General features: G+C 70.5%; 54 protein-coding genes (2 of these 54 only partly in view). 32 read left to right on the forward strand and 22 right to left on the reverse strand.

The window, feature by feature from the left end:
* Positions 1 to 110, forward strand: partial view of a hypothetical protein gene (locus ACFYY8_RS19665; protein ID WP_390042726.1) — the 3' portion only. The gene continues 103 nt to the left of window position 1, outside the view; 110 of the gene's 213 nt are visible here — the last part of the coding sequence; the start codon falls outside the window, past its left edge; it ends in the stop codon at positions 108 to 110.
* Positions 111 to 200: 90 nt separating this feature from the next.
* Entirely contained in the window at positions 201 to 503 is a 303-nt protein-coding gene (locus ACFYY8_RS19670) for a hypothetical protein (RefSeq protein ID WP_390042728.1), read from the forward strand.
* A 47-nt stretch (positions 504 to 550) separates the two neighbouring features.
* Here the strand turns inward: ACFYY8_RS19670 and ACFYY8_RS19675 are convergent, their stop codons facing one another.
* The gene (locus tag ACFYY8_RS19675; RefSeq protein WP_390042730.1) at positions 551 to 1,180 is read right to left on the reverse strand and encodes a uridine kinase; all 630 of its coding nucleotides are present in this window, start codon (positions 1,178 to 1,180) and stop codon (positions 551 to 553) included.
* A gap of 308 nt (positions 1,181 to 1,488) precedes the next feature.
* Between ACFYY8_RS19675 and ACFYY8_RS19680 the strand changes: the two genes are divergently transcribed.
* The 4 genes from ACFYY8_RS19680 (at position 1,489) to ACFYY8_RS19695 (ending at position 3,562) form a co-directional block, all read left to right on the forward strand.
* Positions 1,489 to 1,791 (forward strand): isoamylase early set domain-containing protein, encoded by a 303-nt coding sequence (locus ACFYY8_RS19680; RefSeq protein ID WP_390042732.1) that lies wholly within the window; start codon positions 1,489 to 1,491, stop codon positions 1,789 to 1,791.
* 134 nt (positions 1,792 to 1,925) lie between these two features.
* A complete protein-coding gene (locus ACFYY8_RS19685; protein ID WP_390042734.1) occupies positions 1,926 to 2,678 on the forward strand; it encodes a hypothetical protein in 753 nt (250 codons plus the stop codon).
* 128 nt (positions 2,679 to 2,806) lie between these two features.
* On the forward strand, positions 2,807 to 3,196 hold the full coding sequence (locus tag ACFYY8_RS19690; protein ID WP_390042736.1) for an STAS domain-containing protein: 390 nt from the start codon (positions 2,807 to 2,809) through the stop codon (positions 3,194 to 3,196).
* Between the two features lie 96 nt (positions 3,197 to 3,292).
* Complete coding sequence (locus tag ACFYY8_RS19695) at positions 3,293 to 3,562, forward strand: hypothetical protein (protein ID WP_390042738.1); 270 nt, start codon at positions 3,293 to 3,295, stop codon at positions 3,560 to 3,562.
* A 25-nt stretch (positions 3,563 to 3,587) separates the two neighbouring features.
* Here ACFYY8_RS19695 and ACFYY8_RS19700 read toward each other — a convergent pair whose 3' ends face one another.
* Together ACFYY8_RS19700 and ACFYY8_RS19705 are read right to left on the reverse strand one after the other, a co-directional pair.
* The gene (locus ACFYY8_RS19700) at positions 3,588 to 3,989 is read right to left on the reverse strand and encodes an ATP-binding protein (RefSeq protein ID WP_390042740.1); all 402 of its coding nucleotides are present in this window, start codon (positions 3,987 to 3,989) and stop codon (positions 3,588 to 3,590) included.
* A 185-nt stretch (positions 3,990 to 4,174) separates the two neighbouring features.
* Positions 4,175 to 4,393 (reverse strand): EF-hand domain-containing protein, encoded by a 219-nt coding sequence (locus ACFYY8_RS19705; protein ID WP_390042742.1) that lies wholly within the window; start codon positions 4,391 to 4,393, stop codon positions 4,175 to 4,177.
* 115 nt (positions 4,394 to 4,508) lie between these two features.
* Here ACFYY8_RS19705 and ACFYY8_RS19710 point away from each other — a divergent pair, with 115 nt between their 5' ends.
* Positions 4,509 to 4,985 carry a GNAT family N-acetyltransferase gene (locus ACFYY8_RS19710; RefSeq protein WP_352010571.1) on the forward strand — a complete coding sequence of 159 codons (477 nt, stop codon included), beginning with the start codon at positions 4,509 to 4,511 and terminating at the stop codon, positions 4,983 to 4,985.
* 47 nt (positions 4,986 to 5,032) lie between these two features.
* Here the strand turns inward: ACFYY8_RS19710 and ACFYY8_RS19715 are convergent, their stop codons facing one another.
* Complete coding sequence (locus ACFYY8_RS19715) at positions 5,033 to 6,646, reverse strand: beta-N-acetylhexosaminidase (RefSeq protein ID WP_390042745.1); 1,614 nt, start codon at positions 6,644 to 6,646, stop codon at positions 5,033 to 5,035.
* Positions 6,647 to 6,801: 155 nt separating this feature from the next.
* Here ACFYY8_RS19715 and ACFYY8_RS19720 point away from each other — a divergent pair, with 155 nt between their 5' ends.
* Together ACFYY8_RS19720 and ACFYY8_RS19725 are read left to right on the forward strand one after the other, a co-directional pair.
* A complete protein-coding gene (locus ACFYY8_RS19720) occupies positions 6,802 to 8,520 on the forward strand; it encodes a sialidase family protein (protein WP_390042747.1) in 1,719 nt (572 codons plus the stop codon).
* Between the two features lie 86 nt (positions 8,521 to 8,606).
* On the forward strand, positions 8,607 to 10,943 hold the full coding sequence (locus ACFYY8_RS19725; protein ID WP_390042749.1) for a Tex family protein: 2,337 nt from the start codon (positions 8,607 to 8,609) through the stop codon (positions 10,941 to 10,943).
* Positions 10,944 to 11,019: 76 nt separating this feature from the next.
* Here the strand turns inward: ACFYY8_RS19725 and ACFYY8_RS19730 are convergent, their stop codons facing one another.
* Together ACFYY8_RS19730 and ACFYY8_RS19735 are read right to left on the reverse strand one after the other, a co-directional pair.
* On the reverse strand, positions 11,020 to 12,462 hold the full coding sequence (locus ACFYY8_RS19730; protein WP_390042752.1) for a WGR domain-containing protein: 1,443 nt from the start codon (positions 12,460 to 12,462) through the stop codon (positions 11,020 to 11,022).
* A gap of 109 nt (positions 12,463 to 12,571) precedes the next feature.
* The gene (locus ACFYY8_RS19735; RefSeq protein WP_390042755.1) at positions 12,572 to 13,318 is read right to left on the reverse strand and encodes a DUF998 domain-containing protein; all 747 of its coding nucleotides are present in this window, start codon (positions 13,316 to 13,318) and stop codon (positions 12,572 to 12,574) included.
* Positions 13,319 to 13,634: 316 nt separating this feature from the next.
* On the opposite strand from ACFYY8_RS19735, the gene ACFYY8_RS19740 reads away from it, so the two are divergent.
* Positions 13,635 to 14,609: an aldo/keto reductase gene (locus ACFYY8_RS19740; protein WP_390042758.1), complete on the forward strand. Its 975-nt coding sequence runs from the start codon at positions 13,635 to 13,637 to the stop codon at positions 14,607 to 14,609.
* 33 nt (positions 14,610 to 14,642) lie between these two features.
* On the opposite strand, the gene ACFYY8_RS19745 is transcribed toward ACFYY8_RS19740, so the two are convergent.
* From ACFYY8_RS19745 to ACFYY8_RS19755, 3 genes are all read right to left on the reverse strand, one after another.
* Positions 14,643 to 15,857: an epoxide hydrolase family protein gene (locus tag ACFYY8_RS19745; RefSeq protein WP_390042760.1), complete on the reverse strand. Its 1,215-nt coding sequence runs from the start codon at positions 15,855 to 15,857 to the stop codon at positions 14,643 to 14,645.
* 10 nt (positions 15,858 to 15,867) lie between these two features.
* On the reverse strand, positions 15,868 to 16,347 hold the full coding sequence (locus ACFYY8_RS19750; protein WP_390042762.1) for a MarR family winged helix-turn-helix transcriptional regulator: 480 nt from the start codon (positions 16,345 to 16,347) through the stop codon (positions 15,868 to 15,870).
* An 84-nt stretch (positions 16,348 to 16,431) separates the two neighbouring features.
* Complete coding sequence (locus ACFYY8_RS19755) at positions 16,432 to 17,277, reverse strand: SDR family oxidoreductase (RefSeq protein ID WP_390042764.1); 846 nt, start codon at positions 17,275 to 17,277, stop codon at positions 16,432 to 16,434.
* Positions 17,278 to 17,723: 446 nt separating this feature from the next.
* Between ACFYY8_RS19755 and ACFYY8_RS19760 the strand changes: the two genes are divergently transcribed.
* Entirely contained in the window at positions 17,724 to 17,999 is a 276-nt protein-coding gene (locus tag ACFYY8_RS19760) for a hypothetical protein (RefSeq protein ID WP_390042766.1), read from the forward strand.
* A gap of 106 nt (positions 18,000 to 18,105) precedes the next feature.
* Here the strand turns inward: ACFYY8_RS19760 and ACFYY8_RS19765 are convergent, their stop codons facing one another.
* Genes ACFYY8_RS19765 through ACFYY8_RS19775 form a run of 3 tightly spaced genes read right to left on the reverse strand, consistent with a single transcriptional unit; the run spans position 18,106 to position 20,927 of the window.
* Complete coding sequence (locus tag ACFYY8_RS19765; protein ID WP_390042768.1) at positions 18,106 to 18,540, reverse strand: SRPBCC family protein; 435 nt, start codon at positions 18,538 to 18,540, stop codon at positions 18,106 to 18,108.
* A 24-nt stretch (positions 18,541 to 18,564) separates the two neighbouring features.
* Entirely contained in the window at positions 18,565 to 19,470 is a 906-nt protein-coding gene (locus ACFYY8_RS19770) for a phosphotransferase enzyme family protein (protein ID WP_390042770.1), read from the reverse strand.
* The gene (locus ACFYY8_RS19775) at positions 19,470 to 20,927 is read right to left on the reverse strand and encodes an XRE family transcriptional regulator (RefSeq protein ID WP_390042772.1); all 1,458 of its coding nucleotides are present in this window, start codon (positions 20,925 to 20,927) and stop codon (positions 19,470 to 19,472) included. The genes ACFYY8_RS19770 and ACFYY8_RS19775 overlap by 1 nt, the downstream gene beginning before the upstream one ends.
* A gap of 228 nt (positions 20,928 to 21,155) precedes the next feature.
* On the opposite strand from ACFYY8_RS19775, the gene ACFYY8_RS19780 reads away from it, so the two are divergent.
* The 4 genes from ACFYY8_RS19780 to ACFYY8_RS19795 all read left to right on the forward strand — a co-directional run bounded on the left by ACFYY8_RS19780 (position 21,156) and on the right by ACFYY8_RS19795 (position 23,253).
* Positions 21,156 to 21,440, forward strand: coding sequence for a hypothetical protein (locus tag ACFYY8_RS19780; protein WP_352010557.1), 285 nt, complete (start codon positions 21,156 to 21,158; stop codon positions 21,438 to 21,440).
* Positions 21,441 to 21,795: 355 nt separating this feature from the next.
* On the forward strand, positions 21,796 to 22,515 hold the full coding sequence (locus ACFYY8_RS19785) for a glycosyltransferase family 2 protein (RefSeq protein ID WP_390042774.1): 720 nt from the start codon (positions 21,796 to 21,798) through the stop codon (positions 22,513 to 22,515).
* A 61-nt stretch (positions 22,516 to 22,576) separates the two neighbouring features.
* Positions 22,577 to 22,828, forward strand: coding sequence for a type II toxin-antitoxin system Phd/YefM family antitoxin (locus ACFYY8_RS19790; protein ID WP_362773636.1), 252 nt, complete (start codon positions 22,577 to 22,579; stop codon positions 22,826 to 22,828).
* Entirely contained in the window at positions 22,828 to 23,253 is a 426-nt protein-coding gene (locus ACFYY8_RS19795) for a type II toxin-antitoxin system VapC family toxin (protein WP_390042776.1), read from the forward strand. The genes ACFYY8_RS19790 and ACFYY8_RS19795 overlap by 1 nt, the downstream gene beginning before the upstream one ends.
* On the opposite strand, the gene ACFYY8_RS19800 is transcribed toward ACFYY8_RS19795, so the two are convergent.
* Both ACFYY8_RS19800 and ACFYY8_RS19805 read right to left on the reverse strand, forming a co-directional pair.
* Positions 23,254 to 23,982 (reverse strand): DUF427 domain-containing protein, encoded by a 729-nt coding sequence (locus ACFYY8_RS19800; protein ID WP_390042778.1) that lies wholly within the window; start codon positions 23,980 to 23,982, stop codon positions 23,254 to 23,256.
* A gap of 95 nt (positions 23,983 to 24,077) precedes the next feature.
* Positions 24,078 to 25,247 carry an MFS transporter gene (locus tag ACFYY8_RS19805; protein WP_390042780.1) on the reverse strand — a complete coding sequence of 390 codons (1,170 nt, stop codon included), beginning with the start codon at positions 25,245 to 25,247 and terminating at the stop codon, positions 24,078 to 24,080.
* A 45-nt stretch (positions 25,248 to 25,292) separates the two neighbouring features.
* Here ACFYY8_RS19805 and ACFYY8_RS19810 point away from each other — a divergent pair, with 45 nt between their 5' ends.
* Positions 25,293 to 26,378 carry an ROK family transcriptional regulator gene (locus ACFYY8_RS19810; RefSeq protein ID WP_390042782.1) on the forward strand — a complete coding sequence of 362 codons (1,086 nt, stop codon included), beginning with the start codon at positions 25,293 to 25,295 and terminating at the stop codon, positions 26,376 to 26,378.
* Positions 26,379 to 26,393: 15 nt separating this feature from the next.
* On the opposite strand, the gene ACFYY8_RS19815 is transcribed toward ACFYY8_RS19810, so the two are convergent.
* The 3 genes from ACFYY8_RS19815 to ACFYY8_RS19825 all read right to left on the reverse strand — a co-directional run bounded on the left by ACFYY8_RS19815 (position 26,394) and on the right by ACFYY8_RS19825 (position 29,250).
* A complete protein-coding gene (locus ACFYY8_RS19815) occupies positions 26,394 to 27,671 on the reverse strand; it encodes a DJ-1/PfpI family protein (RefSeq protein WP_390042784.1) in 1,278 nt (425 codons plus the stop codon).
* Positions 27,672 to 27,825: 154 nt separating this feature from the next.
* Positions 27,826 to 28,794, reverse strand: coding sequence for a GlxA family transcriptional regulator (locus ACFYY8_RS19820; protein ID WP_390042786.1), 969 nt, complete (start codon positions 28,792 to 28,794; stop codon positions 27,826 to 27,828).
* Between the two features lie 87 nt (positions 28,795 to 28,881).
* Positions 28,882 to 29,250, reverse strand: coding sequence for an STAS domain-containing protein (locus tag ACFYY8_RS19825; RefSeq protein WP_390042788.1), 369 nt, complete (start codon positions 29,248 to 29,250; stop codon positions 28,882 to 28,884).
* Between the two features lie 236 nt (positions 29,251 to 29,486).
* Here ACFYY8_RS19825 and ACFYY8_RS19830 point away from each other — a divergent pair, with 236 nt between their 5' ends.
* Positions 29,487 to 30,683, forward strand: a complete 1,197-nt coding sequence (locus ACFYY8_RS19830; protein WP_390042791.1) for a hypothetical protein — start codon at positions 29,487 to 29,489, stop codon at positions 30,681 to 30,683.
* 304 nt (positions 30,684 to 30,987) lie between these two features.
* Here ACFYY8_RS19830 and ACFYY8_RS19835 read toward each other — a convergent pair whose 3' ends face one another.
* Positions 30,988 to 32,328, reverse strand: coding sequence for an APC family permease (locus ACFYY8_RS19835; protein ID WP_352010546.1), 1,341 nt, complete (start codon positions 32,326 to 32,328; stop codon positions 30,988 to 30,990).
* A gap of 132 nt (positions 32,329 to 32,460) precedes the next feature.
* On the opposite strand from ACFYY8_RS19835, the gene ACFYY8_RS19840 reads away from it, so the two are divergent.
* Positions 32,461 to 32,856, forward strand: coding sequence for a hypothetical protein (locus ACFYY8_RS19840; RefSeq protein ID WP_390042796.1), 396 nt, complete (start codon positions 32,461 to 32,463; stop codon positions 32,854 to 32,856).
* 739 nt (positions 32,857 to 33,595) lie between these two features.
* Here ACFYY8_RS19840 and ACFYY8_RS19845 read toward each other — a convergent pair.
* Positions 33,596 to 34,711 (reverse strand): glycosyltransferase family 4 protein, encoded by a 1,116-nt coding sequence (locus ACFYY8_RS19845; RefSeq protein ID WP_390042798.1) that lies wholly within the window; start codon positions 34,709 to 34,711, stop codon positions 33,596 to 33,598.
* A gap of 501 nt (positions 34,712 to 35,212) precedes the next feature.
* Between ACFYY8_RS19845 and ACFYY8_RS19850 the strand changes: the two genes are divergently transcribed.
* Genes ACFYY8_RS19850 through ACFYY8_RS19860 form a run of 3 tightly spaced genes read left to right on the forward strand, consistent with a single transcriptional unit; the run spans position 35,213 to position 40,534 of the window.
* Complete coding sequence (locus tag ACFYY8_RS19850; RefSeq protein WP_390042800.1) at positions 35,213 to 36,004, forward strand: PIG-L deacetylase family protein; 792 nt, start codon at positions 35,213 to 35,215, stop codon at positions 36,002 to 36,004.
* A 34-nt stretch (positions 36,005 to 36,038) separates the two neighbouring features.
* Entirely contained in the window at positions 36,039 to 37,100 is a 1,062-nt protein-coding gene (locus ACFYY8_RS19855) for a YbhN family protein (RefSeq protein WP_390042802.1), read from the forward strand.
* Positions 37,101 to 37,153: 53 nt separating this feature from the next.
* A complete protein-coding gene (locus ACFYY8_RS19860) occupies positions 37,154 to 40,534 on the forward strand; it encodes a BTAD domain-containing putative transcriptional regulator (RefSeq protein WP_390042804.1) in 3,381 nt (1,126 codons plus the stop codon).
* Here the strand turns inward: ACFYY8_RS19860 and ACFYY8_RS19865 are convergent.
* Entirely contained in the window at positions 40,524 to 41,066 is a 543-nt protein-coding gene (locus ACFYY8_RS19865) for a hypothetical protein (protein ID WP_390042807.1), read from the reverse strand. The two genes, ACFYY8_RS19860 and ACFYY8_RS19865, sit on opposite strands and share 11 nt — an antisense overlap.
* A 174-nt stretch (positions 41,067 to 41,240) precedes the next feature.
* Between ACFYY8_RS19865 and ACFYY8_RS19870 the strand changes: the two genes are divergently transcribed.
* A complete protein-coding gene (locus ACFYY8_RS19870; RefSeq protein ID WP_390042809.1) occupies positions 41,241 to 41,774 on the forward strand; it encodes a DedA family protein in 534 nt (177 codons plus the stop codon).
* 105 nt (positions 41,775 to 41,879) lie between these two features.
* Positions 41,880 to 42,779 carry a D-alanyl-D-alanine carboxypeptidase family protein gene (locus ACFYY8_RS19875; RefSeq protein ID WP_390042811.1) on the forward strand — a complete coding sequence of 300 codons (900 nt, stop codon included), beginning with the start codon at positions 41,880 to 41,882 and terminating at the stop codon, positions 42,777 to 42,779.
* Here the strand turns inward: ACFYY8_RS19875 and ACFYY8_RS19880 are convergent.
* Together ACFYY8_RS19880 and ACFYY8_RS19885 are read right to left on the reverse strand one after the other, a co-directional pair.
* On the reverse strand, positions 42,776 to 43,633 hold the full coding sequence (locus tag ACFYY8_RS19880; protein WP_390042813.1) for a TrmH family RNA methyltransferase: 858 nt from the start codon (positions 43,631 to 43,633) through the stop codon (positions 42,776 to 42,778). The two genes, ACFYY8_RS19875 and ACFYY8_RS19880, sit on opposite strands and share 4 nt — an antisense overlap.
* Positions 43,626 to 44,396, reverse strand: a complete 771-nt coding sequence (locus ACFYY8_RS19885) for a DUF4184 family protein (RefSeq protein ID WP_390042815.1) — start codon at positions 44,394 to 44,396, stop codon at positions 43,626 to 43,628. The genes ACFYY8_RS19880 and ACFYY8_RS19885 overlap by 8 nt, the downstream gene beginning before the upstream one ends.
* 122 nt (positions 44,397 to 44,518) lie before the next feature.
* Here ACFYY8_RS19885 and ACFYY8_RS19890 point away from each other — a divergent pair, with 122 nt between their 5' ends.
* The 9 genes from ACFYY8_RS19890 to ACFYY8_RS19930 all read left to right on the forward strand — a co-directional run.
* Positions 44,519 to 45,178, forward strand: a complete 660-nt coding sequence (locus ACFYY8_RS19890; protein ID WP_390042817.1) for a cation transporter — start codon at positions 44,519 to 44,521, stop codon at positions 45,176 to 45,178.
* A gap of 174 nt (positions 45,179 to 45,352) precedes the next feature.
* Positions 45,353 to 47,125 (forward strand): substrate-binding domain-containing protein, encoded by a 1,773-nt coding sequence (locus ACFYY8_RS19895; protein WP_390042819.1) that lies wholly within the window; start codon positions 45,353 to 45,355, stop codon positions 47,123 to 47,125.
* Positions 47,126 to 47,548: 423 nt separating this feature from the next.
* Positions 47,549 to 47,920: a hypothetical protein gene (locus tag ACFYY8_RS19900; protein ID WP_390042821.1), complete on the forward strand. Its 372-nt coding sequence runs from the start codon at positions 47,549 to 47,551 to the stop codon at positions 47,918 to 47,920.
* Positions 47,917 to 49,044: a GNAT family N-acetyltransferase gene (locus tag ACFYY8_RS19905; RefSeq protein WP_390042823.1), complete on the forward strand. Its 1,128-nt coding sequence runs from the start codon at positions 47,917 to 47,919 to the stop codon at positions 49,042 to 49,044. Before ACFYY8_RS19900 ends, ACFYY8_RS19905 begins: the two co-directional genes overlap by 4 nt.
* A gap of 152 nt (positions 49,045 to 49,196) precedes the next feature.
* Positions 49,197 to 50,024: a glycosyltransferase family 2 protein gene (locus ACFYY8_RS19910; RefSeq protein ID WP_390042825.1), complete on the forward strand. Its 828-nt coding sequence runs from the start codon at positions 49,197 to 49,199 to the stop codon at positions 50,022 to 50,024.
* 2 nt (positions 50,025 to 50,026) lie between these two features.
* Positions 50,027 to 50,968, forward strand: a complete 942-nt coding sequence (locus tag ACFYY8_RS19915) for a glycosyltransferase family 2 protein (protein WP_390042827.1) — start codon at positions 50,027 to 50,029, stop codon at positions 50,966 to 50,968.
* A 5-nt stretch (positions 50,969 to 50,973) separates the two neighbouring features.
* On the forward strand, positions 50,974 to 51,768 hold the full coding sequence (locus ACFYY8_RS19920; RefSeq protein WP_390042830.1) for a polysaccharide deacetylase family protein: 795 nt from the start codon (positions 50,974 to 50,976) through the stop codon (positions 51,766 to 51,768).
* 34 nt (positions 51,769 to 51,802) lie between these two features.
* The gene (locus ACFYY8_RS19925) at positions 51,803 to 53,143 is read left to right on the forward strand and encodes a lipopolysaccharide biosynthesis protein (RefSeq protein ID WP_390042832.1); all 1,341 of its coding nucleotides are present in this window, start codon (positions 51,803 to 51,805) and stop codon (positions 53,141 to 53,143) included.
* A 40-nt stretch (positions 53,144 to 53,183) separates the two neighbouring features.
* A protein-coding gene (locus ACFYY8_RS19930) for a hypothetical protein (RefSeq protein WP_390042834.1) crosses the window boundary here: on the forward strand, positions 53,184 to 55,300 show its 5' portion. Its footprint extends 715 nt past the window's final position; only the first 2,117 of its 2,832 coding nucleotides appear in the window; the start codon lies at positions 53,184 to 53,186; its stop codon lies off the right edge, out of view.

A 55,300-nucleotide genomic window follows, 5' to 3' on the forward strand; every position in this document is an offset into this window, starting at 1 on the left:
ACGCCATGGACCGGTCGGCGCTGATCTCCATGGCCGACCAGCAGGAGGCCCTCGCGGACGAGCTTGAGGAACGGCGGGAGAGCCTGCTCAAACAGGTCGGCGACCTCTAGAGCACACCCCCCGACCAGGACATTTGGTTACACAAAACCCGAAAGGGTACCGATACCAGCGAACACTCATCGGGGGGAACAATGATCAACATGCTTCGCAAGATGGGCGTGAAGTCCGGCACGATGTACGCCGCGGGTTTCGCGTCGATCGGCCTGTCGGTGGCGTCCTGGCTGGCGTCCCGCTCGGTCGAGCACGCCGGAGTCGACCGCGCCGACCGCTGGGGCATCTTCGTCGGCCAGTGGGCGCCGACCTTCTTCGCGCTGGGCGTGGCCCTGCGCATCGAAGAGACCCACGGCCCGGAGATCTCCTCCAGGGACACGCACGGCACGCGCGACGAACTCATCGAGGCGGGCTACGCCGAGGGCCGGATGCCCTCGCGCACCGGAGTCTGACGACCCGGCCGGGCGGGCGGCCGGCCGCCGCCCGCCCCCACCCCGTCTCACCTCTGCCCGACCAGCGCGGGATGCCGGGGGTCGTCCATCCGGACGACGACGTCGGCGGAGCCGACCGGCCCGACCTCCCGCTCGTAACGCTCGTAGGCGGGCAGCGTCCAGCGCGCCCCCTCCTCCGTCCGCCTGGCCAGCGCGCCCGGCGAGAGCCACAGGTGCACGGTCAGGTCGAAGGCGAGCCCCCTGCCGAGCAGCAGGGCGCCGTCCAGCAGCAGCACCCCGCCCGGCGGCACGGTGACGTACGGCGCACGCGTCGCCCGGTCGGTCCTGACGTCCCACAACGTGGGCAGGACCCTCCCCGAGCGCCCCGGCTCCAGCGGGCCGAGCACCTCCCTGCCGAGGGCCCCGGCGTCGAGCCAGTCGGTGTAGAACGCGTCGGGATCGGTCTTGCCGTACTCGAAGCGCAGCGACGCCGGGCGCAGGAAGTCACCGGCGGACACCCGCATGACCTCACGCCCGCGCAGCCTCAGCGGGGCGACCAGCTCCTCCGCCAGCCGTTCCGGGTGCGCGGCGGGCGCGCCGTCGAGAGCCACCCGCACCCAGGAGGCACGGGGTCCCGCGGCGATCCGGTCGGCGAGGTCCTCGACGAGGTGTGACGGTGAGATAGGAGTGATGTCCACGGGACATCTTTATCGAACCGTCCGCACCACGGACTTCGCCGACCATCCCCATGAGCATCGGCAGGTTAACCCGAACCACTCAAGCATCACGATCCAGTCAAGGTCAGACGTGAGCCCGGCCAAAACTCACCACCCCATGTTGCCGGTCGATGACTGGCGGTAACCATCCATGTGGATCGTTACCGCCAGCCGTGACCCGGATGTCGGCTTCCTGATCGCGGCCCACAGACGGGCCGCGGCGGAGGCCCGTGCCGCCTGGCCGATCGCGGTCGGTTACCTACGGAGACAGTGATGTCAGGAGAGACTCGATGATCAAGCGTGGTAAGCCCACCAAGAACGGGAAGGTCAGACTCACCTTCACCGTGCCGCTCGACCGGGCCGTCGGCGGAATCTCACTGGTCGGCGACTTCAACGGCTGGGACCCTTACGCCCACCCGATGGAGCGCAAGGAGAACGGCACCTACCAGGTGACCCTCACCGTCCCGTCCCAGCAGCCGATCCGCTTCCGTTACCTCGCCGACGGCGGGGTCTGGTTCGACGACGCGGACGCCGACCACCACGACGAGCAGGGAGGCCACCTCCACCCCGCCGGACAGCTCGCCGACGCCTAGAGACGGACGGTACGACGGGACCTCGCCGTCTCCACGGTCACCTCCGGCGAGACGGCCTCCCCCCACACGTCCCGCCTGTTTCACGCCCGACCGGTGGGTATCCGTAACGGTGGGCACGACGACAGGGGAGGCGGATGCGAACGACCCACACCGGCCGCGCGGCCGGCGCCGCCACGGGACCCATCACGGGGCCCGTCACCGGAACCACCCTCGGATCCGCTGCCGGAACCACCCTCAGGGCCGCCGCCGGGGCCCTCGCGCGAGGGCTCGCCGCCGCGCGCGGCGAACGCGCGGTCTTCGCGGACGGCGTCACCTTCCACGCCACGCTCCGCCCGCTGGACCATCCGATGTTCGGCGTCCCCGCCCTCGACGGACCCGGTGACCACCCCGCGCTGGTCCGCCTGTCCAGGGCGGGCCTCCTGCCCGCTCCCCTGCCCGACGTGCTCGGCCTGGCCGTACGGCTGCCCGGGGCGGGCGGGGCTGGGGGCGACCTCGACCTGCTGCTGTGCTCGGCGCTGTGGCCCGGCCTGCTGCCCCTGCCCCGGCGCCGTTTCGTCCCCGGGGTCTACTCGACGATCCTGGCCTACGACCGCGCGGGGGAACCGCTGCGTTTCCTCGCCGTCGGGTACGGCCCGGCCGCCGGAGTGCCCGCCGTACCCGCCCTCCTCGGGGAGGCGCCGCTGGAGTTCACCCTCGGCGTCGACGGCGCGGACAGGCGTCCCCTGGTACGGCTGAGCGTCCACACTCCCCTGCCGGATCAGGCCGGTGATCTGCCGGGATTCGACCCGGTCCTGAACAGCCACCCCGCGCTGCGGCCCTCGGAGCGGCTGCAGGCGACCCGGCTCGCCGCCTACGCGGGCTCCCGCCGGGGACGGGCCGTCCGCTGATCGTCCGCCGTTCCTCCCCGCCCGTTGAACTGTCCTCAGCCATGGGCGTACGGTGGTTGGAGTGGTTTCCGTCTTCGCACGGCTCCCATAAGGGCGCTGTCTCAGGCTGAGGTAGACAGCGGGGCATCATGACACGGCTTTCCGTCACCGTGAACGACCATCCACGGTTCTCCGTGGTCTCGCTCGACGGCGATCTCGACAAAACATCGGCCCCACGGCTTGAGGAGACGCTCACCGAGGTGCTGACGCGGAGACAGTCGCGCGTCATCATCGACACGACGAGACTCGGCTTCTGTGATTCGAGCGGCATCTGGACCCTGCTCACGACGCTGCGGCGGGCCTACGAGCTCAACGGCTGGCTGCGTCTTGCGGGCGTGCACGGGGTGCTCGGCCGGATGCTCGAACTGACCAGGCTGGCCGACGCGTTCCCCATCGACCGGGACGTGCAGGAGTCCCAGATGAGGGTGTTCGGGGAGAGCGTTCCCCTCCCCCCCGAACGGGTAAAGACTCGCCGATGAAAGGGCCGTGACACGGCAACGACGACGTCGCGGGTCCCGTACGGCTTCCTAGGGTGATCTGGCCAGGTAGGCCGAGCCCACAGGGGGAGCCAAGGGATGCGTCGTGTCCGCATCACGATGGACAACGCCGCGCTGCGCGACGTGGTCCCCGGCGCCGCCGCGCGTGAGGCGGGCTTCGACGTCCGGGCCTCCCAGGTGATCCGCCGGGTCGGCGCCTCACACGAGGGACGCCCCGTTGAGGAGGTCTACGAGGCGCTGCGCGCGAGCCTGCTGCAGATCCCGGGGGCGCGTACGTTCAACGAGCCCCGGGTGCGCAGGTGCGCGACGCTGATCAGCGAACGGCGCGACCCGCTCTCCCGCGACTGACCCTCCCTGTGATCATCAGGGACCCTCAGGGACGCAGCATGGTCAGCCGTACCGTCGAGGCGCCCCGCTCGGTGAGGATCTCCACCGAGTCGCACATCTCCCGCATCAGCCACAGCCCGTAGCCCCTGCGGGAGCCGATCGGCGGCTGGACGCGTCCCGCCCCGGTGTCGGTGAGCAGTCCCGCCTCGTCGATGATCTCCGCGACGACCCGCTCGGCGTCACAGCGCAGGACGACCAGGCCCTCGGTGCCCGCGTGGTCGAGCACGTTGTTCGCGGCCTCGCTGATGGCCAGGACGAAGTTGGTCTCCCGCAACTCGCCGAGCGCCGCCGCCGCGAGGAAGTCCCTGGCCCGGCGCCGCATCTCGGACAGGTCGTCCCCGATCGGGAAGGACGTCCTGCGCGCCTCGCCACGGGTCGTCTCAGCCACGGGGGTCGTCCCCCGCGGCGCGGACCGTCCGCCCCGGCTCACCGGCCGGGACGAGAACGGGTGACCCGTCGAGGTCCGTCCGTCTGTCCGGGCGAATGGCCATGTCCTCACCGAGAGATCCGTTGGTGGACCAGGTATCGTCACACTACCCGACCCCCTGAAAGCGATCTTCGAAGGGCCGCCCGTCAGCCGCCGGCGACGATCCTGACGAACTCCTCGAAGGACAGCCGCCCGTCGCCGTCGGCGTCCGCGTCCCGGTTCAGCGAACCGAGGGCCTCCGCGGGCAGGCCGGGGAAGTGCGCGCCGAACTCCTCCTCGGTGACGAAGCCGTCCCCGTCGGCGTCGATGGCGTCGAACCTCCGCCTGAGCTCTGTCAACCGCTCACCGGTCGGCTCTTCCCGCATGATCGCCTGCCTTTCCCGACGTTTCCGACATCCCGTGTGTGACCAGACAACCTACGGGACGCACCCCCGGTACGGCCACGCCGGGCCGCCCGGCCCGTGACCCTAGACTGCGGGCATGATTCGTCCCGCAACGCCGGAGGACGTCCCGGCGATCGTCGACCTGATCCGCGGCCTCGCCGAGTACGAGAAGGCCCTGCGGGAGGTCGAGACCACGCCCGAGCAGCTGCACGAGGCCCTCTTCCGCCCCGAGCCCGCGGTGTTCTGCCACGTCGCGCAGGACCCCGACGAGGGGCGGGTCGTGGGCTTCGCGATCTGGTACGTCACCTACTCGACCTGGCTCGGCAGGCACGGCATCCACCTTGAGGACCTCTTCGTCCTCCCGTCCGCCAGGGGGCGGGGATACGGCAGGCGGCTGCTGGCCGAGCTGGCCCGCCTCTGCGTGGCACGGGGGTACGGCAGGCTCGAATGGCAGGTGCTCGACTGGAACACCCCGGCCGCGGAGTTCTACGTCTCGCTCGGCGCCGGACCCCAGCAGGAGTGGATCCCGTACCGGATCACCGGCCAGGCGCTTGAGGAGCTCGCCGCCCGGTAGGACTCAGCCGCTCTGTTCGTCCGGGGCGGCCTCCGGCGGGAACGGGCTCAGCCGCCCTGTTCGTCCCAGGTGACCTGCGGCGAGTGGTGGAAGCCGATGCCCATGACCGCCCACCGGGACCCCTGCGCGCCGAGGCGGCGCGCGAAGGCCGCCCAGTCGTGTGCGGTCCTGGGCGACCAGCCGAGTTCGGCGACGGCGGGCAGCCGGGGGAAGGCCATGTACTCGATCTCCTTCTCCGTCGAGATCGCCTCGGTCCACAGCGGCGCCTCGACGCCGAGCACGGCCGAGGCGGGCACACCCTCCAGGTGGGAGCCCGGGTCCCAGTCGTAGGCGTCGCGCACCTCGACGTAACCCGCCCACTTCTGCCCCGGCACGGTCTCCGGGTCGTACTTCATGTCGAGATAGGCCCGGTTCGCCGGTGACATGACCACCCGGGCGCCCCGGGCCACGGCTTCGGCCACCAGCGGGTCGGAGCCGGTGCGCCCCCAGTACTGCAGGACGCGCCCCTCCTGGTGCCGCACCCCGGGTTCGCCGATCTGGTGCCAGCCCATGACCGTCTTGCCCGTCGCGGCGACCATCGGCTGGACCCGGTTCATGAACGCGGCGTACCTGGCGGTCGGGGTGGCCCGTGCCTCGTCACCACCGATGTGCAGGTAGGGGCCGGGGGTCAGCGCGGCGACCTCCCCCAGGACGTCCTTGACGAAGGTGTGGACCTCCTCCTTCGTGGTGCACAGCGAACTGAACCCGACATCGGTCCCGGTGTAGGGCGGCCTGGCCCTGCCGTCGCAGTTCAGCTCGGCGTAGGAGGCCAGCGCCGCGTTGGTGTGGCCGGGCAGGTCGATCTCGGGGACGACCGTGACGTACCGCTGCGCCGCGTAGCCGACGATCTCCCTGTACTGCTCCTTGGTGTAGTAACCGCCGGGGCCGCCGCCGACCTGGGTGCGCCCGCCGTACGCGGCCAGTCTCGGCCTGCTGTCCACGGCGACGCGCCAGCCCTGGTCGTCGGAGAGATGCAGGTGCAGATAATTGATCTTGTAGAGGGCGATCCGGTCGATGTACCGCTTGACCGTCTCGACCGGGTGGAAGTGGCGGGCCACGTCCAGCATCGCGCCCCGGTAGGGGAAGCGCGGATAGTCCACGATCCGTCCGCCCCGTACCGTCCACGGCCCCGGCACGGCGGTCGCGCTCTCGATCTTCGGCGGCAGAAGCTGGCGCAGCGTCTGCACCCCGTTGAAGAGCCCGGCCCCCGTCCTGGCACGGATGACCACGGCCTCGCCCGTCACGTCGAGCCGGTACCCCTGGGAGCCGACGACCGGGTCCGCCCCCGTGAGCAGCAGCGAGATCCCCTTACCCTCCCCGTCCTGGACGACCGGCAGGGCGTAGCCGGTCGAGGGGCGCAGCAGCCCGGCGAGGTAGACGCCGACCTTCGCCGCCTCGGCGGAGCCCGCCTCGGTGTGGACGGCCGCGTCCGGCGGCAGCGTGTAGGAGGTGTCCGCCGCGGGCCGTACCGAGACGGGAACCGGCAGGACCTCCCCCATCGGGGCGGGGGCCGTACGGGCGCCCGTGGTCAGCGCCACCACCCCCGCGCCGAGCACGAGAGCCGCGACGGCGGTGAGACGTGCGGGCCTGGAACGCCACAGGCGGGCCGGAGTCGGTGCCATGGCGTCCCCTCACCGGATGATCTCTGGCTGACAACCCTCGCCGACGGGACGATCGGCGTCAAGCAGGACACGGTGCTCAGGGGAAGCCATTATGACCACCGGGACGTAACCTCCCGGCAACCCCCCGGCCATCCGGCACCTGTTCGCTGTGCTCCATGGCCTGGCCGGACACCGAAGCCGTCGGATCGGACGTCACCACCCCCGTCATCGTGTACGGCGTCGCGGAACGGACCCCCGACGGGGAGCTGGCGCACGAGGGCAACCGGGTCCCCGACGTCGCCGCCCTCGACGCCCGGCGCCTGGTGGTCGCCTGGCGGGCCGGGGTGGGCGACCCCCGCGACCCGGCGCCGACCGACCAGGGCTCCATCATGTACGCCAGGTCGGCCGACGGCGGGACGACCTGGACGGTCGGCACGCTGGCCGGGGCGACCGCCGTCCACCGCTACCACTACGTGATCTTCCTGAAGGACGGGGACGCGCTGTACGCGCTGCTCGGGCGGATCACGGTCGCCGATGACCGTGACCCCTCCGGCGACCTCGACGGCTTCCCCGTCACGATGACCGCCAGGCGGAGCCTCGACGGCGGCGTGACCTGGGCCGACTTCCCCGTCGTCGTCGACGTGCCCGGTAATGCCAGGGGTGTGGTCGTCGCGGGCAGACCTCTCAGACACGACGGACTGTGGCTGGTGCCGTACTGGCGGCGGGCGGGGAACACGACCAGGGCGGGGGTGCTGCGCTCCGCGGACCTGGTCACCTGGACCTCCGGCGGCCTGGCGGAGAACCCGCCGGGCGTCGCGGTCGAGGAACCGCAGATCGCCCCGTCCCAGGACGAGCCGGGCGCGATCGTGATGGTGGCCAGGACCCTCGACCTGACCGGCGGGACCTCCCCCGCCGAACGGGACGCCCACTACCGGGCGAACGCCGCCTACTGCGCCACGGCCGTCAGCCGGGACGGCGGGCTGACGTGGTCGCCGATGAGGCTGGACCCCGAACTGCCCAACTACTACGTCAAGACGTTCTTCCACGGCGACTCCCAGGGCCGCCACCTCGCGATCTACAACACCTTCGCCGGACCGTTCACCGGCCCCTCGGCCACCAAGCCCGACCAGTACCGCGAGGTCCTGCACTACAAGGTCAGGCGCCCCGGCGAGCCGTGGGAGCCAGGACGGCTCTTCGCCGACGGCCCCAGGCTGACCAGGGGCGCGGCCAGGGGGTGGGACGTCTACCCCAGCGCCGACGAGTACGAGCCCGGCCGTCTCGTGGTCGTCTGGGAGCACAACCAGACGAACATCAAGGTCGCCAGGCTCGACATCTCCCGTCCCTTCCCGGACGGCGACCTGCCGACCGGCGACTGGACGCTCACCGGCGGGGCGCGGATCGACGCGGGCCGGATCCGCCTCAGGAGCACCGGCCCCGTGCCCTCCCACGCCTGGCGTCCCCTCGACGTCTCCAGGGGGTGCGACTTCACGCTGGAGTTCAGGGGACGGGTCGACGACGACAGCGCGCTCGACCCGCGCACCGGCGCCGGCGTCTGCCTCGGCGCGAAGGTGGCCAACGGCGCGAGAAGACTGATGCTGACCGTTCAGCGCGGCGGGGTCTGGACGATGCGCAAGGGCTCGGCCGTCTGGGAACGGGTCCACCCCCTCGGCGGCGCGGGAGCGCCCGCGACATGGCGGGTCGACGTGGACAGCGCCGGAGTCGCCCGCCTGTTCCGCGACGACGCGGACACCGGGGTCACCTGGGTCGTCCAGGACAGCAGGGAACGGCCCCAGCTCGCCCACTGGGTGACCGGGACACCCGGTGGGAACGCCGCTGAGGCGACCGTCGAGTGGACACGGCTGACCCCTTTCCGCCGGGATCGCGCCCGGCTCTGACCGTCCCGTTCGATCCGCCTTCCCCGAGGTCGGCGCCGCCCGTCACGCGGTAGCTTGGTGGCTGCCACCACAAGGGAAGAGAGATCGTGACGACGTCTATTCATCAGCGGATCGCCGAAGAGCTGGGGGTGCGCGAGCGGCAGGTGCAGTCGGCGGTCGAGCTGCTCGACGGCGGGGCCACCGTGCCGTTCATCGCCCGCTACCGCAAGGAGGTCACCGGGGCGCTCGACGACGCGCAGCTCCGCACGCTTGAGGAGCGTCTGCGTTATCTGCGTGAGCTCGAGGAACGGCGTGCCGCGATCCTGGAGTCGATCCGCTCCCAGGGCAAGCTCGACGACGCCCTGGCGGCGCAGGTCGCGGCGGCCGACTCCAAGGCCCGCCTTGAGGACATCTACCTGCCCTACAAGCCCAAGCGGCGCACCAAGGCGCAGATCGCCAGGGAGGCCGGGCTCGAACCGCTCGCCGACGGTCTGCTGAACGACCCGTCCGTCGATCCGCAGGCGGCCGCCGCCGCGTTCGTCGGCGAGGGGGTCGCCGACACCGCCGCCGCTCTCGACGGGGCGCGGGCGATCCTGGTCGAGCGCTTCAGCGAGGACGCCGACCTGGTCGGCGAGCTGCGTGAGCGGATGTGGTCCAAGGGTCGCCTGGTCGCGGCGGTCCGCGAGGGCAAGGAGGAGGGCGGCGCGAAGTTCTCCGACTACTTCGACTTCGCGGAGCCGTTCACCAAGCTTCCCTCCCACCGGATCCTGGCGATGTTCCGGGGCGAGAAGGAGGAGGTGCTCACCCTCACCCTTGAGCCCGAGCCGGAGCCGACCGGCACCTACGAGGGACGCGTCGCGCACCGCTTCGGCGTCTCCGACCGGGGCAGGCCCGCCGACAAGTGGCTGGCCGACACCGTCCGCTGGGCCTGGCGCACCCGCATCCTCGTGCACCTGGGCATCGACCTGCGGATGCGCCTGTGGCAGGCGGCCGAGGACGAGGCGGTGCGTGTCTTCGCCGCCAACCTGCGTGACCTGCTGCTGGCCGCCCCCGCGGGCAGCCGCGCCACCATGGGCCTGGACCCGGGGTTGCGCACCGGCGTCAAGGTCGCGGTGGTCGACGCGACCGGCAAGGTGCTGGACACCGACACGATCTACCCCCACGAGCCGCGCAGGCGCTGGGACGAGTCGCTGGCCACGCTGGCCTCGCTGGCCAAGCGGCACGACGTCGAGCTGGTCGCCATCGGCAACGGCACCGCGTCGCGGGAGACCGACAAGCTCGCCGGCGAGCTGGTCAAGCTGGTCCCGGGGCTCACCAAGATCGTGGTCTCCGAGGCCGGGGCCTCGGTCTACTCGGCCTCCGCCTTCGCCTCCCAGGAGCTTCCCGGCCTGGACGTCTCGCTGCGCGGCGCCGTCTCGATCGCGCGCCGCCTGCAGGACCCGCTGGCCGAACTGGTCAAGATCGACCCCAAGTCGATCGGCGTCGGGCAGTACCAGCACGACCTCGCGGAGACCAAGCTGTCCCGCTCGCTCGACGCGGTGGTCGAAGACTGCGTGAACGCGGTCGGCGTCGACGTCAACACCGCCTCGGCCCCGCTGCTGACCCGGGTCTCCGGCATCGGCTCGACGCTGGCGGACAACATCGTCCAGCACCGCGACGCCAACGGCCCCTTCCGTTCCCGCAAGGCGCTCAAGGACGTCGCCAGGCTCGGCCCCAAGGCCTTCGAGCAGTGCGCGGGCTTCCTGCGCATCCCCGGTGGCGACGACCCGCTCGACGCCTCAAGCGTGCACCCGGAGGCCTACCCGGTCGTACGGCGCATCCTGTCGGCGACCGGTGACGACATCACCCGGCTGATCGGCAACGGCACCGTGCTGCGTTCGCTGCGACCGCAGGACTTCGTGGACGAGACCTTCGGTCTGCCGACCGTCACCGACATCCTGTCCGAGCTTGAGAAGCCGGGCCGTGACCCGCGTCCGGCCTTCAAGACCGCGACGTTCAAGGAGGGTGTGGAGAAGCTGTCGGACCTCAAGCCCGGCATGCTGCTCGAAGGCGTCGTCACCAACGTGGCGGCCTTCGGGGCGTTCGTCGACGTCGGCGTGCACCAGGACGGCCTGGTGCACGTCTCCGCGCTGTCGCGCAACTTCGTCAAGGACCCGCGTGAGGTCGTCAAGCCCGGCGACATCGTCAGGGTGAAGGTGCTCGACGTCGACATCCCGCGCAAGCGCGTCTCGCTCACCCTCCGCCTTGAGGACGAGCCCGCCCAGGGGCCCGCGAAGGGCGGCTCCCCCAGGGGGCAGGGTGGCGACCGCCAGCGCGGCGGCAGGGAGAACGGCGGCGGCAGGCAGCGGCAGGAACGCGGTGGCGACCGGCGGAGCGCGCCGGGCGGCGCGATGGCCGACGCCCTGCGCCGGGCCGGTCTCGGCGGCTCCGACTCAGGGCGTTAGCCGTACGGCGACGCGGGCCCGGCGGCTCTTCCGCCGGGCCCGCTGTGTCTCCCCGCCCGGCCCGCGGACGGTGAGGTCAGAGCAGGCGCCTGATGTCGCCGTAGGCGCGGTAGAAGCCACCCCGTGCCGACCGGCGGACGCCCTCGACGAGGTAGCGGGCACCCGCCTCACGCACCTCCTTGGGGAACTGCACGTTCCAGCGCGGGTCGTAGCCCTCACTGACGACCCGAACCCGCAGCCGGTCACCCTCCCTGAAGCACTCGACGACCACGCCGCCCGCTGCGTCCGTGACGGCGTCGAACACCACCGTCTCCAGCGTCGCGACCGGCTCGACCGCGGCCAGGCTCGCGGCGGCCTTGACGTCGACCGCCTGGGGGACGGTGCCCGCCTGGGCCGCCCTGATCGCCTCCTCGGTGGCGTCGATGCAGGCCAGGGTGCCGTCGGTCGTCACGATGTAGAGGCGGTCGTCGAGGTACTGCATGGAGAAGGCCGAGCCGCAGCCCGTGCCCAGCTTCCACAGGCGCTCGCCGCTCTGGTCGAAGCAGTAGATCGAGGAGTGGTTGTCGCCGGCGAAGACGTACCGGCCGCCGGGGGCGGTCGCGCAGGAGAAGACGGTGGCGTCGCAGCGGTAGACCGCCTCGGTCCTGCCGTCCGACTTGGCGAGCCTGTGCACGGTGCCCCGGCCGGTGCCCGCGTAGACCGAGTCGGCCTCCTGCCAGCCGAACAGCACCGCGCCCGCGACACCGGTCTCCCAGACCGGCTTGCCGTCGGCGGCGTCGTAGCGTGCGACGCCGGTGGAGTGACCGTGGTAGACGGCGTCGTCGTCGCAGCGGACCATCCAGGCGTACTCGCCCTGCCCCTTGCGCGCCCACTGGAACTCGTCCTCGTGGTCGATCGTGGTGATCCGGCCCGCCCGGTCCGACACGCCGAGCACACCGTCGTGAATGTCCAGCCAGTAGATGTCGACGTCGTCGGCGATCTCGTAGGCGACCCTGGGCACCTTCCCGCTGAGGTCGTAGACCTTGCCGTCGTCGGCGCCCGCGTAGATCCAGAAGTCGTCGGCGACGATGCACTTCACCCCGTCGGGCAGCCGGAAACGGCCGGTGACGGTGCCGCCGTGGGTGACGGTGTAGACGTCGCCGTTCTGGTTGCCGACCCAGCAGCGCTCCGCGTCGACGAAGATGCCGAAGGCCGCGGCGCCGCTGGCGAAGCGCCACAGCACCGGGGCCTGGGAGGCGGTCGAGCGGACGCTCTCCACACTGCGCCGGGTGACCGAGCGGCGTTGACGCACCCCGCGCACGGCCGGGGCGTAGCCCTTCCTGACCTTCTCCGCGATCTTCTTGGCGGCCGCGGCGGCGGCCTTCTCCTCGGTCGTGAACGAGGAGATCTTGGTCTGGCCCGAGTCGCCGATGCGGCCGTAGCTGATGGTCACCTGCAGCCCGTCGTGCACGACCTCGTAGAACTTGTGGGAGCCTCCGCCGTCCTCGGACAGCTCCAGGTACGTGCTCCGCGCCGCCATGCCACACCTCTCGGTCGATTCGGTCGATCGATTTTCCGGGAGCGTACGGCAGGTGGGCGACAAAACAGATGTTTTCCGCTGAACCGCAGGTCACCCACTCAAGAACCGCCTATCGAAGCGCCATGGAAGCGGGCGCGCCCTGCCCCCGGCCACCCCGTACGGCCACATCCGCCGGAGAGCCCGGGACAGTGGCCCGGGCCGTGGCCCGGACTGTGGCCCGGTCGGTGGCCCGCTCCCGGCTGTGGCAGGCCCGCAGCACCGGGCCGAGCATCACGAGCACCCCGACCTCGAAGAGCACGACCAGCCGCTGGGTCACCCCGGCCGGGATGTCGTCGTTGGTCAGGTCGATGCCGAGCATCCGTACGACGTAGGGGGCGACCACCAGGACCAGCACGCCCAGGGAGGCCAGGCTGAGCAGCCGGACCGGGCGGGAGTACGGGCTGCTCGCGTACCTCCTGGCCAGGATCAGGCCCGCCAGCGGCATCGCCAGGAAGGCCACGAACGCCGCGTACCTGTGGATTCCGCCGGACATCGACAGCGGCACACCGGGCTTGTCCGTGGGGAAGGCGCCGATCAGCAGCATGCACAGCCCCCAGACGGCGATCAGCGTCGCGGCCCCCCGGTCCTCGCCGCGCCGGGCGAGCAGGACGCCGAACGTGGTCGCGGCCGCGGCGAAGAGGCCCAGGGAGACGGGCAGCAACCAGCCGTCGGCCTGGAAGGCGTATTCACTGATCACCGTGTGAACCGGGTCGAGCCCGGTGACCAGGTGAAGTCCCGTCATCGTCACGGCCCCGGCGCCGATCGCCACGTAACCGCCCACAAGCATCTTCGATCCCGCAAAAGCCTGACGTGCCATGGGTTCAACCTTGGCGAGCGGCCTCGTTTCGCAGTACCGGAGACGGTCCCCAGTGATCCCTGAGCCTTCCCGGAGGAACCCCGGGGCGGGGTGGGGTCACCTTCAGGGGGTCGTTCGTCACCCCAGGGCGCTGAACTGGGAGAAGACCGCCCAGGGTAGGGCAGACCTCATCAGGGTAGCCCTTCTCAGGGTAGAGCTGGGGCTACCCGGGACTTGACCTTGAGCGCGCTCGAAGAGACATCGTGGGACACCGGGGCCGCCCCGAGCACAGGGGCCTCGATCACTTGATCGACTTCTACAGGGCACAGGAGTTCACATGAACAGGCGTCGTCTTGGTCAGAACGGCCCGGAGGTCTCGGCCATCGGACTCGGCTGCATGGGGATGTCGGAATTCTACGGTCAGGCCGACGAGTCCGAGTCGGTCGCGGTCATCCGTCGCGCGCTCGACCTGGGGGTCGACTTCCTCGACACCGCCGACATGTACGGCAGGGGCCACAACGAGGAACTGGTCGGCCGGGCGATCAGGGGCCGCAGGGACGAGGTGGTGCTGGCCACCAAGTTCGGCGTCGTCAGAGGGGAGGGCGAGGAGCGCGGGGTCGACGGCAGCCCCGGCTACGTCAGGCAGGCGGCCGAGGCCTCTCTCAGGAGGCTCGGTGTGGACCACATCGACCTGTACTACCTGCACCGCCGTGACCCGCAGGTACCGATCGAGGACACCGTCGGCGCGATGGCCGCGCTGGTCGCGCAGGGCAAGGTCGGCCGGATCGGCCTGTCGGAGGTGAGCGCGGACACCCTGAGGAAGGCCCACGCCACACACCCGATCGCCGCGCTGCAGAGTGAGTACTCGCTGTTCACCCGGGGTCTTGAGACGGAGATCCTGCCCACGGCCAGGGAGCTCGGCGTCGCGCTCGTCGCCTACTCCCCGATCAGCAGAGGACTGCTCGGCGGCCTCGGCACGGGCGACCGGCTCCCCGACGACGACTTCCGCAAGTATCTTCCCCGCTTCGCCGGGGAGAACGGCTCACGCAACGAGGAGCTCGCCGCCGAGGTCCGCAAGATCGCCGAGGAGGCCGGTTGCACTCCGGCCCAGCTCTCCCTGGCGTGGCTGCTGAGCCGGGGTGAGGACGTCATCCCCATCCCCGGCACCAAGCGGCTGCGTTATCTGGAGGAGAACGCGGCGTCGGTCGACGTCACCCTGACCGCCGACCAGCTCGCCGCGCTCGACGCGGCCGTGCCCCCGGACAGCGTCAAGGGTGACCGCTACCCGAGCATGGCGCTGATCGAGGGCTGAGCCGTACCGCCGCACGGCCCCGGGGCACGGGCCTCAGGGCCTGCGGTCGCGGAAGGTGCGGCGCAGGTCGTCGACCCAGGCGCCGGGGATCTCCCAGGGGATGAAGTGACCGCCCCGGTCGTGGGCGGTGAGGTTGACGTGGTTGTACCAGCCCGCCCGGTCGCCGTCGAGGAAGGAGCGCACCCGCCGGTCGGTGGTGACGCCGGGCGGGTTCTCGTGGCCGACGAAGGTGATGCCGGTGGGGGCCTCGACGACGGGTTCGCGGTCGTGGGAGGGCGTCCAGGGGTGACGGTTGGCGTTGGCGTAGTAGCGCATCGAGGCGCCGATCGCGTTGTTGACCCAGTAGATCATCGTGTGCGTGATCAGGTCGTCCCGGTCGAAGACGGTCTCGACGTCGCCGCCGTTGTCGCTCCAGGCCGTCCAGCGTTCCAGGAGCCAGGCCAGCAGGCCCGCGGGTGAGTCGCTCAACGCGTGGGCGAGGGTGCCGGAGTCGAGCATGTGCACGGCCAGGTGCACCGCGAAGCGCCGGTCGAGGGCGAGGATCCGCTCGCGGACGGAGTCCGGCGCCCCTGCGGGGATGGGCGCGCCCTGGGCGAGGTCCCAGGCCCGGTCGCCGTTGAAGAGGGTGAGCTTCTGGCCGGAGCCGATGTGGATGCCGTACAGCTCGGCGGCGTACTTGTGGCCGAGTTGACCGCAGACCAGGGCGCCGATGTCGCACCCGCCGGCGGCGTATCTGGAGTGGCCGAGGACGCCGGTCATGAGACCGTGCCACAGGTCGGCGACCTTCCAGAAGTTGACGTCGTGGCGCCCTGGGAGCGGGCCGGAGAACCCGAATCCGGGCAGGGAGGGCACGATGACGTCGAAGGCGTCCTCCGGGTCGCCGCCGAAGGCCGCGGGGTCCGCGAGCCGGTCGACGACCTTCGACCAGTGCCAGAACGTCCACGGCCAGCCGTGGGTGAGGATCAGCGGAATCGGCCGGGGTCCTGCCCCCGCCTTGTACATGAAGTGCACCGGGGTGCCGTCCACGGTCACCCGGTAGTGCTCGTAGGCGTTGATCGCGGCCTCGGCCTTGCGCCAGTCGTACTCCTCGCGCCAGTAGGTGACCAGCTCGTTCAGGTAGCCGCGGGGGACACCGTAGGACCAGTCGCCGTCCTCCTCCAGCGGCGGGCGGGTCAGGCCCAGCCGTACCCTCAGGTCGTCCAGGACCTGATCGGGCACGTGGATCGGGGTCGGTTCGAAGGGAATCATGCGGTTCCTTTCACCGGTCACCGGCGGCGGGCGGCGGTTCGTCCGGCAGCCGTACGGCGAGGGCGGACATCTCCGACAGCGCGGGCAGCGCCTCGGCGATCGCCCGCCGCTGTCCGGCGTCCAGGTGCCGGGCCAGTTCGGCGAGCCTGGCGATCCGGTCCGCGCGGCGGCTGTGGACGATCTCGGCGCCCGCGGGGGTGATGTGCACGAGCACGGCCCGGCCGTCGGTCGGGTCGGGCCGCCGCCTGACCAGGCCGTCGCGTTCGAGACGGGTGACGAGCTGGGTGATCGCCGGTTGGGTGACCTGTTCGCTCGCCTTCAGCTCCGACAGACGCAGCGGCCCGCTACCGGCCAGGGTGTGCAGCACTCCCAGCGTGGTGAAGCTCATCCGCTCAACGGAGGCGAGGCGGATGAAGACTCCCGTGAACCTCTCCACGGCGAGGGCGAGGGCCTCGACATCGAGGCCGTCCGATGACTCGTACGGCGGCACGACAGGACTGTATCACCGACTTATATAAATTACTTATCTAGTTCGGGAGGGGGGCGAGCCCCCCTCCCGAGGGAACCACGGGACTCAGCGGACCGGCGCGGTGGCCAGCGCGGTGGCCAGCGAGGTCGCCGGACGCCCCGTCAGCCTCGGTACGGCGTCGCCGACCCCGGCCAGCTCACCCTTGGCGATGGCCGTGTAGGTCGAGACCCACGCGTCGACCTCCCAGTCGGGGGCGCCGTAGTGCTCCCTGGAGCGGTAGGCCTCCTCGACGGTCTCCCGGTGGTAGGTGACGGGGCGCCCGGTGACCTCGGTGATGATCGCGGCGGCCTCCTCAAGGGTGATCGCCTCGGGGCCGGTCAGGTCGTACGTCGCGCCCGCGTGTTCACCGGGTGAGCCCAGGACCGCGACGGCGGCGTCGGCGATGTCGTCGAGGGCCACGACCGACACCCGCCCGTCCTCCGCGGGACCGCGCAGCACGCCGTCCTGACCGGCCATCAGGGGCAGCAGGTCGGCGTACATGTTGTCCCGCAGGAACGTGAACGGCACTCCCGTGGCCCGGATGTGCTCCTCGGTCGCCCAGTGGTCGCGGGCGAGAGTGAACGTGGCGTCGGGGGCGGCCCCGTAGAAGGAGACGTACACCAGGTGGCCGACGCCCGCGGCGACCGCGGCGTCCACGAAGGCCCGGTGCTGGGCGACGCGGTCGGGTGCCTCGGAGGCCGAGACCATGAGCAGGGTCTCGATCCCGTCGAGGGCCTGGCGCGCGGCCTCCCCGTCGGCGAAGTCCGCGCGCGCGACCCGGGCCCCGTCCAGCCGGGGCGCGCGGGCGGGGTCGCGGACGACGAGCCTCTGACTGGTCCCCGAGGCGGCGAGCCTGGCGGCGACACGCCCGCCGAGTCTGCCGGTTACTCCTGTGACAGCGATGGTGGTCATGCTTGAAAGGTACTGGCGCCCCCCACGGCCACCGGGCAGGCATACCCCCGGACGACTCACCGGAAAGTGACAAATCCCCGGCGGCATGCCCCATAAGACATTAGAGCGCTCACCCGAATCGCTTGACGGGTGGCCGTATACCGCTGTCAACTCCGGCCTTCCCGGACCTCCCTTCCCATGGGGGCGTCCTGATCCCTCCGGGCCACGGCGTCACACGGGGGGCGCGAAGGACGTGCCCGACAGGCTCGGGACATCGCTCAGAAAAGGCCGAATAATCACGAAAAAAAACGAAATATTGCTATTTTTCGCGTCAATTTTGGCACTTTACTCGAACATTGATACGGGCTGGTTGTCGTTTACCAAGAAGAGCGCGAGGGGAGTATTGAACTCGCGCCCGGAAGCATGTCGCGGCGTTTTTCCATCTTCGGACTATTTTTCATGGAGTGATGATGCGCCCTGGGAACAGACCCGCCCGCGCCCTGTCCGCCGTCGCGCTGGGAGTCGCCCTCGCGGCACTCGCGCCCCTGCCCGCCCTCGCCGCCGGCCCCGCTGCCTCCGCCGCCGCCCTCGCCACCGTCTCCGCCGCTGTCCCCGCCACCGGACCTGAATCCGTGCCCGGCTCCGGCGTGGGAGAACCCGCGGACCCCGGTGAGGTCGAGCCGGGCATCTCATGGACGAACACCCTGAAGCCCTCGGGCCTGGGCAGGCGCGGAACGCACTGATCCCACGTCCCGCACCCCCGCTCCGCCCCCACGGAAGGCCCGCGAGGCCCCCGCGAGGCCCCCATGAGAGCCCGGTGAAGGCCCGGTGAAGAACCCGGAGACCGGCTCAGCCCAGGCGTGAGACGAGGACCCCGGCACGCGCGAGCTGCGCCTCGCGTGCCCTCCGCACCGCGCGGCCCAGCAGCGTACGGTTCCAGGCCTGCACCACCAGCCTGTCCTCGACCTCGGTCCCGCCGTCCCGGTCCCGCAGGGTGAACCGGTAGCCGAGCTTGACCCCGCCGGGACCCGCGGCCTCCCCCTCGACGGTCTCCGGAGTACTCCTGAGCGTCACCTTCACCAGGCTCTCGTACCTGACGAGACCGAGCAGCCTGAGCCGCTCGACCGAGACGTAGCGCGTCTCCCCGTCCACCGTGCTGACGTCCCTGATCGCCACCACCAGCGGCGAGAGCCCCACGTAGCTCTGCGGCTGGCTCAGGTGCGCCCGGAGCGCCGCCGGGGTGTTACGCACATGGAAGGTGTTGTGCAGCGTGACTTTCGGCATGACATGTCCCCCAAATCATGATCTTTAGGGGGAGACAGTAGCCGGTTCTGACATGTACCACCGGGTGTGTTGCTCACCTCGGGTGAGGGAGTCGAGCCTGCGAGGCAGCTCGCTGCGCGAGAACGGGTCGGCCCCCGCGTTGCGGATGTGGATGCCCACGGCGTACATGTCCCGGATCTCCATGAGCGTCGAGTAACCCGGCCAGGAGCGCAGGTCACTGCCGTAGGCGTCGGCGAAGGCGTCCACCTCGGCCGCGCTCAGCCCGAACCGGCGCTGACCGTGGTAGGTGTGCACCAGGTCCCACTCACGGGGTCCGACCGCGACCCCGTCCCAGTCGCACAGCACCACGTGGCCGTCGGTGCAGCGCAACAGGTTGTCGATCCAGGCGTCCCCGTGCAGCAGCACCGGCGAGCCGCCGGTGTCCAGCCCCGCCCAGCGTTCGGACAGCTCGGCGATGCGGTCGCGCAGCCAGGCCCGCTGGCAGGGGGTGAGCACCGCCGACCCGTCGACCGTCACCCGCAGTTCGGCCAGCGGATCGGCGAAGCGCTTCAACGCCACCGGGGGCACCGGCAGCAGGTGCAGGCTGCGCAGGATCTCTCCCAGCTCGGTGGTCGTCGGACGGCCGCTCGCGGGCACGTAGTGCCAGAAGGTCACGACGCCGCCCTCGTGGGTCACCGGCTGCTCGGAGATCTCGTCGGCGGGACGCACCGCGGGAAAGCCCTGCTGGGCGAGCCAGCGGGCGACCGCGAGCACCAGTGGAAGCCTGGTCCGCGCGTTCGGCGCGGTGGCGATCCTGACCACGATCCTGCCGCGCAGCTTGAAGACGGCGTTGCTCCGCACACGAAGGAGTTCGGCGTCCCGGTGGTCGATCCCGAGATCCTCGCAGACCTCGCGCAGGACCCGGAACGCCCCCTCCGCGAGCGGGCCCATCAGCTCACCGGCAGGGCATCGACGACCAGGTCTGTCAGGCGGCGCACCGCCGCGGCCCTGCGCCTGCCCTCCGGCACCTCCGACAGCACCACCCTGGCGCGGCTGAGCACGATGGAGGTGCGGTGCTCCGGCGGCACCTGGAGCAGGGCCTTCTCCGCCAGGTGGCAGGCGTCGTCCGCCTTGCCCCCGCGGGCCATGTGCGCGGCCTGGTCGAGCAGGAGCAGCACCGGGTCGATGGTGTAGGCCCCGGAGGGACCGGGTGTCCAGTCGACCTCCTCCCCCAGCTCGATCAGCGTGCCGATCCGGTAGAACTGCAGGCGGCGTTCGGAGAAGCGGAAGGCCAGATGGTCGTGCCCCTCGGGAGGCATCCTGGCGAAGATCCGCTCCGCCTCGGCCAGCGCCGCCCTGGCGGCCTTGTGCTCGCCGAGCCTGGCCAGCGCCCGCGCCTCGGCCGCCGCCCCGAGGGCCGCCGGAGAGCTGGGCGCGTTCCCCGCGAGCGTCCTGGCCTCCCTGGCGAGCCGTACGGTCTCGGCGAGGTCCCCGTAGTAATAGGGCAGCATCGCCTGCTGTGCCCTGACCAGGGCCCGCAGCCGCAGGTCGCCCATGTCGTCGGAGGCGGTGCGCGCCGTGCCGTACCAGGCGTGGGCCTGGCGGGTGTCGCCGAGCTTCATCAGCGCGTCCGCGGAGAGCAGCGCGAGCATCACGGTCGCGCTCAGCAGGCGGCGTTGGGCCATCGCGGGCTGGCGGGCGGTGACGAGCGAGCGCACGTCGCACAGTTCGAGCATCAGCCGGTAGAGCATCGGCAGCGGGGCACTGGTGATGTACTCGCGGCGGTAGCGGAGCACCTGCTCGTCGAGCGCGTCGAGCTGGTCCTCGGTGACGGTGGCGCGGGCGAGGGTGCGGTCGAGCTCCTGGCGGGTCCGTTCGACCTCGGCCAGCAGCCGCCCGTTCATCACGAAGCGGGAGCCGAGCAGCGCGTGGTGGAACAGCGCCCGCCGTTCCATGTCGCTCCTGCCGTCACCCGCGACGTCGCCCTCGCGCCGTTCCTCCGCCCGGTACGGCTGGCGCCCCTCACCTCCGGAGAGCACGACGACCCTGGCCTCGCTCTCGTCGTCGCAGTAGTCACCCGCCAGGCCGAGCCGTACGGCGTTGGCCCGGTAGAGCCGCGCCAGCAGATCGATGGTCTGCGGGCGGGGACGGGCGCGCTTGTTCTCCCAGGCGTTGAGGAGGTCGATGTTGGCCCGGGCCTCCCCCAGATCCTGGCGCAGGCACATCTCCTCAAGTTCCTGTACGGCCTGCCTGGCCGACCACCCCCTGGCCAGCCGGTGGGCCTTCAGGAGGCTGACCCCGCAGCAACCGTGGATGGCCTGTGCCGTCTGCCAGGGCGTCCACTGCTCGGAGCCGGCCTGCTCACGCCAGCGGCGCGCACACGCGGGAGAATGTTCACCTCGGGCCACGGCGCCCTCCCCGTCGCTGTTTACACAAGATTAACGAGAGCGAAGCACAGCGTAAGCATGCTCATGCATTGCTTTCCCTTTATTCGCGGTTTACGCACGGAACGGCGACAACTTTCCCAGGTATTCCACTGATCCGGCGCCGATCCGGCTCGAAGGCCGATTGCCTCACATGCCCCCGAACCGCACTCTGCACATTAAAGCCAACACCGTCCGCCAGGAGTGATCCACATGACGGCAAAGCGCGGCGAGGCCGTCGACCATCTGCGCCGGCTCGCCTCCCAGCTGGAGGCCCATTCCTTCCAGGTGCACCTGAGGTCGTCTCACGGACCTTATCCCCGCCTCCACGTGGTCAACCCGATGGCCCCGACCATGACGGAGGACGTCCTCGCCTCCCACGACGAGGACGGTGAGTGGTGGTTCTGGCTCTCGTGGGCCGGGCGTATCGGTCAGGCCGAGGACGTCGCGACGGCTGCGGAGCGTGTGGCCAGTGTGCTTCATGTGATACGCCGATAGGTGATTCTTGGGCTCCACATGGGTAACACCCGATGATCAAGCCCAGAAAGGAGCGGGAACGTGAAAAGGATCCACCTCATCCAGCGCCCCCGGCCCCCACGTGAGCCGGTTCCGCTCGACCTGCGTACTCCCTCGGGCAGAGCCCTCCCTTTTTGACCCCTTTCAGTGCCATGCATCCCCTTCTGACCGCCGCCCTCCGGCGGCCGCCCCGCGCCCCAGCGGCGGGTCACGGCCGCGGAGCGCGTCGCCTCTCTCCCCTTAGGAGCCCCTTTCAAGGGAAATTTCTCCTTTTTTGAACCCCCCTTTCAAGGTAACTTCAAGTACTTTGCAGGGGTCCCAGGTCATCCTTGCGGCCATGAGCAGCGTTCTCTTCACCGTCAGTGTCAGCGTGGTGGTCCCCGCCATGAACGAGGCCGCCAACCTGCCGCACGTCTTCGCGACGCTGCCGGAGTGGGTGGACGAGGTCATACTGGTCGACGGCAACTCGACCGACGACACGGTCGCCGTCGCCGAGAAGCTCCGTCCGGGACTGCGCGTCGTGACGCAGACCGGCAGGGGCAAGGGCAACGCCCTCACCGAGGGGTTCGCCGCCGCGAAGGGCGACATCATCGTCATGATCGACGCCGACGGTTCGACGGACGGGCGGGAGATCGTCGCCTTCGTGACCGCCCTGACCGAGGGCGCCGACTTCGCCAAGGGCTCCCGCTACATCCCCGGCGGCGGCTCCGACGACATCAGCCGGACCCGCTCCCTGGGCAACCGCGCCCTCACGATGATCACCAACCGTCTCTACGGCACCCGCTACACCGACCTGTGTTACGGCTACAACGCCTTCTGGGCGCGCCACCTCGAAGTCCTGAACCTCGACTGCGACGGCTTCGAGATCGAGACGCTGATGAACGTGCGCGCCGCCAAGGCCGGGCTCGTGATCCGCGAGGTGCCCAGCCACGAGCGCAGCCGCATCCACGGCGTCAGCAACCTGCACGCCGTACGGGACGGTCTGCGCGTGCTCAGGACCATCCTGCGCGAGCGCCGCCGCACCACCTCTCCCCGGCGCGAGCACGCCTCCGTCTGACCCCGAGCGGCTAGTATGTGAGTCTAGACAGACTGGACAGTCGATTCCGGCGGAGGCACCCATGGGCGGATGGCAACTCCAGGAGGCCAAGCAGCGTTTCAGCGAGGTCATCCGGCGTGCTCTGAGCGAAGGGCCTCAGACCGTCACCCGGCACGGGGAGGAGGTCGCCGTCGTCATCGACATCACCGAATACCGTCGTCTCAGGGGCGAGACCCCCGACTTCGGGCGCTTCCTGCTTTCGGCTCCCGACTGGGACGACGACGTCGAGTTCCCCCGCGACCGGGACCTTCCCAGAACGGTTCACCTCGACTGATGGGCACCGGTTACCTCCTCGACACGAACGTGGTCTCCGAGGCGCGCAAGCGGAACGGGAATCCCCTGGTCAGGGAGTGGATCGCCGCCACGCACGGCCCCGTCCTCCACCTCAGCAGCCTGACGGTCGGCGAGATCCGCTGCGGGGTCGAACTCCACAGGCGCAGGGATCCCGCGCAGGCCACCGTGCTGGAACGCTGGCTCGCCGAACTGCTGCGGCAGTTCGGCGATCGCATCGCCCCGATCACCCCCGAGGTCGCCGAGGAATGGGGACGGCTGAACGCCGTGCGGCCGGTTTCCACGGCGGACGGGTTGATCGCCGCGACAGCCAGGGTGAACGGCTGGACGCTGGTCACCCGCAACGTCAAGGACTTCGAGGGGACAGGCGTCTCCCTCATAGATCCGTTCGACCTGCCGCCCGCCTGATCAGCCGAACTTCGTCTTCGGGCGCTCCTGCAGGACGCCGTCCACGTAGACGTCCACCTTCTCGTCGTAGAACGCGACGAGCCCGGCGACACGCCCGCTCTCCTCAAGCGGGGTCCGGTAGGACCAGGCCAGGTCGGCCTGGCCGTTGACGCTCCAGTACTCCGCCACCCCCTTGTACGGGCAGCGGGTCACGGTCTCGGTCGAAACGAGAAGGTCGAGCCGGACATCGGTCTTCGGCAGGTAGTAACGCGGCGGCAGGCCCGTCTCGAACAGGATCCTGGGGTGGTGCGAGTCGGCGACGACGACGCCGTCCACCTCGACGCGCACATGCCGCGAGGACGGCAGGACGTCGACCCGGGTGTAAGGATCGCGGGGATGGACGTAGACCTCCTCGTCCTCCTCGAACCAGGCGTCGGCCGCCTCCCACTCGAACCGCACGTGGTCGCGCAGTTCCTCGACGGGCGAGTCGGGATAGGCGAGGGCCGCGTCGGCGACTCCCGCCACGTCGTACAGCACAGCCTCACCCCGGCTCGGCGAGTGCGCGCTCCTGCCGTTGGGCTCCAGCTCGACGGCGACGTCCCGCCGGGGGAAGTAGTAGGTCGGGTAGTAGGGCACCTCCCACACCAGCAGTGCCCGGGTGGTGTCGGCGGCCACCCTGCCCCCGAAGAGGACCCGTACTCTCTTCGCGCTCCGCTCCACACGGACACGCCCACGCGTAACCGGTTCCATGTCACCGCCAACCCCGACCGTCTCCGGACTATTCCGGCACGGACGGGCCTGGACCCGTGGGCCCGTGCGACCAGAGCGGGTGGACCACAGAACGCTCAGAGGTTCTCCTCCGCCGGTGTTCCCAGAGGTGCCCGGGGGCGTAGCGCGCCCGCGGTGGCGACGGTCGTCAGGACGATCACCGAAAGCACGGCGAAGGTGACGGGAAGCGACGTCAGGTGGGCGATCCAGCCGGTCACCGCGGGGGCCAGCAGCCCCGACAGGTAGGTGATCGTCGCCACCCCCGCGACGCCCTGGCTCGGCGCCGTGGTCGCCCTGCCCCCGGCGGCGAAGGTCAGCGGCACGATCACGGCTATTCCCAGGCCGAACAGCGCGAACCCGGCGACGCCCGGCAGCGGGTCGCGCGCCGTGACGATGACCACCCCTCCGGCGACCGCGAGCAGGCCGCCGGTCCGTACGGTGGCGACCGGCCCGAGGCGCTGGACGATCAGGTCTCCCAGCAGCCTGGTAACGGCCATGGCCAGGGTGAAGGTCGCGTAGGCCGCGGCGGCCATACCCGGCCCCGCCCCGGTGACGTCCGTGACGTAGACGGCCGACCAGTTCATGCTCGCCCCCTCGGCGAAGGTCGCGCAGAACCCGACCGCGCCGATCGCCAGGACGGCCCGCGAGGGTACGGCGAAGCGGGGCGGCGCCTGCTCTCCCGGCTCAGGGCGGACGTCCGGCAGGCCGCGGCTCGCCACGAGGCCGGTGGCCAGCAGGACGAGCGCGACGGCGCCGTGGTGCAGGCGCGCGTCGACCCCGGCCTGGGCGGCGACGACCCCGATCCCGGCGCCGGCCAGGCTGCCCACACTCCACATGCCGTGCAGCCCCGACATGATCGAACGTCCCAGGCTCCGCTCGACGATCACCCCCTGGGCGTTCATCGTGACGTCGCACGTGCCCGCCGCCGCGCCGTACATCAGGAAGATCGCGCACAACCAGACGAACCCGGGGGCCTGGGAGGGGATCGCGAGGGCGACGCACCACAGGGCGAGCAGGATCCTCGTGGCGGCGCGCCCGCCGATGCGGTGGACGAGGCGGCCGGCCATCGGCATCGCGATGAAAGCCCCCACCGCAGGACAGAACAGGGCGATCCCCAGTGCGGCGGGATCGAGACTCAGATGGTCTTGCAGCCACGGGACGCGGGTCGCCATGCTTCCCGCTACCGCCCCGTGGACGGCGAACACCGCCGCGACCGCGATGCGGGCGCGTTGATTGTCGTTGCGCATGGTGTGAGAAACTAACAGGCAGGCTTCCTGATTAAAAGGGGATAAATGAGGACCGCGACTCCGCAGATGGCCAGGGCGATCAACGACCGCCTCGCCCTGGACCTGCTGCTCGAACACGGAACGCTGACCGCCCCGCAGCTACGGGCGCTCACGGGGTTGTCCCGCCCGACCGTGTCCGACCTCATCGAACGCCTGCAGACCAACGGACTCATCGAGGTCGTCGGCAAGAGCGGTGACGAACGCCGGGGGCCGAACGCCCGCCTGTACGGCATCGTGGCCGGACGCGCCCACGTGGCCGGAGCCGACATACGGCGCGACACGGTCACCGTGACCGTTTCCGACATCACCGGAAGCCCGGTCGGCTCGGCGAGCCGCGAGATCGGCCCCGGGAACGGAGCCCTGATCACCTCGCCCACCTACCCCCAGCACGCCAGGGCGGCCGCCCCTCTGGCCGGGGTCGTCGCCGACGCCGTCGCCGCTGCGGCCGGCTCCCGGAGTCTGCACGCCGTCGTCCTCGGCGTTCCGGGGATGGTCGATCCGCACAGCGGCGAACTGGCCGTGGACAACGGTGTGCCCGGCTGGCAGCCGAACCTGCTCCAGACGCTGCGCCGCAGGATCGACGCGCGGATCAGCCTGGAGAACGACGTCAACCTCGCCGCCGTCGCCGAACACCGCGCCGGTTCCGCGCAGGGGCGCGAGGACTTCGTGCTGCTCTGGCTCGACGACGCCGTGGGCGCGGCGGTCACCCTCGGCGGAAGGCTGCGCAGGGGCGCCTCGGGTGGCGCGGGGGAGATCACGCCGCTCGGCTTCCCCGAGGGCTCCTTCTGCGACCTGCTGGACGCCAAGGCCGCCGTCGGGCTCGACCGGGACACCCTGGCCGCCAGGATCGCCCGGATGGCCTTCACCACGGTCGCCGTCCTGGACCCGGGACTCGTGGTCCTCGGCGGGGAGACGGGCCGCTCCGGCGGTGAGGAACTGGCCGCGCGGGTCGGCGAGCACCTCGACACGCTCTCCCCGGTCCCCACCCAGGTCCGCGCGGGCACGGTCGAGGGCAACGCGATCCTCAACGGCGCCCTGTTCACGGCCCTGTCCATCGCCCAGCGGGACGTCTTCGGCGACCCCCCGATGTGACCGACCGCCCTCGGGTCAGGGCCCGGTACGGCGCCGGCGGAGGGAACGGAAGGCGGCACGGGTGACGATCCCGGCACCGGCCACGGTCAGCAGGAACAACAGCGTCGGCCGCCACGACCAGGCGGGACCGGTCAACGCGAGGTGCTCAACGGGGTATTCGTTGTACTTCGCGGTCGCGCGGGCGGTGGCCACGTCGGTGTGGACGGCCAGGTCGCGCAGCACCGGGTCGAAGCCGGACTCGGCGGCGCCGCGCCCCGCGTGCGGCAGTTCGACGGACAGGCCGCGCCCGGCGGCCAGACGGGTGAGCGCGGGATCGACCTGCCCTACCGCGCCGACACCGGGGACGACCAGCCGGGAGAGGGCCGGGGCCGTACCGTCCGCCGGTTCGGCCACCAGGGTCACGCCGTGCCGGGTGGTGACCGCCGGGGTGCCCGCGAGCGCGACCGCGTGGGCCGCGAAGGAGCCGCCCGCGTAGACCTCGAACGCCGCGGCGACGTCGATCTCACCGGCCCCCGGGTTCAGCCCGATGCCGACGACCGGCCGGAACCAGGGGAAGGCCGCGTTGAGCGCGTAGGGCAGGTCCGCCAGAGCCGGCTCTTCGGCCGGGATCACGGTCGAGGTGTCGGGCGACCAGCCGGGATAGCCGACCTCGGCGCCGACACGCCGGGCCTCGGCCTCCCCCGCCAGCCGTTCGACCAGCCGCAACGCGCCGACGACGCCGGAGGTCACACCCGCGGTCGTGGTGACCGGGCCGTCCTCGACGTAACGTCTGCCCTGAACCCAGCGGGTGTCCGGATAGTCGCTCCGGAGAGCCCCGATGACCCCCCAGTGCGAGGTCGCGGCGCGTCCCCTGAGCAGACCACCGGCCGCGACCAGCCGGGAGCCCGCGCAGACGCCCAGGATCCGGGCGCCCGCGGCGGCCTGACGGGCGATCCAGGCGCGCAGCGGCGCCTCGGCCTCACCCTCGGGGTCGACCACGGCCGGAACCACGACCACGTCGGGCACCGCGTCCCCGGTCTCCGCCTCCTCAAGCGTGCGGTCGGGCAGCAGGCGCAGGCCGCCGGACAACGGGACCGGCTCCCTGCGCGCGGCCACCGTGCGGACGAGGAACCGATCGGAGCGGGCGAAGACCTCGTACGGCCCGAGCACGTCGGTGGTCACCGAACCGCTCGTCCCGACCACGACCGCGACCTTGATCCGTCCCTGCGGCGCCTCCCCCGCCGGAGGCTTCCCGGGTACGGCTCGCGGGGCCGTCGGGTAGCTGTCCCGCATGGAGACCACGACTCCGGTCACACACGTTCCACCAACAAGAACACCCCACATGGCGATGAAAAGGATTATCCGTACGAGCAATCTGACGCGTGGAGGCATGCGGAAGCTCCTGGGGTGTGAGGGGTCCCGGCCCGCTCAGGAACCGGGAACAAGAAGAAGGGGAAGGGCCGGACGGTCAGCCGGTTTCCCGCCGGAACTCCGAGGGCGGCCCGCCGTACCTGGCCTTGAACAGGCGGCGGAAGTGCCGTCCCTCGCGGAAGCCGCACCGGACGGCCACGGCGTCGATCGGCAGGCTGGTCTCGCGCAGCAGGGACATGGCGCGTTCGAGCCGCAGCCGCTGCCGGTACTCCAGCGGGGTGATCCCGGTCGCCGCGGTGAAGGCCCGGCTGAGCCCCCTCGGGGACAGGTTCGCCACCTCGGCCAGTTCGGCCAGGGTGGACGCGGCGTCGATGCTCCCCGCGAGGTGGTCCTGCACCCGGTGGACGGCGGAGTCCAGGTGCGACCGGTGCCTCAGGAACTGGCTGATCTGCTCTCCCGCGCCGTCCCTGCGCAGGTAGACCACCAGTTCCCGGGCGACGGCCGTGGTCAGGGCGGGGCCGTGGTCCCGCTCGACCAGCGAGAGCGCGAGATCGACCCCCGCTGAGACGCCCGCGCTGGTGCTGACCGGGCCGTCGTGGACGTAGAGCACCGCCTCCTGCACCCTGGCCGCCGGATATCTGGCGCGCATCGCCTCGACCAGCGACCAGTGCGTGGTGCAGCGGCGCCCGTCCAGCAGACCCGCCTCGCCCAGCGCCACCGCACCGGTGCAGACCGACGCCAGCCGCGCCCCTGCGGCGGCCGCCGTACGCAGCCAGCCGATCACGGTCTCCGAGACGTACGGCTCTCGGTGCTCACGCAGCCTGGGGCCCGGGACCAGCACCAGATCACCGGCCACGACCCGGGGCAGGGCACCGAGCCCCGCGAGGCTCACCCCCTGGGCGGTCGCCACCCGCTCGGCGTCGGCGACGTGCTCGATCCGGTATCCCGCGCCGAGAAACGCGGCGGCGTCGAACACCTGCACCGGACCCGCCAGGTCGAGCAGGTTCACCTCGGGCAGGACCAGCACCACGACCCTGCCGGTACTTCCGGTCCCCTCATCAGCCACGACGCCGACGCTACCGGCCGTCACCCCGGCCCCGGCAGGGCCGTACGGGCCTCACACCGGACGGATCAGGACACCGTGAACCTCCGGTCAGGCCGCTTCCAGGGCGTCGGCGACGGAGGGGAAGACCTCGAAGACCTGGGTCAGACCCGCCAGGTTGAGCCTGCGGGCCAGGTTTCCCTGGACACCGGTGAGGATGAGCCGTACTCCCGCGAGCTGGCCCTGGTGACGGGCCTGGAGCAGTTCACCGATGCCGGAGGAGTCGCAGAACGTCAGGGCCGACAGGTCGAGGATGAGGGTCGGCGACTGCAGGAGTTCCCACGCCCTGCCGAGCTCCGCACGCAACAACCGCGTGTGGTAGTGGTCCAGCTCCCCGCTCACCCGCACCACGAGCGTCGTACCGTGCAGCCCGGACGTGGCGCTGAAACTCGGCTCCGGCTCTTTTCCCGCGAACATCATCAACCTTCTGTACCGAACCTCTCCCAGCCGTGTAACTGTCTCACACGGAACGGGTCCCTCCGTGAGCCCGGAGGCCATGCCGCCGGACGCATCCCCCACTATCCCGTTTGGCGTGCCTCGTCCCCGTCCCAGACGGCGGAGGACGCGTCTTCACTCGTCCTGTCAGGGTGCCCAGGGCTGACAGGTCTATTCAGGATCGGCACCGTCCTGAGGGCACTCTGGGGGAGGATGCCCGCATGGGACATCTACGCTCTGTCACGCTCGTGCTCGCCGGGGTGACCCTGATGGCCTCCTGTGGCGCGCATCCTCCCGAGCCGTCCCCCACCTCGTCCCAGGGGCCACCGCCGAGCCGTACGGCGCAGCGGAACCCGTCGCCGGTCTCGCCCGCCTGGAAGGCCGTCAGGCCCGCCGAGCTGGCGGCGAGTTCCGCGCTGCTCGACGTGGCGGCGGCCGGGCCTCGTGAGGTGTGGGCGGTCGGCTACCAGACGGGCGCCGAGGACCGGGAGGGCGCTCCCGCCGTGACCAGGTGGGACGGTGTGAGATGGCGCGAGGTCACCGGGCTGAACCATCACGACGTCAACCACCTGACGGGCGTCAGCGTGGCCGGCCCCCTGGACGTCTGGGTCGCGGGCAACGGGGTGAACGCGTTCGCCGCGCGCTGGGACGGGCGGCGCTGGACGGCGCGTCGGCCCTTCGGCGTCGCGGAGGACTACCGGCTGACGGACGTCGCCGCCACAGGGGGTACGGGGAACACGGGGGGCACAGCGTGGTTCACCGGGAACGGCCCGTCCGGCGGGGTGCTGATCCGGTGGGACGGCACGGCCTTCCGCAACGTGCTCACCGGCAGCGGCGGCACCTTCGAGGCGGTCACCGCCAGGCAGGGGCACGTCTGGGCGGTCGGAGCGGCCCAGGACGGCACCCCGCTGGTCTGGCACGGCTCCCCGGAGCGCTGGGAGCGGTCGAGGACGCCCGCGATCCCCGGCGGCACCCTGCGGCGGGTCTGGCAGGTCTCCCCGTCCGACGTGTGGGCGGTCGGGGAGGTCACGCCCGCCGGGGCCGTACGGGACGGAGCCCGGATCAGGCAGGGGCAGCCGCTGGTCCTGCACTGGGACGGGACCCGGTGGGCCAGGGCCGAGGTGCCGGTCGCCCACGGCGCCCTGCAGGGTGTCACCGCCTCCGGCCCCGGGGAGGTGTGGATCAGCGGCGTGGACGCCGACCATCCGGGACAGGCTCTCCTGCTCCGCTTCGACGGCACGGCGTGGACACGCGAGTACGGCCCGCTCCTGCGTCCCCGCCGCCCCGACCAGCAGTACGAGGACAGTGACCACGTCACCAGGACGGGTGTCACCCGGGTGCCCGGCACGGCCACGCTGTGGGCGGTCGGCTCGGTCGGCGTCGGCGACGACGAGGACGACTTCGTCCTCAGACGTTGAGCCCGTTCCTTCCGATTTCAAGTTTTACCTGTCTCCTCGCCGCGATCTTCAGGCCGGGAACCGGCGTGCGCATCCCCTGCCACGTCGGGCTTCCCGGCCCGTCCGATATCCGGAGAGTGCTCCGTTTTCACTCTCCGGACGGCTCGAAACAAATTCGATCACCCATGGACACCCCAAATCGCCCTTGGAATGTCGTACTCTCTCCCAAACTCCAATAAAGAGGGAGTCTGACATGAAACGTATAAGAATCACCCAAAGGCCTCGGCCGCCACGTCAGCCCGCCTCTCTCGACCTGCGCACCCCTTCAGGACGAGCGCTCCCGTTCTGACAGGAACAACCTGTTGACGAACCAGAGCACCACCCCGACGACGAGCAGCAGACCCGCCCGCACGTAGACGTCGGCGCCGCGCCCCGTGATCGGCAGCGCGAGCACCAGGCAGACCACCGCGCCGAGCGCCGGCATCCAACTGGGCGCCCGGTAGTGGTCATGGCCGACGGGATCCTTGCGCAGCACGAGCACGGCCACGTTGACCAGTGCGAAGACCAGCAACAGCAGCAGCACCGTCGTGTCGGCCAGATCGCCGACATCGCCGGTCGCGACCAGCACCGCCGCGATCGCGGTGGTGAACAGGACGGCCACCCAGGGCGTCGCCCTGGTCGAGTGCACCGAGGCGAAGACCTTCGGCACGATGCCCTCGCGTGCCATGCCGTACACCAGGCGTGAGGCCATGATCATGTTGATCAGCGCGGTGTTGCCGACCGCGAGCAGCGCGATCAGCGCGAACAGCTTGGGCGGGAACGCCAGGCCCGCGACCTTGACGACCTCAAGAAGTGGGCCCGTCGAGCTGGTCAGGGTCTTGGCGTCCACCAGCATCGTCGCGGTGAACGCCACCGCCAGATAGATCAGCGCCGCGACCGCCAGACCGCCGAAGAGCGCCCTGGGGTAGTCGCGCTGCGGATCCTTCGACTCCTCGGCCAGGTTGACCGAGTCCTCGAAGCCGAGCAACGCGTAGAAGGCGAGAGCCGTACCGCCGAGAACGCCGAGGAAGGCGCCGTTCGCCGGATGGAACTCCAGGGCCCGGGCGGGCTCACCCTCCCCGGACAGCAGCGCGTAGATCCCGATCACGATGATCACCACGAGCCCGAACGCCTCGATGACGGTCAGGACCACGTTGACCTTGATGGACTCGGAGATGCCGGCGAAGTTCACCAGCGTCACCAGCCCCAGGAAGACGAACGCCCCGGCCATCACCGGCAGGGTGACGAACTCCCCGAGGTACTTGCCGCCGAACGCGCGCGCCGCCGCGCTCGCCGAGGTGATCCCGCTCATCAGCACCGCGAAGGCCACGACGAAGGTCAAAAAGGGGATGTTGAACGCCTTGTTCGTGTACAGCGCGGCCCCGGCGGCCTGGGGATACTTCCCGACGAGTTCGGCGTAGGCCGTCGCGGTCAGCGCGGCCAGCACGAAGGCCACCAGGAACGGCAGCCACAGAGCGCCGCCGACATATCCGGCGACCTTCCCCACCAGGGCGTATATCCCCGCACCGAGGATGTCGCCGACCACGAAGAGCAACAGGACCCGGCGCCCGATCACCCGCTTGAGCGAGTGCTGGGCCGCGCCGGAATCGATCACCGCCTCAGCCATGCCGCGCTCCTACCCGTCCTCCGGCGGATCTCACCCAGCGTCACTCGGGCACCACCTGTAAGCGTCATGAAAGTGCGCCGCAAGGAGATCCCCTACTGTTCTCTCTGTCACAAGAAGTAATGAAAGGTAGAAATGTTCTCCGTCCTCTCCTCCCGTCGTATCGCCGCCACCATCGCGGGAGCCGCACTTCTCTCCTTCACCGCCGCCTGTGGCGGGTCCGGCAACGCCGAGTTCTGCGCCCAGGCGCCCTGGACCAAGGCCTTCACGGACTACACCACCGCCACCGCCAGCGCCGGCACCGACTTCAGCAAGTTCAACGACGCCAGCCAGAAGCTGTCGGCCGACCTGAAGGAGCTCGCCGGCAAGACCGACGGGGACCTCGCCTCCGCACTCAACGACCTCGCCAAGACCTGGGGCGACTTCAAGATCGACCCCAAGGACCCGGCCGGAGCCGGCGCCACCGTGCAGAACATGGCCAAGAGCGCCCAGGAGGCCACCGTCAAGCTGGGCAAGGCCTGCTCCTCCTGACCTATCTGATCTGACCTCTCCACCCCGTGCCTCCCGCTCCCAGGGAGGCACACCCGAGGGACACAGCCGCCGCTCCGCCTGCGGGGGGCAGCGCGGGGCGGCGGCTGTGTTCCTTTGCGCCGCCTTCGACAGTACGGTCTTGGACTCCCAGGGTCGGCGTCTTCCCTCGTCACCCCGTCGCTTCGCTCCTGCGTTCCTCAGTCCAAGCACCGACGCGCCCAAGCCGAAACTCCTCACACTTGGGGCCGGTAAAGCACAAGATGTGCTGCTTTGCGGCTCCTTCGGCAGCGCGGGTTTGGGCGCTTCGAGTCGGCGTCCTCTTTCATCGTTCGTCCGTTACGCCCCCTCGCTCCGCAGCCCAGATGCCGAGGACGCCCCAAACCGGCACTCCCCACACTTGGCACCGGGGAAGGCGGGGCGAACTCTTCGTTTCCAGTGCCGGGTGCCGTGGGTTGAGGCGTGTTACGGGGATGCCCACGCGGAGAACGACGCTGGGGGAATCGGCGTCCGAACCGACGGCTCTGGGGGTCGGGTGAGCCCGAGTCGGCACCCAGGGTGTTTCCCCGACCTGAGTTCGACCGGCCAGGTTCATGCCGTGTCCTGTAAGCCCCTGCCGTCCGGTGGGGGCTTTGTCGTTCGGCAGACTCCTGCCGGCCTTGCATCACGCGCCATAAACATGCATCGCATGCCAGGCGGCGAGGACGATCCGAGGGACTCTTTACCGGGTGTCAGCCCCTTGTCAGCCGCGCAGCGCGCGGGCCTCGGCGTAGCACTGCTCGAAGCCCTCAAGCACGGCGGGCCACGAACAGCGCACCGGCTCCGTCTCACGGTTGTGGGCCGCGATCGACTCGCGCAGGTCGCGGTCGCGCACCAGCTTGGCCACCGAGGTGACCAGGCCCTCGAAGCTCTCGCCGAGCAGTCCCTCCTTGCCGGGACGGACGAAGTCGGCCACCCCGCTCTGGGCCCGCGCCACCACCGGCACCCCGGCCACCCTGGCCTCAAGCGCCGCAAGTCCGAAGGACTCCCTGGGAGCGGGGGCGACGAAGACGTCGGCGGAGGCGAGCAGCTCACGGATCCGCTCACGGCTGTAGCGACCGGGGAGCGAGACCCACCCCGTCATCTCGTTCGCCCGCAGATAACGCTCCATCTGGGAGCGCGCGGGGCCGTCGCCCACGACGGTCGCCCGCATCCGCGTCTCGGCGGGCACCAGGGCGCGGGCCTCCTTGAGGAGCCTGAGCAACCTGACCGGCTGCTTGCGGGGCGCAAGCCGTCCGACCGCCACGACGTGCACGGAAGCGTCCTGATCGACCTCGCCACCGGAGTCGGGGACGGCCTGGCGCCAGGCCGAGACGTCCAGGCCGTTCGAGACCACGTGGACCGGCACCCTGCGCCCCGCGACCGAGCGGATCGGCCGGGCCGCGGCCTCACTCACCGCGGTGCCGACCAGCCCCCAGCGGTGCCATTCGAACAGCAGCCGCAGCCCCCGGTAGAGGGCACGGGTCACCGGATCCCACATGCTGTGCACGGTCACCACGACGGGCAGCCCGGCCCGTACGGCGGCGCGGACGCCCATCCAGGCGAACGGTGAGACCGCGCCCATGTGAACGTGCACCACGTCGGGCCGCCGTACCTTGACCAGACGCAGCAGGTGACCGACGCCGAACGGGTGAACAGGCAGGTCGAAGGGGAGTTTCGCAACGATCCGATACACGCCCCGCAGCGCCTCCCCCGGCGTCGCGGTCGCGACCTCGACCTCGTGGCCCGCCTCCCGCTCCATCCGGACCAGATCGGCCACCTGCACCTCTATCCCACCCAGACGCGGCAGGTAACAGTCACTGACGTGGAGGATCCTCACCGTGCCAGCCTAAAGCGTCCACCCCACCCCACCCCGCGCCCCCAGGACCCCGCGGAAGATCCCCCCGTTCAGCCCGCCATCCTTCGGTCCCCCCGACGACCCGGGCCTCGCGAACGCTCCAAGGCCCTGCCGATGCCTCGGATCCCGTCATCCCCTCTAAGGTTTTGTTCGGGGGTACCGGTGCCACACGTGAGGGGTCACGACTCGGGCGCGTCGGTGTCCGGGCTGAGGACGCGGGAGCGAAGCGACGCGGTGACGAGGGAAGACACCGACCCGAAGCGCCCAAGATTGCGCAAGGCACCACGGCCTGCGCTTTCCCGGAGCCATGTGTGAGGAGTGTCCGGCTTGGGCGCGTCGGTGCTTGGACTGAGGAGCGAAGGAGCGCAGCGGATGAGCGACGAGGGAAAGCACCGACCCGGAGGCGCCCAAGCCCGCGACGCCGCCAGGCGGCGCAAAGAAACACAACCCGCGACGCCAAAGGCGTCGCAAAGCAACGCAGCCGTGTTCTTCCATGCCCACCCCGACGACGAGGCCCTGCTGACCGCCGGGACCATGGCGATGCTCGCCGCCCAGGGCCACCGGGTGATCCTGGTCGTCGCCACCTCGGGGGAACTCGGTCAGGCCGATCTCGAACCCGGTGAGGCCCTGGGGGCCGCCAGGATGGCCGAGCTGTACAGGTCGGCCGCCGCGCTCGGCTGCGCCAGGGTGGTGAACCTCGGCTACGGCGACTCGGGGCTCGCCCCGGACGGCGGCGTCGCCGAGGGACGCGCGGGGAACGCCTTCATCGACGCCGACGTCGAAGAGGCCGCGGGGCGGCTGGCCGAGATCCTCACCGAGGAGGGGGCCGACCTGCTGACGACCTACGACCCGGCGGGGGGCTACGGGCATCCCGACCATGTTCAGGTGAACCGGGTGGGCGCGCGGGCGGCCGAGATCGCGGGCACCCCGATCGTGCTCGAGGCGACGGTCAACCGTGATCCTCTGCTGAAGGGGCTGCGTCTGATCAGCAGGTTCTTCCCGCAGCTGGACATCCGTTCCTTCGAGCGGGCCTACTCCCCCGGGTCGGTGATCACCCATCGGGTCGGGGTACGGCGTTTCGCCCGGCAGAAGCGGGCGAGCATGGCGGCGCACGCCTCCCAGGCGACGGGGGCGGACACCCGGACGCTCGGGGTGATGCTGAAGGTGCCCCTGCCGCTCTACCGGCTCATCTTCGGCACCGAGTGGTACGTCCGCCGTGATCTGCCGCAGGGCGCCAGGCTGAGGCATCCGTTCGAAGCTCCTCCCAAAGGATGAGCCCCGGACCGGCACACTTGGTCGAGGGGGTTTCATGAAGAACAAGTGGGTTCAGATCGGACTGTCGGTCGTGTCGCTGGCACTGGCCGCGACGCTCGTGCGTTTCCTGCCGCAGATCGTCGAGGCGATGACCGGCAAGCACGTCTCGTGGTCGCAGATCGGCGCCCAGTTCTCCGGGCTGAGCTGGCAGATGATCGCGCTGATGGCCGCCGTCTGGCTGGCGAGCCTGCTGGCCTACACGTTCGTGCTGACGGCCTCCCTGCCCGGTCTGACCCACCTGCAGGCTCTCACGTTGAACGCGGCCGGCAGCGCGGTGAGCAACCTGCTGCCGTTCGGCGGCGCCGCCGGGGTCGCGATGACGATCGGGATGACCAAGGGGTGGGGCTTCCCGCTGCGGCCCGTGGTGGTCTCGACGCTGGCCAGCGGCATCTGGAACACCCTGTTCCGGTTCATCCTGCCCGCGGTCGGCATCCTGGCGCTGCTGCTCAGCGGGCAGCGGCTCAGCCCGGCGGTGACCAGCGCGGGCTGGGTCGGCGCGCTGTCCATCCTGGTGCTGGTCGTCGTGGTCGCCTCCGCGCTGTACTGGGACGCCGCCGCCGCGCTGCTCGGCCGGGTTCTCGACGCCGCCGCCCGGCTGCTTCCCCGCCGGTGGCGTCCGACCGGTCACGGCCCCTCCCACTCCCTCGACCGGCTGCGCGCCGACACCTCCGAGGTCGTACGGCACCGCTGGCCGGGACTCACCCTGGGCATGATCTTCTTCCTCGGCCTGCAGTGGCTGATCCTCGTCTGCTGTCTCCAGGCGACCGGCTCCTATCCGGGCCTGGCTCAGTCGATCGCGGTCTTCGCCCTGTCCAGGGTGCTGACCACCGCCGTCGTCACCCCGAGCGGGACCGGCATCATGGAGGCCGGGACCGTCGGCGCACTGGTCTTCTTCGGGGCCCCGCTCGATTCGGCCACGGCCGCTGCGTTGCTTTTCGGCTTCTGGACCTACACTGTCGAAATCCCCTTCGGCGGTCTGGCACTTGGCGCGTGGGCGCTCCTGCGCAGGCGTGAGAGCACGGTCCAGGCCCCCGAGAAAGAGCCGATCAGCCGCTAGATTGGGAAAAACCTTGTGCGCGATTCGAAGGCCCGCATAGCGTGGCGGCTGACATGGCGGGTGAAATCGTAGCGTTCCGGGTCCTCGGCCCGGTCGAGGCGCACTCCGGTGACGACGAGCTCGATCTGGGCGGGTTACGCCAGCGTGCCGTCCTCGCCCGGCTTCTGGTGGCGCGGGGGCAGGTCGTCCCCGTTGACTCCCTTCTCTATGACCTGTGGGACGACGACGCGGCCAAGGGCGCGCAGTCGGGGTTGCAGGTCTACATCTCCCGGCTGCGGCGGGTCCTCGAACCCGGCCGTCCGCGTGGGGGGCCGAACCGGCTGCTGGTGACCGTCGCCTCGGGTTACGCGTTGCGTGTCGCGCCCGACCAGGTGGACGCGTTGCGGTTCGAGGCCATGGTCCGCGCCGCCGGTGAGCAGCTCGAAGGCGACGACCCCGCCTCGGCGCGGGCGCGTCTTGAGAAGGCGCTGGGGTTGTGGCGTGGCACGCCGTACTCCGACTTCGCCGACCAGCCGTGGGCGGAGGCGGAGGTGAACCGCCTGACCGAGCTGAGGCTGGTGGCCCGTGAGCGGCACGCCGACAGCAGTCTGCGTCTCGGGCTGCCCGCGGAGGCCGTACCCGATCTGGAGGCGTTGACCGCCGAGCACCCGATGCGTGAGGAGGGCTGGCGGCTGCTCGCCCTCGGCCTCTACCGGTGCGGACGGCAGGCCGACGCGCTGGCCGCGCTGCGCAGGGCGCGCACGATCCTCGCCGACGAGCTGGGCATCGACCCGGGTCCCGCGCTGCGCAAGCTTGAGTCGGACATCCTGGCTCAGGACCCCGGTCTCCAGCTCGCCGTCCCACCGGCGAGACAGCGTACGGCGGTGCCCGCCGACACCTGGCCGCCCCGTCCGGCGGCGGCCCCCGCCGAGTTGCCGCCCCTGGAGCCCGAGCCGTTCGTCGGACGGGAGGCGGAGCTGAGCAGGCTGATGACCGCGGCGGCCAGGACGGGCCGTTTCACCGCGGCCGTGATCAGCGGTGACGCGGGCGCGGGCAAGACGATGCTGGTCCGCAGGCTCGCCAGGCAGCTCGCCGACGACGGCTGGGGAACCTCCTCGGGCGCGTGCCCCGACAGCAGCGCCACCCCGCCCGTCTGGGCGTGGGTGGAGATCCTGCGCACCCTGGTGGACGTCACCGGGGCGGGTGAGTACGCCCCGCTGCTGGCCCCGTTGCTGGACGACACCGCGGCCGAGCCCGACGAGGACCAGGCCTCCGGTGGGTTCCGGCTGCACCGGGCGGTCGGCGGTTACCTGGCGGCCGTCGCCAAGGAGCGGCCGATCCTGCTGACGCTGGAGGACCTGCACTGGGCCGACGACCAGACGCTCGCGCTGCTGCGGGCGCTGCCGAGCCTGCTGGCGACCAGCCGGGTGCTGCTCGTGGTGACCTGCAGGGACAGCGAGCTGAGCGACCAGCAGGCGGACGTGCTCGCCGCGCTGGCCAGGCTCGGTCCCGTGCGGGTCGGCCTGACGGGTCTGGACGCCGAGGCCGTCGCCGAACTGGTCAGGGCCACCTGTGTGCGCGCGGTCGACGAGGACGCGGTCAACAGCATCGTCGAACGGACCGGCGGCAACCCGTTCTTCGTCCGTGAGACCGTACGCCTGCTGGACGCAGAGGCGGTGAGCGACCGCGCGACGGCGGCCGAGGTGATCTCCGGTGTGCCGTCCGGTGTCCGTGACGTGCTGCGACGCCGGATCGCCAGGCTGCCCGCCGCCGCCCAGCAGATCCTGCTGCAGGCGGCGGTGATCGGCCGTGACGTCGATGTGGACGTGCTGGTCGACGTCGCGGGTGACGAGGACGCGGTGGTCGACGCCGTTGAGGCGGCTCTGCTGGCCGGGCTGGTCACCGAGCCGGGTCCCGGCATGCTGCGTTTCGATCACGACCTGGTCCGGGACACCGTCTACTCGGACGCGTCCAGGCTGCGCCGTTCCCGTCTGCACGCCGCCGTCGCCTCGGCGATCGAGCGCAGGCATCCCGGGGACGTGGCCGCGCTCGCCCACCACTACGACGCGGCGGGCACCGCGGAGACCGCGGCCAAGGCTGTGCGCTACGCGGGACTGGCAGCCGAGCAGGCCGAACGGCGTTTCGCCCACCGTGAGGCGGCCTCGCTGTGGGAGAAGGCGATCGCCGCCTTCGACAGGTCCGGTGCCGCCTCGACCCCGGAGAGCACCCGTGAGCGTCTGCTGCTGACCCTGAACCTGATCAAGGCGCTGGCGTTGTGCGGGGACATGGCCGCGGCCCGCAGGCGGCGGCGTGAGGCGATGGACACCGCCCTGCCGCTGGGCAACCTGGAGCTGACCGCCAGGGTCGCCGCCTCCCTCGCCGTGCCGCACAAGGGTATGGCCCGTGACTTCACCCGTACGGCGTGGGAGATCGTGGACGTCGCCGAGCAGGCGCTGGTCGAGCTGCCGGCGGGCGAACAGTCGCTGCGGGCGAGCCTGCTGGCCACCCTGGCGCTCGAACTTGAGGGGTCGGCGACCTCCAGGGGTGAGCAGGCATCCCTTGAGGCGGAGGAGCTGGCCAGGCGCAGTGGTGATCCGGCGCTGCTGGCGACCGCGCTGAGCGGGCGGCTGCGTCAGTCGTACGGCATCACCCCCGTCGGGGAGCGCGAGGTCATCGGCAGGGAGTTGCTTGAGGTCGGCAAGACGACCGGCCAGGTCTCGGTCCAGGCCTTGGCGCATCTGGTGCTGATGGAGTGCGCCGCGGCCTCCGGCGCGTTCGCCGAGGCCGACGCGCACGTGGCCGCGTCGGAACGGCTCGCCAGGCAGTACGGCCTGCCCGCCCCCGCCGCCGTGGGCGCGTGGTACGCCGGGCAGCGCCTGATGATCGCCGGTGACTTCTCAGGGGCGGCGCTCGCCTACCGGGACGCCGCGCGGCTGACCGCGAAGGCGGGCATGCTCGAAGGCCGTCAGGACCTTCCGCTGATCACCACGTTCTGCCTGCACCTGGTCAACGGCAGGGCCGCCGACATGGTCGAACCGCTGGCCGAGGCCCATCAGCGGGGGGCCAAGTGGACTCTCGACGCCTACGCCGTGGCGCTGGCCTCGGCCGGGCACACGCGGGACGCCAGGGCGGTCATCGCGGTCAAGACTCCGGTCCGCCCTGACTTCCTCTACGAGCTGGCGATGGTCTGGCGGGCCCTGGCCGGGATGCTGCTGGACGACCGGGAACGGATGACCGAGGCCTACGACACGCTCAAGCCGTTCGCCGAGCGGATCGCGGGCGCGGGAACGGGTGTGGTCGCGTTGTGGCCGGTCTCACTGACCCTGGGTGACCTGGCGCTCAGGCTGGGCTTCTCCGACGCGGTGCGCCCGCACTACGAGGACGCCCTGACCGTCGCCCGGCGGGTCGGGGTGACCCGCTGGGTCGAGGCGGCGCAGCGTTCGCTCAGCAGCTGACGCGGAACCTGGCGCTGTGCGCGGTCGGACGGCCGGGGACGGAGAGCGTGACGCGGTACAGACCGGGGTTGCCGACGACCCTCGGCTGCCATTCGACGGTCTGACGCTCTCCGGTGAAGCCGGAGCCGCCGCTCAGGTAGGTGCGCCAGCTGCGGGATGACTCGCTCCAGCGCTGCAGGCGCCAGCCGTAGGTGACGGTTCTTTCCGGGTGCGGGTTGCCGATGACGCTGCGCGCCTCGTACGGCCTGTCGCATGGGCCGCCCTCGGTTGCGGGGGTGACGGTGACCGTGCCCTCCGCCAGGGTGGTCTCCGCCTGGCCCTGCGCCGTGGTCTCCTGCATGGACTTGGACGACAACTCCACGGTCTCCACCGACGCGTCGTCCGCGCTGACCGCCCGCACCGTGGTCGCGGGGGTGCGCGGCACCTCGATCCCGGCGTAGGCTCCGACAAAGGCGAGCGTGGCGACCAGCAGTTTCACGACGCTCGCGGTTCCACTGGCCACCACCGGCGTGAGACTGCCTCGCGGACTCATGACTGTTCCCTCCCTGTTTCTGCCCCTTACTTGTAGCCCGGGATGGTTGATCTCCGCTTGACGTCCGGTTGCAGTGTCAACGGCGGCTGAACGGGCTCCCACCCGACCCCCTGGACAAGGTCAGGTAAGCCTGCCCTAATATCGGCATACGGCAGGGAAACCAGCAGGGCGGTGATGTTCACAATGCGGTCGTTCGCGGCGGGCATCCCCGACCCGACCTCGGCCTCCGTGCTGGGGATGCCCCTGTGGCTCTGGGTGCTCATCGGAGGGGTCGCGCTGTTCGGCGCCTTCCAGGCCTACTACTGGATCGGCAGGAAGCTCGGCCCAAGGCTCTACGCCACCCGGGTGGGCAGGCGGATCAGCCAGGACGGCATCCGCAAGGTCGAGAACGCCGTCAGCAGGTGGGGCGCGCTCGCCGTCTACGGCTGTTTCTGGATTCCCGGGTTGCGGCACACGCTGCCCTGGGCCGCGGGGGTGCTGCGTGTCTCCTACCCGTGGTACGTCGTGGCCAGCGCCCTCGGCTGCCTGACCTGGGTCCCCATCGCGTCCTTCGGCCTGTACTCGCTGTTGTGGGGCTGGCTCAAGCTCGCGGCCGAGTCTCCGCTGCTCGCGGGCACGGGTCTTCTCGTGGCGGCCGTGGCGGTCACGCTGTTCGTGCGTCACCGCAGGAACGCGCGGCGGGCCAAGGAGGAAGTCACCGTCGGGTGACGCCGCGCCGTACGGCTTGTGTCACACCTCTGCGCGGTTTCTGCCACCATGTTCCCCATGCAAACCGGGGGAATTCGTCTTTTCGCCTGTACCGCTCTGGCCACTGTGACCACGGCGACAACCGGGTTCGTCGTGCCCGCGCACGCCGCGGCGCCGGTCGTGTCACAGGCCGTGACGAGGACGGTCGCGGCCTCGACCGCTCCCGCGGTGGCCGCGAAGGTCGCCTACCTGCTCGACGTGACCACGGGCAAGCCGCTGTTCGCCAAGCAGGCCACCAAGCGGGTGCCGATCGCCAGCCTGACCAAGGTCATGACGGCCTACGTCGTGCTGCGCGAGGCCGGACTCGACGACGTCGTGAGGATCAACGCCGACGACGTACGGCACGCCGCGACGAACGACGCGACCAGCGCCTCGCTGCGCGCCGGGGAGCGCCTGACCGTCCGGGACCTGCTGTACGGGGTGATGCTCCCCTCGGGGGCGGACGCCACCCACGCGCTGGCCCGCGTCTACGGTCCCGGCGAGAAGAGGTTCGTGGCCAAGATGAACGCCGCGGCCCGCTCGCTCGGCCTGACCGGCACCCGCTACACCAACACCGACGGGCTGCCCAAGCCGTCCGGCGGCTACTCGACCGCCCAGGACCAGGCCAAGCTGGCCCAGGTCGCGCTGGGTGACCCGGTGCTGCTGGGCATCGTCTCGACCAGGCGCCACAGCGTGGCCGCCTCCAAGCTGCACCGGGCCCACACCTGGACCAACAGCAACAAGCTGCTCGGCAAGACGCCCGGCGCGCTGGGTGTGAAGACGGGTTACACCCGCGCCGCGGGCTACTGCCTGTCGTTCGCCGCCGACCGGGACGGCCACCGGTTCGTCGGGGTGATCCTCGGCGACGCGAAGTCCGAGCGCCGTTTCCAGACCGCCAACCGGCTCCTGGACTGGGCCGGCGAGCAGGTCTCCGGCACGGGCGACGACCAGGGCGAGGACGGCGGGTCCCTCAGCGGCGACGCCTAACCCCGGGCGTCTCCGGTTCCGGTGACGAGGACGCCGCGCATCAGGCCGTGACAGGCGATGGCCGCCGCCGCGACCACGTTGAGGGAATCGACGCCCAGGCTCATCGCGGCTGAGCTCATCGGGATGCACACCGGCTGGTCGGCCTCGTGCAGCCAGCGGGAGGACAGGCCGTCGCCCTCCGAGCCGAGCAGGAGGGCGACCCGGTCCGCCGTACCGGCCGTGTCGATCGGGGTCGCGCCCTGGTCGGGGGTGAGCGCCAGGGTCAGGAAACCCGCCGCGCGGAGTTCGGCGAGGCCGTCGTACCAGTTGGTCATCCGCGCGTACGGGATCGCGAAGACGGCGCCCATCGACACCTTCACCGCCCTGCGGTACAGCGGGTCGGCGCAGCGGGGCGACAGGATCACGGCGTGGACGCCGAGCGCGGCGGCGCACCGGAAGATCGCGCCCACGTTGCCGTGGTCCACCAGGTCCTCCAGGACGAGGACACGCCGGGGGCCGCCGCGCAGCGTCTCGGCGACCGTGGGCAGAGGCTTGCGGTCCATGGCGGCCAGGGCGCCGCGGTGGACCGGGAACCCGGCGATCTCCTCCATCTCCCGGTCCTCGACCACGTGGACCCGGTCGCCGAGACCGTCGAGCAGGTCGGCCAGGGAGTCGGCCCAGCGGCGGGTCAGCAGCACCGAGCGCACCGGGTATCCGGCGGCGACGGCCCTGCGGATCACCTTCTCCCCTTCGGCGATGAACAGGCCGTGTTCGGCCTCAAGGCTCTTGCGCAGTTCGACGTCACGCAGGTTCGCGTAGTCGGCCAGGTGAGGGTCCCGGTGAAGGTCCCGGTGGGAATCGGCTGCTTCAGGCATCCTGGAATACTGCCACGGCCTTTCTGAGCTGCCACACCGCGGCGTAGACGACCAGCAGCACGCTCAGCCCGGCCAGTGTTCCCGCGCCCAGCCTGGTGATCAGCTCGGTCCCGTCCCTCGGCGGGAAGAGCACGGGCCACACCGCCGCTCCCCCCAGGGTCGTGGCCACCGCCGCCAGGATCACGCCGAGCCGTACCGGGGTGGAGAGCCTCAGCCGGTCGGGCACCGCGACCGGGGTCATCCGGGCCAGGCCGCGCCAGGACCACCACAGCACCAGGCTCAGCCCGACCACGCTTGAGAGGTACTGCAGCACACGGAAGGCGGGCATCTGGCCGACGAGGGGGTCGACCAGCCAGGACCAGCCCCAGATCCGGATGCTGTACGAGTGGGTGAAGGAGTCCCACAGCAGGTGGGTGAGGGAGCCGACGACGCCGCCCGAGACCACGGGCAGCAGCCGGCCGATGTCGTGTTTCGGGGCCAGCGAGGCCGCCCTTCCCGCGAGGCCGGCGGGCAGCAGCGCGGTCAGCGGGTCGCGGAGCAGTCCGTGGAAGACGGCGAACATCACCAGGACGGCGAGCAGGTCGAGGGTGAAGGCGCCGGGTATGGAGTGCCAGATCCCGTAGTTCGGCAGGAAGGGCAGAAAGATCGGCAGGTCGGGTGCCATCGTGCCCAGCGCGAGCGCCCAGGGGTCGAGGACCTTGCGGGCCCGTGCCGAGGCGATGAACGGCAGCACTGCGGCGACGTGGCTGGGCGTGAACGGCACGAAGCTTTCTCCTGAGATCCGGTGATTCGTTCTTCTCCAGGAGACTATGGCGTCACATCCGCCACCGAGCGACTCATGAATCGGCCCTGAAACAACAGGGAGTGGCGTGTAGGTTACCTGGCGTGATATTTGGGGATTCAGGGACCACCACGGCCTGCCGGAGCACACCCCATGCGCCCGAGGGCGCACGCTGGCTGCGCGACGCCCGTACGGCGCGCGCCCTCTCGTTGGCGACACTCGTCTGGCTCGGGGCCGAGAGCGCTCTCGGCATCGCCGCCGGATTCGCCGCGCACTCGGTCGCGCTGATCGGCTGGGGCATGTTCTCACTGGTCGAGGCCGCGGCCAGTCTCATCGTCGTGTGGCGCTTCACCGGGTCGCGCACCCACTCGGCGCACGCCGAGGCCAGGGCGGGCAGGGCGGTGGCGATCAGTTTCTGGTTGTTGGCCCCCTATCTGGCGCTTCACGTGGTCTACGACCTGTGGGCGGGGCACACGGCCAGACCCAGCGTGCTCGGCGCGGTGGTCACGGCCGTCAGCCTGTTCGCCATGCCGTTCCTCGGGGTGGCCAAGCGGCGACTGGGCGCGCGGCTCGGCTCGGCCGCGACCTGGGGAGAAGGCACCCAGAACCTGCTGTGCGCCTATCAGGCCGTGGGTGTGCTGGCCGGGATCGCGCTGAACGGCCTGGGGTTCCGATGGGCCGACCCGGTGGTGGCGACACTGCTGGCCACAGTGGCCGTACATGAGGGGCGCAAGGCCTGGCGCGGGCACGTCTGCCACCACTGAGCCGCCCGTTCCCATACAGCACAGAGATCGTTTTCTATCGCGCAGGGGGATTTACACAGCAAAAAGGGTGTTTTGCCACTTTAAGCGTTCCCAGTACAGTTCCGTGAACATTGCGGAGAACCTCCGTATAAGGTGACCCGCTAGTTTCCGGACATCGAACGCGAAGAGGGCATCGTGAGCGGACGTCACAGGACGGATGAGCTCGACGACGGCTACGCCTCCTACAACCTGCCGCGGCGGCGCAGAAGCGGACGGGGCGCGGTGCTCGTGCCGTTGGCGGGCTCCGTCGCCCTCGCGGTGCTGCTCGGCGTCGCCGCCTTCGTGATCGTCAACCGGGACCGCGGGTGCGCGCAGACCCCCGTCACGCTGCGGGTGACGGCCTCCCCCGACATCCAGCCCGCCCTCTCCGAGATCGCTGGGCGCTTCACCAGGGCCTCCCGCGACTCCGGCGGCGGATGCGCGACCGTCACGGTGACCGGGACCGCCTCCGCCGCCGTGGCCTCCGGCCTGGGCGGCAGCGGGGGCGAGGTCGGCGCGATGGACCTGTGGATCCCCGACTCCTCCCTGTGGGTGAACGGCCTGCGCGCCAAGGATCCGGCCTTCCCCGCCCCCGGCGCCTCCGTCGCCCGCTCCCCCGTCGTACTGGCCGCCCCGGGCACCGCGGTCCAGGAGCTGCGGGACGACCTCGGCGAGGCGAGCTGGAAGGGCATGCTCGGCGCCGCGAACGTGACGGATCCCAACGGCCCTGGACGCAGGGTGCGGGTGCTCGCGCTCGACCCCTCGCGCAACGCGGCCGGGCTCGGCGCGCTGCTGGCCGCCTCGGGTACGGCGACGGCCTCGGGCGTCGGCCAGGAGGAACTGGTCGGCGCGCTCAAGACGCTGTCCGGCTCCACCGTCCGCGACCAGGACGCGCTGCTGGCGAGTCTCGGCGTCAAGGGCCGCAGGACCCCGATCGGCGTCGCCTCGGAGCAGGGCGTGTGGGCCTTCGACACCGGCAGGAAGCCGCAGGTCCCCGTCGTCCCGCTGTATCCGGCCGAGGGGACGGTCGACCTCGACTACCCGGCGGTCGTCACCACCCGGGACGCCGCCGTGCGCGCCGCGGCCGAGGCGTTCCTGCGCGACCTCACCACCGAGGCCGCCGGGAAGGACCTCCAGGACCGGGGTTTCCGCACCCCGGACGGCCGGGCGGGCACCGCGCTCCTGGGTCTCTCCGGCTTCCGCGCCCAGGCGCCGAAGTCACTGCCGCTCCCGGACGCCGCGACCGTCGCCGGACTGTCACGGTCGTGGTCCCGGCTGAACCTCGGCACCAGGTTGCTCACCCTGCTGGACGTCTCGGGCACGATGGCGCTCCCCGTGCCGGGGACGGGCCTGACCCGGATGCGGGCCATCACCAGGATCGCCACCGAGGGCATAAAGCTGTTCCCGGTCAAGAGCGAGATCGGGGTGTGGGAGTTCTCCACGAACCTGGACGGCCGGGGCGTCGACTACCGCGAGACGGTCCCGGTCGGCCCGTTGACCGAGAACCTGGACGGCGTCCTGCGCCGGGACCTGATCAACCGGAAACTGGCCGCGACCAGCGCCAGGGCGACCGGCGACACCGGACTCAACGACACCCTCGCCGCCGCCTACCGGCGGATGAACGAGGAGTACCAGGGCGACAAGATCAACACCGTGGTGGTCCTGACGGACGGCGCGGGCAACGACGACCCCGAGGGCGGCATCGGCGACCGGGAGATCCTCAGGAGGCTGAAGCGGGAGTACGACCCGGAGAGGCCGGTCAGCATCCTGATCATCGCCTTCGGGCCGGACGCGCCGAAGGGCAGGCGCCAGATGGAGGCACTGGCCAGGGCCACCGGCGGCGAGGCCTACATCGCCAAGGACATCGGACAGGTCCGCACGTTCTTCCTTGAGGGAATGCGGCGCCGCCTCTGCGCGCCGCACTGCTGAACCCTTCCCGGAGGCTCCGCCGTAGGGCGGACATATCACACGATCGACATGGATGGTGACCCTCTGCGGAGGGCGTGATTTGAGTCACTTCTCTCACCCCCGGCCCGCGCGGCCCCCGGCGCGCCCGGGCCACCTTTGTCACAACTGCCCCAGCCCACCCGATATGACGGAAAAGCCCTGCCCCGTAGGGCTTCGGTGGTTGCGCGTGAGACTCTCCCGGCGTGGCGAAAGGCCCAAGAGAGACATCCGAATCCTGACCGGATATCGTATGATCACTTGACTCCGCGCTGGATAACGCCAACGCATCGCTTTGCGATCCGGTAAACCATGGACTGAGGTCAAACGTCGGCATTGACGTTCGTCCGCAGTGATTGATCCCATGAATAGGTGATCGATCATGCCACTACGACCAGGAGTCAGGAGATGTCGACCAATCGCAGGGTGCTCGGGTGGGCGCTCACTCTTGCGTGCGTGGCGGGGGCCGTGATCGCGCTGGCCGGAATCGACACCCCTCTCCGGATCGTCCTCACTCCGCTGTTCCTCTTGGTCACTCCGGGTGCCGCAGCGATGGGACTGTTGCGTGATCGTGACCCTCTTGCGGCACTATCAGTGGGTGCGGCGGCAAGCCTGGTCGTGAACGTCCTCCTTGCCGTGGCCATGCTGTCCTTTGACAAGTGGTCGCCTCGCGCCGGGGTGGCGACGATCGCGGTGCTCGGTGGGTTCATATACGTGTTACGCGTGTTGTACCGGGGGAGCGCAAGCTTGCAGACCGAACAGGGGGCCAGTTCAAGGTGAACATCGTCGTCGTTCGCCCCGGTGACCTCGGGGAGTCCGAGATATCCCGATGGCGGGAGTTGCAGGGGGCCGATCCGTCCCTCGACAACCCCTTCCTCTCCGTGGAGTTCGCCCTGGCCATGGGCCGTCTCCGCGACTACGTCCGGGTCGCCGTCATCCAGGACGGTGGCCGGACGGTCGGATTCTTTCCCTACGAGCGCCACAACTTCGGCATCGGCAAGCCCCTGGGCGGTTTCCTCACCACCTGCCACGGCCTGATCTCGGTTCCCGACCTGGTCCTGGACGCCAAACAGCTGTTGCGCGCCTGCAGGCTCTCCGTCTTCGACTTCGACCACCTCGTCGCCGGTCAGCCGACCTTCGCCGAACACCAGTCGGACGTACGGCCCGCGCCGGTCATGGACCTGAGCTCGGGTTTCGACTCCTATATCGATCAGGTGAAGCAGAACTCACCGAAGAACTACAAGACCGTCCGCTACAAGGAGCGCAAGCTCGGCCGTGAGCAGGGCGAGATCCGCTTCGAATGGGACTCGACGGACCCCGCGACCCTGCGCACCCTGCTGAACTGGAAGTCGGACCAGTACCGCCGCACCGGGCGAGTGGACCGCTTCGCCCAGCCGTGGATCGTCCGGCTGCTCGACGAGATGCACGCGGTGCGCTCGGAGAGCTTCTCGGGCGTGCTGACCATGTTCTACGCCGGTGACACCCCCGTGGCCGGGCACTTCGGCCTGCGGACGGCGCACACCCTGGTCGGCTGGTTCCCCGCCTACGACACCGAGTACGCCCGTTACTCCCCGGGCATCACGCACCACCTCCACATGGCGGAGCACGCGGCCGGCTCGGGGCTGCGCCAGGTGGACATGGGCAAGGGCGGCCGCGAGTACAAGTCCTGGCTGAAGAGCGGCGACCTGTACGTCGCCGAGGGCCGAGTCTCGCGACCCTCCCCCGCGGCCGCGGTCCACTGGATGGGCCGCACGCCGGTCAACAAGGCCCGCACCATCGTCCTTGATCGACCCCATCTGTATCGGTTTGCCGATCGCGTGCTGAAAGGTTTCGGCCGGATGCGCACCTCAGCGCAGAACCAATCGGCCTCCACGGTCGTCAAGGAACCATGGGGAGTCGGCTAGGCCGACCCCCGGTAACAGCGAACACTCCCGCCAGGACCCTTCCATGCATCCCTCACCGCATTCGCCATTCCCGCCGCCCCCTCAGGCTGTGTCTGGCTCCGGGTCCTCCCGTCAGTCGTCATGACGACCGCCGAACCGGAAGGACATGTTTCATGAGTCCCGACATCGTCAAGCACAACGCCAAACCGCCGCTGCGAGCGATGCCACCGATTGAGCGGTTCACCCCTATCACCCCTCACATGGCCATCTCTCCCACGGTCAGCGTCGTGGTCCCCGCGATGAACGAGGCGGAGAACCTTCCGCACGTCTTCGCGACCCTGCCCCAGTGGATCGACGAGATCGTCCTCGTCGACGGCAACTCCGTCGACGACACCGTGGCCGTCGCCAAGCGGCTGCGGCCCAACGTCCGCATCGTCACCCAGACCGGCAAGGGCAAGGGCGACGCCCTGGCCGCGGGGTTCGCCGCCTGCACCGGCGACATCATCGTGATGATCGACGCCGACGGCTCGACCGACGGCCGGGAGATCATCCAGTTCGTCGGCGCGCTGGTCACCGGGGCCGACTTCGTCAAGGGGTCGCGTTACGCGTCCGGCGGGGGCAGCGACGACCTGACCTTCAACCGCAAGTTCGGCAACAAGGTGCTCACCGGACTGGTCAACCGGATCTACGGCACCAGCTACAGCGACCTGTGCTACGGCTACAACGCCTTCTGGGCGCGTCACCTGGACGTGCTCAACCTGGACTGCGATGGTTTCGAGGTCGAGACCCTGATGAACATCAGGGCGGCCAAGGCCGGGCTCAAGGTGCAGGAGGTTCCCAGCCACGAGCGCTGCCGTATTCACGGCGAGAGCAACCTGCACGCGGTAAGGGACGGGATCCGGGTGCTGAGAACCATCATCAGAGAGTGGCGGAACAACCCCGTCACCGCCGCTCCCGAGCCTGCGGCCACCACCCCCGCGGCGGACCAGGGCGCCGCGTAGTCATGAGAACCAGTGTCGTCATCTGTGTCTACACCGAGGAGCGCTGGGAGGACATCCGGGCCGCCGTCGCGTCGGTCGAGAACCAGCGGCGCAGGCCGTACGAGATCATCCTGGTGGTCGACTACAACGCGGACCTGCTGCTGAGGCTCAAGCAGGAGTATCCCGATGTGATCGTGGTGGAGAACACGCAGGAGAAGGGGCTGTCCGGCGGCAAGAACACCGGCGCGGCGACGGCCTCCGGCGACATCGTGGCGTATCTCGACGACGACGCGGTCGCGGAGGCGGGGTGGCTGGAGGCACTGGAGGAGGGCTTCCAGGATCCGGCCGTCGTCGGCGTCGGCGGGCTGACCAATCCGCTGTGGGCGACGGGACGCCGTCCCGGCTGGTTCCCCCGCGAGTTCGACTGGACCGTCGGGTGCTCCTACCGGGGCATGCCCACCCGGCGGTCACCGATCCGCAACGTCATGGGCGGCAACGCCGCCTTCCGCAGGGAGCTCGTCGGGCAGGTCGGCGGGTTCCACACCGGCATCGGCCGCAGTGTGCAGGGGCGCAAGCCCAGGCCTCTGGGGTGCGAGGAGACCGAGTTCTGCATCCGGCTCTCCCAGCGGATCCCCGGCGCGGTGATGCTGTTCGAACCCGCGGCGGTGATCGGCCACAAGGTGCCCGAGGTGCGGGCCAGGTTCGCCTACTTCCGGTCCAGGTGTTACGCGGAGGGCCTGTCGAAGGCGCTGGTCACGCACAACGTCGGCGCCGGGGACGGACTGGCGAGCGAGCGGGCGCACGCGCTGAAGGCGCTGCCGCTCGGCGCGCTGCGGGGCCTGGGAGACGTGCTCCGTGGCGATTTGTCAGGGTTCGGCAGGGCTGTGGCGATCGTGGTCGGACTCGCCTGGACGACCTGGGGGTACGTCGTCGGATCTCTCCGGTTGAAGGTGGCGAAATCGTGATCCGCGTGCCGATTCTGATGTATCACTCCATCTCCGACCGGCCGAACCCGGAGACGAAACCGCTGGCCGTACGGCCCTCGGTGTTCGCCGACCAGCTCACCTACCTGAAGGAGAACGGCTTCACCCCGCTGACCGTGGCCGACATGGTCGCCTCGCTGCACAGGAACAACGGGCGTTCCCTGCCCGAGCGGCCGGTCGTGGTGACCTTCGACGACGGCTACGCCGACTTCCACAGCCACGCGCTGCCGGTGCTCGAACGCCTCGGCTTCCCCGCGACGGTCTTCCTGACCAGCGGGTGGGTCAGGGACGCGGGCGAGAACGCGGCGGGCAGGCCGCTGGACACGATGCTGACCTGGAGCCAGGCCCGGGAGGCCGCCTCGTGCGGCATCGAGATCGGCGGCCACAGCCACAGCCACCCCCAGCTCGACCAGTTACCCGAGGACCGGCTCCGCCAGGAGCTGCGCCGCAACAAGGCGCTGCTCGAGGACAAGATCGGGGCCCCGGTCGCGACCATGGCCTACCCGTACGGCTACTCAAGCGGGCGGGTCAGACGTGAGGTGCGGCGCGCCGGCTACTGGGCCGCCTGCGCGGTGAGCAACGCCATCGCCGCCGACAGGCACGACGTGCTCGCGCTACCACGCCTGACCGTGGCCGAGGGCACCTCGATGGGGATGTTCAGCCGGGCCGTCGAGGGCAGCCAGGTCCCGCTGATCTACATGAGGCAACGCGTCCTGACGAAGGGTTACGCCGTCGTCAGGAGGACCCGCTACGGCCTGCGCCGGGTGCGCGGTCTGGCGTGAGGAACACGTCCTCGGACGTGGGGGGAGGCGACACATGAGCGCGACGACGGACGAGCCGCAAGGGCGGCTCGCCGGGTTGCGGCAGCGGGTGACGCGCGATCTGCGCAACCCGCTCTTCCGCAACGGCTACGCGCTCATGGCCAACACCGCGATCACCGCGGTGCTCGGCATGGGCTACTGGTGGCTCGCCGCCCAGCTGTACGGCCCCGCGGACTTCGGCAGGGGCCAGGCGCTGATCACCGCCATGCGGCTGTTCGCCTCGCTGACCGCGCTGGGGTTCGTCGGGGCGCTGGCGCGCTTCATCCCGGTGGCCGGACGGCGCACGCCCGCGCTCATCGTCAGGGCGTACGCGGTCGCCGGAGCGACCGGCGTGGTCGCCGCGCTCGGGTTCCTGCTCACGTTGCCGTGGTGGGGGCCGACCTACGCCTCGCTCGGCGGCCTCGGCCCCGGGCTGTTCTTCCTGGCCTCGACGCTGGTCTGGTCGGTGTTCACGCTGGAGGACGTGACGCTGGCCGGGCTGCGCAAGGCCACGTGGGTGCCGGTGAGCAGCCTGTGCTACGGCCTGGTCAAGATGGCCATGCTGGTGGGTCTGGCGTTCGCGCTGCCCCGCGACGGCATCTTCGTCTCATGGATCATCCCGGCCGCGATGGCCCTGATCCCGATCAACCTCCTGCTGTTCAGGAAGGTCATCCCCCGGCACGTCGCGCGCACGAAGGACACGGCCAGACCGCTCGCCTTCGGCGAGGTGGGCCGCTTCCTCGCGGGAGACTACCCGGGCACGCTGTCGATCCTGGCGAGCGTCTACCTGATCCCGGTCCTGATCGCGGCCAGGGTGGACGAGGTCACCTTCGGCCTGTTCTCCATGGCCCACACGCTGGGCTCGCTGATCGAGCTGCTGGCGATGAACATGGCCACCTCGCTGACCGTCGAGGGATCCTTCGACCGGGACCGGTTCGCGTCGAACTCCCGCAGGGCGCTGCGCCGGTCCTTCATGATCATCATCCCGATCGTGATCGTGACGATTCTCGCGGCGCCCCTGATCCTGCGCATCTTCGGCCCGGACTTCGCCGACCGGGGAACACTGCTGCTGCAGCTGATGGCCCTGGCGGTGCTGCCCAGGGTGCTGATCGAGATCTATCTGAGCGGTCTGCGGGCTCTGGGAAAGGCTCGCAGGCTCGCGTTCGTCCAGGTCTTCCTGGCCGTGCTCGTGCTCACCAGCACCCTGGTGCTGTTCCCCTCGGCGGGGATCGAGGCCGTCGGCTACGCGCTGCTGCTGAGTGAGCTGCTGATCGCCGCGCTGATCTTCCCCGACCTTCGCAAAATGCTCAACGGTGGGGAAAGATCAAATACGGTCGTCACGGCCGGGTCCGTATAACCCCCATGATGTAGACGTGAGGCAACGCTCAGGTGATGACGTGAAATCGGAGGCCGCAGAGGCGGGGGAGCATTCCCCCGTCTCCGAGGAGACGCACGCCGGACCCGAGGACAGTCCCACTTCCCCGGCCGCTCCCGAGAGCCTTGAGGACAACGACTTCAAGGACTTCGAGGACCCCGAGAGTTCGGGGGACCTGGAGGGCTCCGGAGGTTTGGAGGACGCCGAGGAGAACGTTGGTCCCGGGGATCAGGAGGAGCCGGACGTCTCCGGCGACGACGACCCCTCGCCGACCGCGGTCTTCCGCATCCCCGGCCACACGGACGAGGAGTCCTCCGAGGACACGAGCATCTCGATCATGGACACCTCGGTCCTCGGCTCCTCGGTCACGGACTCCTCCGTCGTCGACTTCTCGGTCGTCGACCTGCCGGGGGTCACCGACGACGAGCCCGAGAGCGAAGCGGACTCCGAGCCCGAGCCGGATCCGGAACCGGGCCCCGGATCGGACCCCGAACCGGGCTCCACATCAGGCTCCGAACCGGGCTCCGAACCGGGCTCCGCATCAGGCGAAGACGGCGACGGCGAGGACGTGGAGGCGACCGCCGAGGTACGGCTGCCCACCGCCCGGCGTGCCGGACTCCCCGGATCCGCCAAGAAGGCCGACCCGGACGCCACCAGGAACGTCAGGGTGTCCGCGTCCATATCGGTGCCCACGCTCCAACCCCGTGTCCCGTGGTCGGAGCGGCTGGCGCGCTCGGCGATGGCGTGGCTCCCGCCGCTGCTGACCATCGAGGGCCTGATCATGTACGTGCTGGCCCTGCGTGCCGCGCCGGGCCCGTTGCGAGGTGTCGACCTGTCGCGCATCGACGGTCTCGGGCTGATCTCCGCGCTGCCCGTCACCTCGTTCGTCGCGATCCTGCTGATGATCACGGCGTTCTTCGTCACGATCGCGCAGAACACCGACCGCAAGTTCCTGCTGCTCTTCCAGCTGGCGGTGATCACCTTCGCGTTGCACGGCGCCGCCGCGCTCATCGAGGACACACCGCGCTTCCACACGGCCTACGTCCACGCGGGCTTCGTCGAGTTCATCAACCGTACCGGGACGTCCTCACCGATCCTCGACGCCCGTTTCGCGTGGCCGGGGTTCTTCGCGCTGGTCGCGTTCGTCACGAAGGCCGCCGGAGTCACCGACCTGACGCTGGTCCTGCGCTGGACGCCACTGCTGTCCAACCTGCTCTACCTGCTGCCGTTCGTGCTGATCCTGCGCCAGGTGGTCGCGACGACCCGAGCCCGCTGGTTCGCGGCGCTGCTGTTCATCCTCGTGCAGTGGATCGGCCAGGACTACTTCTCACCGCAAGGCTTCACCTACGCGATCTACCTGGCCTTCGTGGCGATCGTGCTGCGCTGGTTCGGCAAGGTGGAGGTCCGTGACGCGGCCGCGCCGCCCAAGGGCCGCATCCGGCGGCTGCTGGCCAGGCTGGACGGGCTGGCCCCGGGCGAGCTGACCCACTCGACCAGCGTCTACGACCGCTCGATCATGCTCATCCTGCTGATCGTCCTGTTCGGAACGGCGACGGCCTCGCACCAGATCACGCCGTTCATGATGCTCGGCGCGTTGACCGGCCTGATCCTGTTGCGGCGTTCCTCGCTGAGCTGGGCCCTGCCGTTCCTCCTCGGGCTGATCGTGCTGTCGTGGATCAGCTACCAGACGGTCACCTTCTGGAGCGGCCACATCGAGGAGCTGTTCGGCGGCCTCGGCCGGATCCTGGAGAACCTCCAGCGCAACACCGGCGACCGGATCGAGGGCAGCGACAGCAGGCACACGCTGGTGCTGCTGGCCCGTCTGGGCATCTGCGCGGTCATCCTGCTGCTGGCCGCGGTCGGCCTGCTGCGCCGCCTGCGCCGGGGGGTCGGCGACCGGGCCGCCCTGCTCCTGCTGTGCGTTCCGGTGCTCGCCCTCGCGCTGCAGAGCTACGGCGGCGAGATCGGCCTGCGCATCTACCTGTTCGCGCTGCCCGGGGCGTGCATCCTCGCCGCCTACGCCTTCTTCCCGAACCTGCCCGCCGGTACGGCCGACGCCCCCGAGGAGGCGGTTCCGGCCCGCAGACGCGTCATCAGGCTCGACCCGCTGCTGACCCGCAGGATCTCACTGCTGCTCGC

This window comes from Streptosporangium sp. NPDC001559, from assembly GCF_042893955.1.
Lineage (GTDB): Bacteria > Actinomycetota > Actinomycetes > Streptosporangiales > Streptosporangiaceae > Streptosporangium.

Excerpts from the sequence above, each read along its gene's own strand:
- ACFYY8_RS19800 (WP_390042778.1), bottom strand. The coding sequence starts at position 23,982 with ATGGAACCGGTTACGCGTGGGCGTGTCCGTGTGGAGCGGAGCGCGAAG.
- ACFYY8_RS19900 (WP_390042821.1), top strand. The coding sequence starts at position 47,549 with ATGTCGACCAATCGCAGGGTGCTCGGGTGGGCGCTCACTCTTGCGTGC.
- ACFYY8_RS19735 (WP_390042755.1), bottom strand. The coding sequence starts at position 13,318 with ATGGCACGTCAGGCTTTTGCGGGATCGAAGATGCTTGTGGGCGGTTAC.
- ACFYY8_RS19880 (WP_390042813.1), bottom strand. The coding sequence starts at position 43,633 with ATGCCTGAAGCAGCCGATTCCCACCGGGACCTTCACCGGGACCCTCAC.
- ACFYY8_RS19795 (WP_390042776.1), top strand. The coding sequence starts at position 22,828 with ATGGGCACCGGTTACCTCCTCGACACGAACGTGGTCTCCGAGGCGCGC.
- ACFYY8_RS19825 (WP_390042788.1), bottom strand. The coding sequence starts at position 29,250 with ATGATGTTCGCGGGAAAAGAGCCGGAGCCGAGTTTCAGCGCCACGTCC.
- ACFYY8_RS19835 (WP_352010546.1), bottom strand. The coding sequence starts at position 32,328 with ATGGCTGAGGCGGTGATCGATTCCGGCGCGGCCCAGCACTCGCTCAAG.
- ACFYY8_RS19810 (WP_390042782.1), top strand. The coding sequence starts at position 25,293 with ATGAGGACCGCGACTCCGCAGATGGCCAGGGCGATCAACGACCGCCTC.
- ACFYY8_RS19780 (WP_352010557.1), top strand. The coding sequence starts at position 21,156 with ATGACGGCAAAGCGCGGCGAGGCCGTCGACCATCTGCGCCGGCTCGCC.
- ACFYY8_RS19925 (WP_390042832.1), top strand. The coding sequence starts at position 51,803 with ATGAGCGCGACGACGGACGAGCCGCAAGGGCGGCTCGCCGGGTTGCGG.
- ACFYY8_RS19715 (WP_390042745.1), bottom strand. The coding sequence starts at position 6,646 with ATGGCACCGACTCCGGCCCGCCTGTGGCGTTCCAGGCCCGCACGTCTC.
- ACFYY8_RS19870 (WP_390042809.1), top strand. The coding sequence starts at position 41,241 with ATGTTCACAATGCGGTCGTTCGCGGCGGGCATCCCCGACCCGACCTCG.
- ACFYY8_RS19915 (WP_390042827.1), top strand. The coding sequence starts at position 50,027 with ATGAGAACCAGTGTCGTCATCTGTGTCTACACCGAGGAGCGCTGGGAG.
- ACFYY8_RS19805 (WP_390042780.1), bottom strand. The coding sequence starts at position 25,247 with ATGCGCAACGACAATCAACGCGCCCGCATCGCGGTCGCGGCGGTGTTC.
- ACFYY8_RS19745 (WP_390042760.1), bottom strand. The coding sequence starts at position 15,857 with ATGATTCCCTTCGAACCGACCCCGATCCACGTGCCCGATCAGGTCCTG.
- ACFYY8_RS19785 (WP_390042774.1), top strand. The coding sequence starts at position 21,796 with ATGAGCAGCGTTCTCTTCACCGTCAGTGTCAGCGTGGTGGTCCCCGCC.
- ACFYY8_RS19690 (WP_390042736.1), top strand. The coding sequence starts at position 2,807 with ATGACACGGCTTTCCGTCACCGTGAACGACCATCCACGGTTCTCCGTG.
- ACFYY8_RS19710 (WP_352010571.1), top strand. The coding sequence starts at position 4,509 with ATGATTCGTCCCGCAACGCCGGAGGACGTCCCGGCGATCGTCGACCTG.
- ACFYY8_RS19840 (WP_390042796.1), top strand. The coding sequence starts at position 32,461 with ATGTTCTCCGTCCTCTCCTCCCGTCGTATCGCCGCCACCATCGCGGGA.
- ACFYY8_RS19790 (WP_362773636.1), top strand. The coding sequence starts at position 22,577 with ATGGGCGGATGGCAACTCCAGGAGGCCAAGCAGCGTTTCAGCGAGGTC.
- ACFYY8_RS19695 (WP_390042738.1), top strand. The coding sequence starts at position 3,293 with ATGCGTCGTGTCCGCATCACGATGGACAACGCCGCGCTGCGCGACGTG.
- ACFYY8_RS19730 (WP_390042752.1), bottom strand. The coding sequence starts at position 12,462 with ATGGCGGCGCGGAGCACGTACCTGGAGCTGTCCGAGGACGGCGGAGGC.
- ACFYY8_RS19910 (WP_390042825.1), top strand. The coding sequence starts at position 49,197 with ATGAGTCCCGACATCGTCAAGCACAACGCCAAACCGCCGCTGCGAGCG.
- ACFYY8_RS19705 (WP_390042742.1), bottom strand. The coding sequence starts at position 4,393 with ATGCGGGAAGAGCCGACCGGTGAGCGGTTGACAGAGCTCAGGCGGAGG.
- ACFYY8_RS19860 (WP_390042804.1), top strand. The coding sequence starts at position 37,154 with ATGGCGGGTGAAATCGTAGCGTTCCGGGTCCTCGGCCCGGTCGAGGCG.
- ACFYY8_RS19680 (WP_390042732.1), top strand. The coding sequence starts at position 1,489 with ATGATCAAGCGTGGTAAGCCCACCAAGAACGGGAAGGTCAGACTCACC.
- ACFYY8_RS19755 (WP_390042764.1), bottom strand. The coding sequence starts at position 17,277 with ATGACCACCATCGCTGTCACAGGAGTAACCGGCAGACTCGGCGGGCGT.
- ACFYY8_RS19740 (WP_390042758.1), top strand. The coding sequence starts at position 13,635 with ATGAACAGGCGTCGTCTTGGTCAGAACGGCCCGGAGGTCTCGGCCATC.
- ACFYY8_RS19865 (WP_390042807.1), bottom strand. The coding sequence starts at position 41,066 with ATGAGTCCGCGAGGCAGTCTCACGCCGGTGGTGGCCAGTGGAACCGCG.
- ACFYY8_RS19670 (WP_390042728.1), top strand. The coding sequence starts at position 201 with ATGCTTCGCAAGATGGGCGTGAAGTCCGGCACGATGTACGCCGCGGGT.
- ACFYY8_RS19760 (WP_390042766.1), top strand. The coding sequence starts at position 17,724 with ATGATGCGCCCTGGGAACAGACCCGCCCGCGCCCTGTCCGCCGTCGCG.
- ACFYY8_RS19685 (WP_390042734.1), top strand. The coding sequence starts at position 1,926 with ATGCGAACGACCCACACCGGCCGCGCGGCCGGCGCCGCCACGGGACCC.
- ACFYY8_RS19855 (WP_390042802.1), top strand. The coding sequence starts at position 36,039 with ATGAAGAACAAGTGGGTTCAGATCGGACTGTCGGTCGTGTCGCTGGCA.
- ACFYY8_RS19770 (WP_390042770.1), bottom strand. The coding sequence starts at position 19,470 with ATGGGCCCGCTCGCGGAGGGGGCGTTCCGGGTCCTGCGCGAGGTCTGC.
- ACFYY8_RS19830 (WP_390042791.1), top strand. The coding sequence starts at position 29,487 with ATGGGACATCTACGCTCTGTCACGCTCGTGCTCGCCGGGGTGACCCTG.
- ACFYY8_RS19765 (WP_390042768.1), bottom strand. The coding sequence starts at position 18,540 with ATGCCGAAAGTCACGCTGCACAACACCTTCCATGTGCGTAACACCCCG.
- ACFYY8_RS19720 (WP_390042747.1), top strand. The coding sequence starts at position 6,802 with ATGGCCTGGCCGGACACCGAAGCCGTCGGATCGGACGTCACCACCCCC.